Origin of the sequence: Burkholderia sp. RF4-BP95 (genome assembly GCF_001521985.1) — a bacterium.
In the GTDB taxonomy this organism is placed as follows: Bacteria; Pseudomonadota; Gammaproteobacteria; order Burkholderiales; family Burkholderiaceae; genus Burkholderia; species Burkholderia diffusa.
On the sequence record NZ_LOSX01000090.1, the window covers coordinates 1 to 57,671 of the forward strand.

Annotated in this window: 45 protein-coding genes and 1 pseudogene (1 of these 46 running past the window's edge); 30 read left to right on the forward strand and 16 right to left on the reverse strand. The window is 64.7% G+C overall.

From position 1 onward, the window contains the following. From WS46_RS36955 to WS46_RS29585, 5 genes are all read left to right on the forward strand, one after another. Nucleotides 1-76, forward strand: a 76-nt coding sequence (locus tag WS46_RS36955) for a 4Fe-4S dicluster domain-containing protein (RefSeq protein ID WP_133168007.1), incomplete at its 5' end; no start/stop codon positions are given. A 49-nt stretch (nt 77-125) separates the two neighbouring features. Beyond that, entirely contained in the window at nt 126-1,319 is a 1,194-nt protein-coding gene (gene bktB, locus WS46_RS29575) for a beta-ketothiolase BktB (protein WP_059692743.1), read from the forward strand. 38 nt (nt 1,320-1,357) lie between these two features. Then, nucleotides 1,358-2,212 (forward strand): 3-hydroxybutyryl-CoA dehydrogenase, encoded by an 855-nt coding sequence (locus tag WS46_RS29580; protein WP_059692746.1) that lies wholly within the window; start codon nt 1,358-1,360, stop codon nt 2,210-2,212. Between the two features lie 314 nt (nt 2,213-2,526). Then, entirely contained in the window at nt 2,527-2,730 is a 204-nt protein-coding gene (locus WS46_RS35730; protein WP_156443202.1) for a hypothetical protein, read from the forward strand. 306 nt (nt 2,731-3,036) lie between these two features. Continuing rightward, nucleotides 3,037-6,558 carry a pyruvate carboxylase gene (locus tag WS46_RS29585; RefSeq protein ID WP_059692748.1) on the forward strand — a complete coding sequence of 1,174 codons (3,522 nt, stop codon included), beginning with the start codon at nt 3,037-3,039 and terminating at the stop codon, nt 6,556-6,558. A gap of 144 nt (nt 6,559-6,702) precedes the next feature. Here WS46_RS29585 and deoC read toward each other — a convergent pair whose 3' ends face one another. Both deoC and WS46_RS29595 read right to left on the reverse strand, forming a co-directional pair. Continuing rightward, the gene (gene deoC, locus WS46_RS29590; RefSeq protein WP_059692751.1) at nt 6,703-7,383 is read right to left on the reverse strand and encodes a deoxyribose-phosphate aldolase; all 681 of its coding nucleotides are present in this window, start codon (nt 7,381-7,383) and stop codon (nt 6,703-6,705) included. A gap of 187 nt (nt 7,384-7,570) precedes the next feature. Beyond that, the gene (locus WS46_RS29595; RefSeq protein ID WP_059692755.1) at nt 7,571-8,431 is read right to left on the reverse strand and encodes a PhzF family phenazine biosynthesis protein; all 861 of its coding nucleotides are present in this window, start codon (nt 8,429-8,431) and stop codon (nt 7,571-7,573) included. Nucleotides 8,432-8,484: 53 nt separating this feature from the next. On the opposite strand from WS46_RS29595, the gene WS46_RS35735 reads away from it, so the two are divergent. Beyond that, nucleotides 8,485-8,805 carry a hypothetical protein gene (locus tag WS46_RS35735; RefSeq protein ID WP_156443203.1) on the forward strand — a complete coding sequence of 107 codons (321 nt, stop codon included), beginning with the start codon at nt 8,485-8,487 and terminating at the stop codon, nt 8,803-8,805. A gap of 119 nt (nt 8,806-8,924) precedes the next feature. Here WS46_RS35735 and WS46_RS29600 read toward each other — a convergent pair whose 3' ends face one another. Continuing rightward, complete coding sequence (locus WS46_RS29600; RefSeq protein ID WP_059692758.1) at nt 8,925-9,896, reverse strand: AraC family transcriptional regulator; 972 nt, start codon at nt 9,894-9,896, stop codon at nt 8,925-8,927. 94 nt (nt 9,897-9,990) lie between these two features. Here WS46_RS29600 and WS46_RS29605 point away from each other — a divergent pair, with 94 nt between their 5' ends. Continuing rightward, nucleotides 9,991-10,824, forward strand: a complete 834-nt coding sequence (locus WS46_RS29605; protein ID WP_059692761.1) for an oxidoreductase — start codon at nt 9,991-9,993, stop codon at nt 10,822-10,824. Between the two features lie 268 nt (nt 10,825-11,092). Then, entirely contained in the window at nt 11,093-11,929 is an 837-nt protein-coding gene (locus tag WS46_RS29610; RefSeq protein WP_059692763.1) for an alpha/beta fold hydrolase, read from the forward strand. 154 nt (nt 11,930-12,083) lie between these two features. Here WS46_RS29610 and WS46_RS29615 read toward each other — a convergent pair whose 3' ends face one another. Together WS46_RS29615 and WS46_RS29620 are read right to left on the reverse strand one after the other, a co-directional pair. Beyond that, nucleotides 12,084-13,490 carry a hypothetical protein gene (locus WS46_RS29615; protein ID WP_059692767.1) on the reverse strand — a complete coding sequence of 469 codons (1,407 nt, stop codon included), beginning with the start codon at nt 13,488-13,490 and terminating at the stop codon, nt 12,084-12,086. 170 nt (nt 13,491-13,660) lie between these two features. Then, entirely contained in the window at nt 13,661-14,422 is a 762-nt protein-coding gene (locus WS46_RS29620) for a 2-keto-4-pentenoate hydratase (RefSeq protein ID WP_059537276.1), read from the reverse strand. A gap of 265 nt (nt 14,423-14,687) precedes the next feature. Between WS46_RS29620 and WS46_RS29625 the strand changes: the two genes are divergently transcribed. The 11 genes from WS46_RS29625 to WS46_RS29675 all read left to right on the forward strand — a co-directional run bounded on the left by WS46_RS29625 (nt 14,688) and on the right by WS46_RS29675 (nt 28,062). Further along, nucleotides 14,688-15,167 carry a universal stress protein gene (locus WS46_RS29625; protein ID WP_059692769.1) on the forward strand — a complete coding sequence of 160 codons (480 nt, stop codon included), beginning with the start codon at nt 14,688-14,690 and terminating at the stop codon, nt 15,165-15,167. Nucleotides 15,168-15,181: 14 nt separating this feature from the next. Beyond that, the gene (locus WS46_RS29630; RefSeq protein ID WP_059537270.1) at nt 15,182-15,373 is read left to right on the forward strand and encodes a DUF2964 family protein; all 192 of its coding nucleotides are present in this window, start codon (nt 15,182-15,184) and stop codon (nt 15,371-15,373) included. Nucleotides 15,374-16,056: 683 nt separating this feature from the next. Continuing rightward, nucleotides 16,057-19,836 (forward strand): nitrate reductase subunit alpha, encoded by a 3,780-nt coding sequence (locus WS46_RS29635; RefSeq protein ID WP_059692771.1) that lies wholly within the window; start codon nt 16,057-16,059, stop codon nt 19,834-19,836. Beyond that, nucleotides 19,833-21,362: a nitrate reductase subunit beta gene (gene narH / locus WS46_RS29640; protein ID WP_059692774.1), complete on the forward strand. Its 1,530-nt coding sequence runs from the start codon at nt 19,833-19,835 to the stop codon at nt 21,360-21,362. The genes WS46_RS29635 and narH overlap by 4 nt, the downstream gene beginning before the upstream one ends. Next, on the forward strand, nt 21,359-22,054 hold the full coding sequence (gene narJ / locus WS46_RS29645; protein WP_059692777.1) for a nitrate reductase molybdenum cofactor assembly chaperone: 696 nt from the start codon (nt 21,359-21,361) through the stop codon (nt 22,052-22,054). The genes narH and narJ overlap by 4 nt, the downstream gene beginning before the upstream one ends. A gap of 24 nt (nt 22,055-22,078) precedes the next feature. Then, a complete protein-coding gene (gene narI, locus WS46_RS29650) occupies nt 22,079-22,762 on the forward strand; it encodes a respiratory nitrate reductase subunit gamma (protein ID WP_059692779.1) in 684 nt (227 codons plus the stop codon). Between the two features lie 9 nt (nt 22,763-22,771). After that, nucleotides 22,772-23,560, forward strand: a complete 789-nt coding sequence (locus tag WS46_RS29655; protein ID WP_059692781.1) for a peptidylprolyl isomerase — start codon at nt 22,772-22,774, stop codon at nt 23,558-23,560. 15 nt (nt 23,561-23,575) lie between these two features. Then, nucleotides 23,576-24,841: a nitrate/nitrite transporter gene (locus WS46_RS29660; protein WP_059692784.1), complete on the forward strand. Its 1,266-nt coding sequence runs from the start codon at nt 23,576-23,578 to the stop codon at nt 24,839-24,841. A gap of 98 nt (nt 24,842-24,939) precedes the next feature. Then, nucleotides 24,940-26,676 carry a site-specific integrase gene (locus tag WS46_RS29665; protein WP_059692787.1) on the forward strand — a complete coding sequence of 579 codons (1,737 nt, stop codon included), beginning with the start codon at nt 24,940-24,942 and terminating at the stop codon, nt 26,674-26,676. A 90-nt stretch (nt 26,677-26,766) separates the two neighbouring features. After that, a complete protein-coding gene (locus WS46_RS29670) occupies nt 26,767-27,090 on the forward strand; it encodes a TfoX/Sxy family protein (RefSeq protein ID WP_059692790.1) in 324 nt (107 codons plus the stop codon). A gap of 60 nt (nt 27,091-27,150) precedes the next feature. After that, entirely contained in the window at nt 27,151-28,062 is a 912-nt protein-coding gene (locus WS46_RS29675) for a hypothetical protein (RefSeq protein WP_059692792.1), read from the forward strand. Between the two features lie 31 nt (nt 28,063-28,093). Here the strand turns inward: WS46_RS29675 and WS46_RS36960 are convergent. After that, a pseudogene (locus tag WS46_RS36960) lies at nt 28,094-28,336 on the reverse strand (branched-chain amino acid ABC transporter substrate-binding protein); the annotation flags it as partial. 385 nt (nt 28,337-28,721) lie between these two features. On the opposite strand from WS46_RS36960, the gene WS46_RS29685 reads away from it, so the two are divergent. Further along, on the forward strand, nt 28,722-30,146 hold the full coding sequence (locus tag WS46_RS29685) for a PLP-dependent aminotransferase family protein (protein WP_059692798.1): 1,425 nt from the start codon (nt 28,722-28,724) through the stop codon (nt 30,144-30,146). Between the two features lie 251 nt (nt 30,147-30,397). On the opposite strand, the gene WS46_RS29690 is transcribed toward WS46_RS29685, so the two are convergent. The 3 genes from WS46_RS29690 to WS46_RS29700 all read right to left on the reverse strand — a co-directional run bounded on the left by WS46_RS29690 (nt 30,398) and on the right by WS46_RS29700 (nt 35,040). Further along, nucleotides 30,398-31,879: an MFS transporter gene (locus tag WS46_RS29690; RefSeq protein ID WP_059692799.1), complete on the reverse strand. Its 1,482-nt coding sequence runs from the start codon at nt 31,877-31,879 to the stop codon at nt 30,398-30,400. 48 nt (nt 31,880-31,927) lie between these two features. Next, nucleotides 31,928-32,524 carry a TetR/AcrR family transcriptional regulator gene (locus WS46_RS29695; RefSeq protein WP_059692800.1) on the reverse strand — a complete coding sequence of 199 codons (597 nt, stop codon included), beginning with the start codon at nt 32,522-32,524 and terminating at the stop codon, nt 31,928-31,930. A gap of 353 nt (nt 32,525-32,877) precedes the next feature. After that, nucleotides 32,878-35,040, reverse strand: coding sequence for a hypothetical protein (locus WS46_RS29700; protein WP_179949199.1), 2,163 nt, complete (start codon nt 35,038-35,040; stop codon nt 32,878-32,880). A 165-nt stretch (nt 35,041-35,205) separates the two neighbouring features. Between WS46_RS29700 and WS46_RS29705 the strand changes: the two genes are divergently transcribed. After that, nucleotides 35,206-36,336, forward strand: a complete 1,131-nt coding sequence (locus WS46_RS29705; RefSeq protein ID WP_059692801.1) for an IS110 family transposase — start codon at nt 35,206-35,208, stop codon at nt 36,334-36,336. A gap of 287 nt (nt 36,337-36,623) precedes the next feature. Here the strand turns inward: WS46_RS29705 and WS46_RS29710 are convergent, their stop codons facing one another. After that, nucleotides 36,624-38,825 (reverse strand): hypothetical protein, encoded by a 2,202-nt coding sequence (locus WS46_RS29710; protein ID WP_179949200.1) that lies wholly within the window; start codon nt 38,823-38,825, stop codon nt 36,624-36,626. 541 nt (nt 38,826-39,366) lie between these two features. Here WS46_RS29710 and WS46_RS34720 point away from each other — a divergent pair. Next, nucleotides 39,367-41,742 (forward strand): 6-bladed beta-propeller, encoded by a 2,376-nt coding sequence (locus WS46_RS34720; protein ID WP_082725421.1) that lies wholly within the window; start codon nt 39,367-39,369, stop codon nt 41,740-41,742. A 1-nt stretch (nt 41,743) separates the two neighbouring features. Beyond that, nucleotides 41,744-43,015: a cytochrome-c peroxidase gene (locus WS46_RS34725; protein ID WP_156443204.1), complete on the forward strand. Its 1,272-nt coding sequence runs from the start codon at nt 41,744-41,746 to the stop codon at nt 43,013-43,015. Between the two features lie 396 nt (nt 43,016-43,411). Here WS46_RS34725 and WS46_RS29725 read toward each other — a convergent pair whose 3' ends face one another. Continuing rightward, nucleotides 43,412-43,702: a hypothetical protein gene (locus WS46_RS29725; protein WP_059692804.1), complete on the reverse strand. Its 291-nt coding sequence runs from the start codon at nt 43,700-43,702 to the stop codon at nt 43,412-43,414. A gap of 215 nt (nt 43,703-43,917) precedes the next feature. Between WS46_RS29725 and WS46_RS29730 the strand changes: the two genes are divergently transcribed. Further along, entirely contained in the window at nt 43,918-44,595 is a 678-nt protein-coding gene (locus tag WS46_RS29730) for a HEAT repeat domain-containing protein (protein WP_059693173.1), read from the forward strand. Nucleotides 44,596-44,731: 136 nt separating this feature from the next. Further along, nucleotides 44,732-45,739, forward strand: a complete 1,008-nt coding sequence (locus tag WS46_RS29735; protein ID WP_063892218.1) for a HEAT repeat domain-containing protein — start codon at nt 44,732-44,734, stop codon at nt 45,737-45,739. A 345-nt stretch (nt 45,740-46,084) separates the two neighbouring features. Here WS46_RS29735 and acnB read toward each other — a convergent pair whose 3' ends face one another. Both acnB and WS46_RS29745 read right to left on the reverse strand, forming a co-directional pair. Further along, entirely contained in the window at nt 46,085-48,670 is a 2,586-nt protein-coding gene (gene acnB / locus WS46_RS29740) for a bifunctional aconitate hydratase 2/2-methylisocitrate dehydratase (RefSeq protein WP_059537212.1), read from the reverse strand. A gap of 517 nt (nt 48,671-49,187) precedes the next feature. Continuing rightward, entirely contained in the window at nt 49,188-50,198 is a 1,011-nt protein-coding gene (locus tag WS46_RS29745; RefSeq protein ID WP_059692808.1) for a YafY family protein, read from the reverse strand. Between the two features lie 168 nt (nt 50,199-50,366). On the opposite strand from WS46_RS29745, the gene WS46_RS29750 reads away from it, so the two are divergent. After that, nucleotides 50,367-51,029 carry a glutathione S-transferase family protein gene (locus WS46_RS29750; protein ID WP_059692810.1) on the forward strand — a complete coding sequence of 221 codons (663 nt, stop codon included), beginning with the start codon at nt 50,367-50,369 and terminating at the stop codon, nt 51,027-51,029. Nucleotides 51,030-51,088: 59 nt separating this feature from the next. On the opposite strand, the gene WS46_RS29755 is transcribed toward WS46_RS29750, so the two are convergent. The 3 genes from WS46_RS29755 to moaA form a co-directional block, all read right to left on the reverse strand. After that, nucleotides 51,089-51,346, reverse strand: a complete 258-nt coding sequence (locus WS46_RS29755; RefSeq protein WP_059692812.1) for a MoaD/ThiS family protein — start codon at nt 51,344-51,346, stop codon at nt 51,089-51,091. Nucleotides 51,347-51,407: 61 nt separating this feature from the next. Continuing rightward, on the reverse strand, nt 51,408-51,923 hold the full coding sequence (locus WS46_RS29760; RefSeq protein ID WP_059692814.1) for a molybdenum cofactor biosynthesis protein MoaE: 516 nt from the start codon (nt 51,921-51,923) through the stop codon (nt 51,408-51,410). Between the two features lie 46 nt (nt 51,924-51,969). After that, nucleotides 51,970-53,088, reverse strand: coding sequence for a GTP 3',8-cyclase MoaA (gene moaA / locus WS46_RS29765; protein ID WP_059692816.1), 1,119 nt, complete (start codon nt 53,086-53,088; stop codon nt 51,970-51,972). A gap of 705 nt (nt 53,089-53,793) precedes the next feature. On the opposite strand from moaA, the gene WS46_RS29770 reads away from it, so the two are divergent. The 4 genes from WS46_RS29770 to WS46_RS29785 form a co-directional block, all read left to right on the forward strand. Then, nucleotides 53,794-55,194 carry a cytochrome ubiquinol oxidase subunit I gene (locus WS46_RS29770; protein WP_059692819.1) on the forward strand — a complete coding sequence of 467 codons (1,401 nt, stop codon included), beginning with the start codon at nt 53,794-53,796 and terminating at the stop codon, nt 55,192-55,194. A gap of 3 nt (nt 55,195-55,197) precedes the next feature. After that, a complete protein-coding gene (gene cydB, locus WS46_RS29775) occupies nt 55,198-56,205 on the forward strand; it encodes a cytochrome d ubiquinol oxidase subunit II (RefSeq protein WP_059692820.1) in 1,008 nt (335 codons plus the stop codon). A 176-nt stretch (nt 56,206-56,381) separates the two neighbouring features. Further along, nucleotides 56,382-57,302 (forward strand): bestrophin family protein, encoded by a 921-nt coding sequence (locus WS46_RS29780; RefSeq protein WP_059693175.1) that lies wholly within the window; start codon nt 56,382-56,384, stop codon nt 57,300-57,302. Nucleotides 57,303-57,350: 48 nt separating this feature from the next. Next, nucleotides 57,351-57,671 carry the 5' portion of a VOC family protein gene (locus WS46_RS29785; protein WP_059537183.1) on the forward strand. 66 nt of this gene lie beyond the right edge of the window, so the window shows 321 of its 387 coding nt (coding positions 1-321); the start codon lies at nt 57,351-57,353; its stop codon lies off the right edge, out of view.

Here is a 57,671-nt window from a genome sequence, read left to right on the forward strand (position 1 = left end):
CATCAAGGACCCGACGCAGAACATCGTGTGGGTCACGCCGGAAGGCGGCGGCGGGCCGAATTACCCGAACATGTAACGCAAACGCATCCCCGCGCCCGCAGGCGCGAACGAACCGGAGTGAAACGATGAGCAATGCAGCGAAGGAAGTCGTGGTGGTGAGCGGTGTCCGTACCGCGATCGGCGATTTCGGCGGAAGCCTGAAGGATTTCTCGCCGACCGATCTCGGTGCGAAGGTCGTGAGCGAAGTGCTGTCGCGTGCGAACGTTTCGGGTGACGCGGTCGGGCATGTCGTGTTCGGCCACGTCGTGAACACCGAGCCGAAGGACATGTATCTCGCGCGCGTCGCGGCGATCAACGGCGGTGTCGCGCAGCACACGCCGGCGCTGACCGTGAACCGTCTGTGCGGCTCGGGCCTGCAGGCGATCGTGTCGGCCGCGCAGACGATCATGCTCGGCGATGCCGACGTCGCAATTGGCGGCGGCTCCGAGAACATGAGCCGCGCGCCGTACACCGTGCCGGCCGCGCGCTTCGGCCAGCGCATGGGCGATGCGAAGCTCGTCGACATGATGCTCGGCGCGCTGCACGACCCGTTCCAGACGATCCACATGGGCGTGACGGCCGAGAACGTCGCACGCAAGTACGGCATTACGCGTGACGCGCAGGATGCGCTCGCGCTCGAATCGCATCGTCGCGCGGCGCGCGCGATCGCGGAAGGCCGCTTCAAGGACCAGATCCTGCCGATCTCGATCCGCACGAAGAAGGGCGAGGTCGCGTTCGACACCGACGAGCACGTGCGTCACGACGCCGGTCCGGACGATTTCACGAAGCTGAAGCCGGTGTTCGTGAAGGAGGACGGCACGGTGACGGCCGGCAACGCGTCGGGGATCAACGATGCGGCCGCCGCGGTGCTGATGATGAGCGCGGACGCCGCGCGCGCGCAAGGCGTGAAACCGCTCGCGCGTCTGGTCGCATACGCGCATGCGGGCGTCGATCCGGCGTACATGGGCATCGGCCCGGTGCCGGCCACGCAGAAGGCGCTCGAGCGCGCAGGCCTGAAGATCACCGATCTCGACGTGATCGAGGCGAACGAAGCGTTCGCCGCGCAGGCATGCGCGGTCACGCAGGAGCTCGGCCTCGATCCGGCCAAGGTCAACCCGAACGGCTCGGGCATTTCGCTCGGTCACCCGATCGGCGCGACGGGCGCGTTGATCACGGTCAAGGCGCTGTACGAGCTGAAGCGCATCGGCGGGCGTTATGCGCTCGTGACGATGTGTATCGGCGGCGGCCAGGGGATTGCGGCGATCTTCGAGAACATCTGATAATCGACCGCTCAGCACCCGAACACACAGGAATCGTCATGGCCATCGAAACCGTCGGCGTCGTGGGCGCCGGAACCATGGGCAACGGCATTGCGCAGACCGCCGCCGTTGCAGGACTGAACGTCGTGATGATCGACGTCAGCGATGCGGCACTCGACAAGGGTGTCGCCGCACTGAAGGGCAGCCTCGAGCGGCTCGTGTCGAAGGAGAAGCTCGACGCCGCCGCACGCGATGCCGCGCACGCACGCATCACGACATCGACCGATTACGCGAAGCTTGCCGCGGTCGACATCGTGATCGAAGCCGCGACCGAAAACGTCGAGCTGAAGAGCCGCATCCTGAAGCAGATCGAGTCGGTCGCGCGGCCGGACGCGATCATCGCGACCAACACGTCGTCGATCTCGATTACCGCGCTCGCGGCGTTGCTCGCCGATCCGTCGCGCTTCGTCGGCATGCACTTCTTCAACCCGGTGCCGCTGATGCCGCTCGTCGAGATCATCCGCGGGCTGCAGACGAGCGACGCGACCGCGTCCGCGGTGCGCGCGCTGACCGAGCGTTTCGACAAGTCGCCGATCGGCGTGCGCAATGCGCCGGGCTTCGTCGTGAACCGGATCCTCGTGCCGATGATCAACGAAGCGTTCTTCGTGCTGGCCGAAGGCATCGCGTCGGCCGAGGAGATCGACGCCGGGATGAAGCTTGGTGCGAACCATCCGATCGGGCCGCTCGCGCTGGCGGACCTCGTCGGGCTCGACGTGTGTCTCGCGGTGATGGACGTGTTCCTGAAGGACTTCGGCGACACGAAGTACCGTGCGTGCCCGCTGCTGCGCGAGATGGTGTCGGCGGGGCGGCTGGGGCGCAAGACGGGACGTGGGGTGTACGACTACAGCAAGTAAGCGGCGTCTCAATGCCTCTTCACGCGGCCGCCTCCGGGCGGCCGTTTGCTTTGCACGGCACGCCTGGATGCCGATCCGCCCCGGCGCACGAGATTTCAGAACTGAAACTCCGATTCCATATCTGCGCCGGTACCGGCCCGCGCTTCGCATCTGATCCCCGCACATCAACGCCGTCCGTCCTGTAACGGACATGGCCTGGTTTTTGCGTTAACCGGACGACATGCTCGATGTCCTCTCGTCTGACCAGACTTTCCTGACGAAACGACGCGGACACATCGAGAGGCGACTCGCTTTTCAATTGTAAGGTGAATGCAATGACTGGCAGCGGTAAACGAAACACGGTACCGGGCAACGACGCGCGCTGCGTAGCGCCGGAGCGCGAGGCGGATGCAGATCGATCCGCGACGACGCGTGAATCGTCCAGTGAACGACGCCCCGAGACGAACTGGGCATGGGCAAAGGGAACGGCGGGCTACGACTGGATGGATCACGCACCGCTTTTCGATCACCGCGATTGATCCTGTCGCGAACGCAGGTCGTGCCATGGGATCGCAGGTGGTGCCATGGGATCGCCCCGTGGTTCGACCGACGACGATCGACGATCGACCTGCGAGCCGGTCCCTTATTTCCCGCTGGTCGGCTGGATGCTATTCGTCGTCGCGATGTCGATAGCGGCCATCCGGCGATCTGGCGAACATGTCGACTGGCGAAAGCCAGGGACGATGCAACCTCGAATGACCGACGCGTGAATCCGCACACCGCCCGGCGAAGCAGGCGGGTGGACGACGGCGCGTCGGCGAGCTCAATTCAACCATTCACTTTCCATGGCCGCCGTGACGCCTAACCCCATCCAGTCCATCCTGATCGCGAACCGCTCGGAAATCTCGATTCGCGTGATGCGTGCCGCCGCCGAACTGAACATGCGTACGGTCGCGGTGTATTCGAAGGAAGACCGCCTTGCGCTGCACCGCTTCAAGGCGGACGAGAGCTACCTGATCGGCGAAGGCAAGAAGCCGCTCGCCGCGTATCTCGACATCGACGACATCCTGCGCGTCGCGCGGCAGGCGAAGGTCGACGCGATCCACCCCGGCTACGGCTTCCTGTCGGAGAACCCCGATTTCGCGCAGGCGGTGATCGACGCCGGCATTCGCTGGATCGGCCCGTCGCCCGACGTGATGCGCACGCTCGGCAACAAGGTGGCCGCGCGCAATGCGGCGATCGCGGCCGGTGTGCCCGTGATGCCCGCGACCGACCCGCTGCCGCACGATCTCGACGCGTGCCGGGCGCTGGCGGCGGAAGTCGGCTATCCGCTGATGCTCAAGGCGAGCTGGGGCGGTGGCGGGCGCGGGATGCGCGTACTGGAAAACGCTCAGGACCTCGAAACCTTGCTGCCGGTCGCGCGCCGCGAGGCGCTGGCCGCATTCGGCAACGACGAGGTTTACGTCGAAAAACTCGTGCGCAACGCGCGGCACGTCGAGGTGCAGGTGCTCGGCGACCTGCACGGCACGGTCGTGCATTTGTACGAGCGCGACTGCACGGTGCAGCGGCGCAACCAGAAGGTGGTCGAGCGCGCGCCGGCGCCGTATCTCGACGACGCGGGCCGGCAGGCGCTGTGCGAATCCGCGCTGCGCCTGATGCGCGCGGTCGGCTACACGCATGCAGGCACCGTCGAATTCCTGATGGATGCCGACACCGGCCAGTTCTACTTCATCGAGGTGAACCCGCGCATCCAGGTCGAGCACACGGTGACCGAGATGATCACCGGCATCGACATCGTGAAGGCGCAGATTCGCATCACGGAAGGCGGCCGGATCGGGCTGGCGGAGGACGTCGTGAACGGCGACGGCGCGATCGTCGAACGTGCGGCCGGCGTGCCCGCTCAGCAGGCGATTCCGCTGAACGGCAACGCGTTGCAATGCCGGATCACGACCGAGGATCCGGAGAACGACTTCCTGCCCGACTACGGGCGGCTCACGGCGTATCGCAGCGCGGCGGGCTTCGGCGTGCGCCTCGACGCCGGCACCGCCTATGGCGGCGCGGTGATCACGCCTTACTACGACTCGTTGCTGGTCAAGGTGACGACCTGGGCGCCGACGGCCGCCGAATCGATCCACCGGATGGATCGCGCGCTGCGCGAGTTCCGGATCCGCGGCGTCACCTCGAACCTGCAGTTCCTCGAGAACGTGATCAATCACCCGGCCTTCATCGCGGGCGACGTGACGACGCGCTTCATCGACAGGACACCTGAATTGCTCGCATTCGCGAAGCGCGGCGATCGCGCGACGAAGCTGCTGCGTTATCTCGGCGAGCTGAACGTGAACGGCAATGCCGAGATGAGCGGCCGCACGCTGCCGGCGCTGCCGTTGTCGAAGCCCGTGCTGCCGAAGGTCGATACGGCGATGCCGATTCCGGCCGGCACGCGCGATCGCCTGCGCGAGCTTGGCCCCAAGAAGTTCGCGCGCTGGATGCTCGACCAGAAGCAGGTGCTGCTGACCGACACGACGATGCGCGACGCGCACCAGTCGCTGTTCGCGACGCGCATGCGCACGGCCGACATGCTGCCGATCGCGCCGTTCTACGCGCGCGAGCTGTCGCAGCTGTTCTCGCTCGAATGCTGGGGCGGCGCGACCTTCGACGTCGCGCTGCGCTTCCTGAAGGAAGACCCGTGGGAACGCCTTGCGCTGCTGCGCGAACGCGTGCCGAACATCCTGTTCCAGATGCTGCTGCGTGGCTCGAATGCGGTTGGCTACACGAACTACGCGGACAACGTCGTGCGCTTCTTCGTGCAGCAGGCCGCGAGCGCGGGCGTCGACGTGTTCCGCGTGTTCGACTCGCTGAACTGGGTGCGCAACATGCGCGTGGCGATCGATGCAGTGGGCGATAGCGGGATGCTGTGCGAAGGCGCGATCTGCTACACCGGCGACCTGTTCGACACGTCGCGCTCGAAGTACGACCTCAAGTATTACGTCGGCATCGCGCGCGAATTGCAGCAAGCCGGCGTGCACGTGCTCGGCATCAAGGACATGGCCGGCATCTGCCGTCCGCAGGCGGTCGCCACACTTGTGAAGGCGCTCAAGGAAGAAACCGGGCTGCCCGTGCATTTCCATACGCACGACACGAGCGGGATCGCGGCGGCGTCGGTGCTCGCGGCGGTCGGTGCGGGCTGCGATGCGGTGGACGGCGCGCTCGACGCGATGAGCGGGCTCACGTCGCAACCGAACCTGTCGAGCATCGCGGCGGCGCTGGCCGGCGGCGAACGCGATCCGGGGCTGGACCAGGACCGCCTGCACGAAGCCTCGATGTATTGGGAAGGCGTGCGCCGGTATTACGCGCCGTTCGAATCGGAGATTCGCGCGGGCACGGCCGACGTGTACCGCCACGAGATGCCCGGCGGCCAGTACACGAACCTGCGCGAGCAGGCGCGCTCGCTCGGCATCGATCATCGCTGGACCGAGGTGTCGCGCGCGTATGCGGACGTGAACCGCCTGTTCGGCGACATCGTCAAGGTCACGCCGACGTCGAAGGTGGTCGGCGACATGGCGCTGATGATGGTCGCGAACGACCTCGCCGTGGACGACGTGCGCAATCCGGACAAGGACATCGCATTCCCCGTGTCGGTCGTGTCGCTGTTCAAGGGCGAGCTGGGTTTCCCGCCGGACGGTTTCCCGGCGGACCTGTCGCGCAAGGTGCTCAAGAGCGAGCCGCCGGCGCCGTATCGTCCCGGCGACCAGATTCCGCCGGTCGATCTCGATGCGGTACGCAAGCAGGCCGAGGCCGCTTGCGAGCAGTCGCTCGACGACCGTCAACTCGCGTCGTACCTGATGTATCCGAAACAGACGGTCGACTATTACGCGCACGTTCGCGCATACAGCGACACGTCGGTCGTGCCGACGCCGGCGTTCCTGTACGGGCTGCAGCCGCAGGAGGAAGTGGCGATCGACATCGAGCCGGGCAAGACGCTGCTCGTGTCGCTGCAGGGCCAGCATGCCGATGCGCAGGACGGCATCGTGAAGGTGCTGTTCGAGCTGAACGGTCAGTCGCGTTCGGCGCTGGTCGAGCAGAAGAGCGTCGTGCAGGCGGGCAAGGAGCGTCATGGTCTGCAGCGTGCCGATCCGGCGGATCCGCTGCACGTGGCCGCGCCGATGCCGGGCTCGGTCGTGACGGTGGCCGTGCAACCGGGTCAGCGTGTGTCGGCCGGCACGACGCTGATCGCGCTCGAGGCGATGAAGATGGAAACGCACATCGCGGCCGAGCGCGACTGCGAGATCGCGGCCGTGCATGTGAAGCCGGGTGATCGGGTCGCGGCGAAGGATCTGCTGATCGAGTTGAAAGACCCGACGCGATGAGGGTTGCCGCGATCGGCCATTCGTGGTGACCGGGCGGGGCATCGCAACCGGCACGCCGCCCGCCGCAGGGCGTGCCGGACTGTTCGTTGACGGCTGCCTGCACGTCGTTACGTGCCGCCGCGCAGGCAGCCGGCCCGCCATCGGTCAGTACGCCGCGTCGCTGCCGCCCTGGTCGGTGACGATCGCCACGCCCGAACTCGTGCCGAGCCGCGTCGCGCCGGCCTCGAGCATCGCAAGCGCGGTCGCGCGATCGCGCACGCCGCCCGATGCCTTCACGCCGAGCACGGGGCCGACCGCGCGGCGCATCAGCGTGACGTCCTCGAGTGTCGCGCCGCCGTGACCGAAGCCGGTCGACGTCTTCACGAACGCGACGCCGAGGTCGCGGCACATCTCGCACACGCGCACCTTCTCGTCGTCGGTCAGCAACCCCGTTTCGAGGATCACCTTGAGGGGCACCGTGCCGCAGGCGCGGTGCACGGCGTCGATGTCGGCCTTCACGTCGTCGTCGCGGCCGCTCTTCAGCGCGCCGAGGTTGATCACCATGTCGATCTCGCGCGCGCCCGCCGCGATCGCGGCCGACGCTTCGAACGCCTTCGCGGCGGACAGGCCCGCGCCGAGCGGGAAGCCGACCACCGCGCACACGAGCACGCCGGTGTCAGCCAGCTCGCGCGCGGCGAGCGGCACATTCGCCGAATTCACGCAGACCGAGTAGAAGCGATGCTCGGCCGCCTGGCGGCAGAGTTCGCGGATCTGCGCGTCGCTCGCGTCGGGCGCGAGCAGCGTGTGATCGATGGTTTGGGCGAGCTGGGCGTTGGAAAGCGGCATGTGTCGAAACTCCACGGATCGTGTGCCGGAAAGGTACACGGAAAGTTGGTGTTTTCACATCGGTTTGTGACGAATGCGACATCGCTGATGAGGGTGCTGCGAGGGCATCCGTCGTCCCCGACGACCGTGCTCAGGCCGAGGCTGACGCCGCATGAGGCGACGGTGTGAAAGATCGGGCGCGCCGCCGCTATACGTCGACGACTCCGCGCCCGAGTGCCACCACACGGCCGCCGACGCTGATCGCGCCGTGCTCGCTGACCGACAACCGAAGCAGGCAAGGCCGACCGACGGCTTCGCCTTGTTCGACCTGACACGCCGCGGGCAGCGGATGACCGGCTGCAAGCAGCCAGCCGCCGAGATTCGCGCAGGCCGAGCCGGTGCCCGGGTCTTCAAAAATCCCGCCGCCCTGTTTCGCAAAGAAATAGCGGGAGACCACTTTCCCGGGGCGATCCGCGTCGAACGCGAACACGTAGGCGGTCTTGCGGCCGAGGCTGCTGGTCGGCCAGATATCCAGGCAGGCGCTGTCGGGCCGGGCGCGGCGCACGGCAGCCGGGTCCTTGACCGCGACCAGCAACTGATCGGCGCCTGTATCGACCCAGCGCGGCGGCGCGAGCAAATCGTCCTGCGTCAGCCCCAGCATGGCGGCCGTTTCGGCATCGGACAATGCGCAGGGTGCCGTTTTCGGCACGCCGGCGTGCGGCGCTATGAACGTCCACACGTCGTGGGTGGCCTTGACGTCGACCACGCCGGCTTTGAATTCGAGCGAGAACTCATTGCCGACATTCAGCAGGTCGCGCACGACATGCGCGGTGCCGAGCGTCGGATGGCCCGCGAACGCCATTTCATGGCCGGGCGTGAAGATGCGCACGCGTGCACGCGCACGCTCCGACGGCAGCACGAAGGTCGTTTCCGACAGGTTGAACTGCACGGCCAGTGCCTGCATGGTCGCGTCGTCCATGCCGCGCGCATCCTCGAACACGCAGAGCGGGTTGCCGCCGAACGTGGATTCGGCGAATACGTTGAGCAGGCGGAACGCGTACTGTGTCATCGGGATCTCGCGTAGGTGGGTCTTGCCGGTCGGGGCGCGCGAGCATCGACGGCGTGTCGGGCTGCTTCGGCGCGATCCTCCCGTATTCTGCCGGACGCATTGCGCCGATCGATACGCGGCCGATCGGAATTTCAGTTTTCATGCATCATCGGGTCTGTCCGATTCGTCGACGGCGATCCGGCCCGGGCATTCCAAATTTCGCAACGATCGCGGATATTTTTTCGCCGGAGCACGCGGTCGCCCGAGAATCCGGAATCATTCGATTCGATCACGCCGCCGCCGTGCCCATGCAACGCACGACGCTTGCCGAATCAGTCAGGCAGGAGGAAGACATGGCGCTGCCGAATCCCCGATCTGCCGCGGCAATACCGTGACGGCGAACGCGCCGGCCCCCGGTACTGGGCGAACCAGACGCAGGACATCCGGGGCGTGACCGCGCTCATCCTGAAGTCGCTGGCGGGTCAGGTGCGCGGTGCGCGCGCGGCTCAGCCAGTCAGTGCGACGACACGAACACCGCATCGTCGAACGCCGCCGGAATCGCGAACTGCGCGCGCATGCGCTTCGTTTCCTGCGCGGGCGTCTGGCCGAACAGCCGTTTGAATTCCCGGCTGAACTGCGACGCGCTCGCATAACCGACCGCATGGCCGGCCGCCTCCGCGGTCAGGTCCTGGCGCACCATCAACAGCCGCGCCTGATGCAGCCGCGTCGACTTCAGGTACTGCATCGGCGACACCTGCGTGATCGCCTTGAAGTGGGCGTGGAAGCTCGGCACGCTCATGCCGGCTTCCGCGGCCAGTCGCGTTACGTCGAGCGACCGCGCGTAGTCGGCGTGGATCATGCGCAGCGAACGGCCGATCCGGCCGAACTGTCCACGCATCGCCAGCGCGTTCCTCATTGCGCCGCCCTGCGCGCCGGTGAGCACGCGGAAATACAGCTCGCGCAGCAACCCGGGGCCGAGCACCGCCGCTTCGAGCGGGCGGTGCATCGCCTCGACGAAACGCAGCACGGTCGCGTGCATCGCATCGTCCATCGGCGTCGACATCATGCTTTTCGGCGCCTGCACGGGTTCGGCGATTCCCTCGCGATCGATCCGCGCGGCCAGTTCGGCAGCCATCGGGAAATCGAGGTGCAGATACAGCGCGAGCAGCGGACGCTCCGCCGTTGCGTCGGTTTCCATGCTGAACGGCACCGGCACCGATACGGCCAGGTAGTGATCCTCGTCGTACAGATAGCGTTCGCCGCCGAAATAGCCGCGCTTGCTGCCCTGGCACACGATCACGATGCCCGGGTCGTACAGCACCGGCGTGCGGGATAGCGCGCGGTTCGAACGCAGGATGCGCACGCTCGGCAAAGCGGTCAGGTTGTAGCCTTCGTCCGGCGCCAACGCATGCAGCAACGCGATCAGGCGTTTGCGGCTGCGCGCGGGCAGCGACGGCGAGCGGGGCGGGGAGGGTGCGGTGCTCATAGTTTCAGGCAAGAAATTCAGCGGAATCGGGCTTATTCGACGTGGTTCGTCAGACTAGCATGCATGCTTCGATCGACATTCGGGAGAAGCTCACATGGCATCCGGCAACATCATGCTCATCACCGGCGTCAGCAGCGGCTTCGGCCGTGCGCTCGCGCAAGCGGCCCTGGCCGAGGGTCATACGGTGGTCGGCACCGTGAGAAGCGAAGCGGCAAAACGGGCGTTCGAGGCGCTGTCCCCGCGTGCGGCCATCGGGCGTGTGCTCGACGTGACCGACTTCGAGCGCATCGACGGCGTCGTCGCGGAAATCGAGTCGAGCGTCGGCCCCGTCGACGTGCTGGTGAACAATGCCGGCTACGGGCACGAAGGCATCATGGAGGAGTCGCCGCTGTCGGAGATGCGCCGGCAGTTCGACGTGAACGTGTTCGGCGCCGTCGCGATGATGAAGGCCGTCGTGCCGTTCATGCGCGAACGCCGGCGCGGCCGCATCCTGAACATCACGTCGATGGGCGGCCACATCACGATGCCCGGCATTGCCTATTACTGCGGCAGCAAGTTCGCGCTGGAAGGGATTTCCGAGACGCTCGGCAAGGAGCTCGAGCCGTTCGGCATCGCGGTGACGGCGGTGGCGCCGGGCTCGTTCCGTACCGACTGGGCCGGCCGTTCGATGACGCGAACGCCGCGTTCGATCGCCGATTACGACGCGCTCTTCGATCCGATCCGCCAGGCGCGCGAGGAGAAAAACGGCCGCCAATCGGGCGATCCGGCGAAGGCGGCACGCGCGATGCTGGCCGTCATCGCGGCGGATCGTCCGCCGGCGCATCTGCTGCTCGGCAGCGATGCGCTTCGGCTCGTGCGCGCCAAATGGTCGGCGCTGGAAGACGAAATTCGTACGTGGGAGGCGGTGACCGTGTCGACGGACGGTTGACGCGCGATCGGCGGTACGCGACGCGTCACACGGCGGGTGGCGTTGAAAGTCACGCCTGCGGGCGCGAGCCGGGGGCGCCGTTGCCCGCAGGAGGCCGATGCATGACGGTATCTAATTGGCTTCATGACACGGTCGCGGTTTTCCGCTACAACACTGGGGTGCTGCGTCGACCGACGCGGTGTGCCACCGCGCCGCAGTTCGTGACCGACACCCGCCCGGGTGGCCGGCCGGCACGTGATGTTCACCTACCTCAAAGGAGCCTGCAGCCATGCCGTACATCACCACGAAGGACAACGTCGACATCTTCTACAAGGATTGGGGCCCGAAGGATGCGCAGCCGATCATGTTCCACCATGGCTGGCCGCTGTCTTCCGACGACTGGGATGCCCAGCTGCTGTTCTTCGTTCAGAAGGGCTACCGCGTGGTCGCGCACGATCGCCGCGGTCACGGCCGGTCGACGCAGGTTTCCGACGGCCACGACATGGATCACTACGCGGCGGACGCGTTCGCGGTGGCCGAAGCGCTCGACCTGCGCAACGCGGTGCATATCGGTCACTCGACCGGCGGCGGCGAAGTCGCGCGCTACGTGGCCCGCCACGGCGAGCCGGCCGGACGCGTCGCGAAGGCGGTGCTGGTCAGCGCGGTGCCGCCGCTGATGCTGAAGACGGACGCGAACCCGGAAGGCCTGCCGCTCGAGGTCTTCGACGGCTTTCGCAAGGCGCTCGCCGACAACCGCGCGCAGTTCTTCCTGGACGTGCCGTCGGGCCCGTTCTACGGCTTCAACCGGCCGGGCGCGGTGGTGCACCAGGGCGTGATCCAGAACTGGTGGCGCCAGGGCATGATCGGCGGCGCGAAGGCGCACTACGAAGGCATCAAGGCGTTCTCGGAAACGGACCAGACCGAAGACCTGCGCTCGATCTCGGTGCCGACGCTCGTGCTGCACGGCGAAGACGACCAGATCGTGCCGATCGCGGACTCGGCGCTGAAGTCGGTCAAGCTGCTGAAGAACGGCACGCTGAAGACGTATCCGGGCTATTCGCACGGGATGCTGACGGTCAACGCCGACGTGCTGAACGCCGATCTGCTGGCCTTCATCCAGTCGTAATGCTAACGGCGCATGCCCGCTTTCGCGGGCTGCGCCGTGCTGGCCGGTCACGCCGGCCGCCTCGGCTCCGATTTGCTTCGGCATCCTGTGCGTTGTGCGGCGCGAGGACTTCACGTCGTCTTGCCACGAGCCGATGCGTCGGCTGCGTCACACATCACGCATCGTTTGCGGCGCTGTCGCCGACATCGCCTTCGATCGCGGCCATCAGATCGTCGACGCTCACCATCAGCGCTCGAACCTGGCGCAGCGATTCGTGCTGATGCAGCACCGCGCGCCATGACGGCAGTTCCAGCAGCGCTTGCCAGACGACGCCGAGGCCGTGCGGATCGGCATCCGCGTGCCGTGCCAGCGCGCTCGCATATTCAAGACTCGCCGGCGCCGACAGCAGCTGCATCCGGCTCGCGGCACCCAGCAGGCGCGGCGCGGGATCTGCCGACGCATCGCAGCAATACAGCACCTCGCGCTGCAGTGCCGCGTCGTCGATCGTCAGTGCGTGCAGCGACGCGCCGTGCAGGCGTACCGCGCCTTCGCGCGTGTCGAACGCATAGACGGTGTCCGGATCGGCTTGCGCGAGCAGGCTCAGGCCGCGCAGCAGGCGCGGCAGGTCGGTGGTCGCGGCATCCGCGGATGCTTTCGCTTCGACGAGAAACAGGACGTGCCACGCGGCGGACGGATCGTCGCCCCGCGCGCGCGCCAACAGCACCGCATCCCACTCGGTTTTCGCGCGGTCGTGCTTGCCGGGTATCGAGGCCGGCACGCGCATCGACGTGACCACGCGATACGTGCGGTGCGCGTCGCTCGCATCGAGCTGCGCGGCCAGGGCGTCGAGTGCCTGCGCGGCCAGCGCTTCGACGGCCGCGCCCCGCTGTTGCGACGAGACGCCTTGCGCGACGGCGAGCGCGCTGCCTTCGAGCGGACCCTGGCGGCTCCACAGCGTGCGGTACCGCTGGACGTTCGGATCCGGCGACAGTGCATCGAGACGCTGCAGCCGGGCGAGCGCGGCGCTGTCCTTCAGTTTGGCGATGTCCTGTTCGAACGCGGTATCGGTCGCCATCTCCGGTTGCGTGAGCAGGTGCCGCAGCGTGGCATCGAGGTCGTCCCACGACGCGGCGGCCGCGGCCGCATGCAACCGTGCGAGCGGCTCGCGTTGCCATGCCTGCGCACGCCGTTCGAGCCGGGCCGGATGCGCGATCGTGTTGACGGCCGAGCGCAGCGTGCGCCGATCCTGCTCGGCATGCGCGGCGAGCGACGCGTATTCGCGCACGGCCGCGGCACCATGTCGAAGCACGGCGGCCTGGAATGCGGGGTCGCCGGATTGTGCGTCCATCGCGTCGCCGATCATCCGCGCGAGCGCGTCGATGAAGCGGCGTTGCAATGCCGGGGCGGGCGTGAGGCCGTCGGCCTGCATCCGGCGTGCTTCCTCGATCACGATGGCGATGATGGCGGCCGGGTTCGCGGCGTCGGTCAGCGACGCTGCGCGCACGAACGGCGGCAGCCGGTAGCGGCGATCGACGGTTCTCAGGACTTCGTCCAGCAGGGCAGGCAACGGTGTCGGCGGCATGGCGAATGACGGGAGGGGCACGCGGTCCGCGCGTGACGGGCGATGTGCAACGGTATCACGCAGTGCCCGCATGCTGCAGCGTGTGCTGCGGCGAAGCTGCCGTTCGCGTGGCGCCCCACTGCGCGCGGACGACGAAACGCGCGGCGTTGCCCGTCGCCCGCCGCCGGACGTCAGGCCGTCAGCGTCACCGACAGGCTGCCGAGTTCGCCGAAGCGCACCGTCAGCGCATCGCCGAGCGGCACGTCGATCGCGCCCGCATACGAACCGGTCGTCACGATCTGGCCGGCACGCGCGCCGTCGCCGCGCGATGCGAGGAAATTGACCAGCCACACGAGCGGCTTGAGCGGATCGCCGTCCGGATGACGGCCGTCGATCGTGCGATTCAGCGCGCCCTCGAATGACAGCGCGAGCGTCTCGAGCGGCGCGTTCAATCCGTCGGGCACGACGGGACCCACGCACAATCCCTGGTTGAACTGCCCGTCGGCGAGCAGTTCGAACTTCGACGCGCGCGCGGGCTCCGCATAACGGCAGCCCAGCACCTCGAGCACGATGCGCACTTCGCGGATCGCGCCGCGCACGTCGTTCTCGTCGTATGGCTGCGCGCGGGCGGGCAGGTCGCGATCGAGCACGAACGCGATCTCCGGCTCGATCCGCACGATCGGGCCGCCGACGACGCGATACGGCGCATCGGCTTCGCGGATCGTCGACGCGAAGATCGGCGCGACGATCACGCGGTCGGGCGGCGGCAGCGCACATTTCCATCCGCCGATGGCTTCGCCGAGCAGATCGGCGACGCGATGCTGGATCGCCAGCGCGGTATCGACGTTCTCGGGACGCAAGGCGTCGGGCAGCAGCGGGCCGGGCATGCCGGCATGGCGGGCGGCGACGAGATGCTGGGCGGCGCCGTCCACGCGTTCGGTAGTCGTTGTCATGTCGGTTGAGCGAGTTGAAAGTGGGCCGGCAAAAAAGGGCCGGACGAAGGTCGCAACGTCGATGATAGCGCCTTCGGCGCCATGGCCGCCCGGTTGCGCGGCGCGGCCGCGCGGACGGCGCGCCGATTTTTGCGCGTGGCGCTTTGCCGCACGCCGCGTTTTTGGTGGATCTTGATCGCCGTCAAGCTTCGAACCGGCTGTCCGCCGATGATGGGGACATGGCCGCACGCGACCGCGCGCGGCAACTCACCCCAGCGAGGTTCGCATGTACAAGAAGATCATGGTGGCCGTCGACGGCAGCGCTTCGTCGAAACAGGCGCTTGCCGAGGCAGTGAAGGTGGCGGTGGCGGGCGACACGCACGTCAGCGTCGTGTACGTGGTCGACAAGTCGGTGCTGTTCACGTACGCGGGTCGTTTCGATCCGCATGCGCTCATCGAGGAAATCCGCGACGACGGGCGCAAGGTGCTGCGTGAAGCCGAACAGGTCCTCGCGCAGGCCGGCGCGAAGGGCGAGGCCGAACTCGTGGAAACCGAGAGCATCGGCGAGGACGTCGCGGAACGCCTGCAGCGCTACGTGAAGGAGCGCGGGATCGACCTCGCGGTGGTCGGCACGCACGGGCGGCGCGGCATCCGGCGCGTGCTGCTCGGGAGCGTCGCCGAGCGCTTCGTGCGTGGCTCGAAGTGCCCGGTGCTGCTGATTCGCGGCGACGATACCGGCGAGCCGGCGTCCGCCGCGGCAGCCTGACGCGGCGGCGCGCGATGATACGTCGTCAATACCGGATCGTCGTCGCGGCGATCGCCGTATTCGTGTCGCTCGCGGGGATGATGGCCGTGGTGACGGGGCTGCTGTTCGACGAAACGATCGCGCTGCGCGGCGGCGCGGTCGCGTTGATCGTCGGCGTGGCCGGCTTCGTCATCATGCTCAACCCGGGGCCGAAAGGCGAGGGGTGACGCGCGGCACTTCCCCGGTTTCATGCAGGACCGGCACCGCAGCAGCATCGCCGGTCCGTCTTTCCGCGTCTCTCCGTCCGTCATGTCCGGCGCATTCGCGCCATCCTGCCCGGCCGGCATCTCCCTCGCCGGCATCTCCCATCTCATCGATTCCGCATCAGGCAGCGCACGCTTCGATTGAATGACGCGCGCGTGCACGAGCACGCCGCTTCTCATCTCATCTCATCGCGGCGGTCGAGTCCTGTCCTCGCCGTTTTCCTTCGGTGGCATGCCCGTATTGATCCGGCCTGGCACGGCAGCCGGTCGCGCGCATGCGGCCGCGACTCGTGCGTGATTGCATCGCGCCGCGAAAACGCGTGACGTTGCAACACTGCGGCGCTCATGCATAAACGCGTGATCGAGCGCCGGCCTGTAACCCGTCAAACCCTGACGCAAAAGTCCGGTGCCGAGCATGCCATTGGCACGCCTGTATCCATCCCCATTTCGCAACGATGCGTGCAGGTGCAACGATATCGTGATTTGTATCAAGTCGTGATATGTCGATCCGCAAGAGAATTCATTCGACCCGGACGCAAGGGATGGAAGCGAACGCAACGAGCCGATTGCCGAGCGTCCCTCGCATCCGGGATATCACTTCCTTAAATACTCAGGGTCTGCCAAAAGACCGGAAAGACGAGATCCCCATGAGCCATTTCCTGGATAGATTGCGTTATTTCTCCACCACGAGGCCAACCTTCTCCGACGGACACGGCGCCGTCACGGACGAGGACCGCAAATGGGAAGACGGCTATCGGCTGCGCTGGCAGCACGACAAGATCGTCCGTTCGACCCACGGGGTGAACTGCACGGGTTCGTGTTCGTGGAAGGTCTATGTGAAAGGCGGGATCGTCACCTGGGAAACCCAGCAGACCGATTACCCGCGCACGCGCCCCGACATGCCGAACCACGAACCGCGCGGCTGCTCGCGCGGCGCTTCGTACTCCTGGTATCTGTATAGCGCGAACCGCCTCAAGCATCCGATGGTGCGCAGCGCGCTGGTGAAGCTGTGGCGCGAACGCCGCCGCACCCTCGCGCCCGTCGACGCATGGCGATCGATCGTCGAGGACGACGACGCGCGGCGCTCGTACCAGAGCCGGCGCGGGCTCGGCGGCTTCGTGCGCGCGAGCTGGGATGAGGTCAACGAGATCGTTGCGGCCGCAAACGTTTACACGGTCGAGCGGCACGGCCCCGATCGCGTCGTCGGCTTCTCGCCGATCCCGGCGATGTCGATGGTGTCGTACGCGGCCGGCTCGCGCTACCTTTCGCTGATCGGCGGCGTGTGCCTGAGCTTCTACGACTGGTATTGCGACCTGCCGCCCGCGTCGCCGCAGACCTGGGGCGAGCAGACCGACGTGCCGGAATCGGCCGACTGGTACAACTCGACGTTCATCATGATGTGGGGCTCCAACGTCCCGCAGACCCGCACGCCCGACGCGCACTTCCTCGTCGAGGCGCGCTATCGCGGCACGAAGGTCGTGTCGGTGTTCCCCGATTACTCGGAAGGCGCGAAGTTCGGCGATCTGTGGTTGCATCCGAAGCAGGGCACCGACGCGGCGCTCGCGCTCGCGATGGGTCACGTGATCCTGAAGGAGTTCCACCTCGCAGGTAAAAGCGACTATTTCATCGACTACTGCAAGCGCTATACCGACATGCCGGCGCTCGTGCGCCTCGTGCCGCACGGCGACGGCTACGTGCCCGAGCGCCTCGTGCGTGCGTCCGATTTCGACGACGCGCTCGACGAGGCCGCGCATCCCGAGTGGAAGACCGTGATGATCGACGACGCGACCGGGGAATTCGTCGTGCCGGTCGGCTCGATCGGCTTCCGCTGGGGGCAGCAGGCCAAGGACGGAGCGAGCGACAAGGGCAAGTGGAACCTGCGCGGCGAGACGTCGAAGGGCGCGGCGCTGTCGCCGCGGCTGTCCTGCGCGGCCGAGCACGACGACGTGGTCGACGTGCTGTTTCCGTACTTCGGCAACCAGCCGCACGCGCATTTCAACTCGACGCAGCACGGCTCCGAGCTGTCGCGCCGGATCGGCGTGCGGCGCGTGGCGACGCGCGACGGCGAGATGCTGGTCGCGACCGTCTACGACCTGTTCGTCGCGAACTACGGGCTCGACCAGGGGCTGGGCGGCCGCGACGTGGCCGCGAGCTACGACGACGATCTTCCGTATACGCCGGCGTGGCAGGAAACGATCACGGGCGTGAAGCGCTTGGACGTGATCTCGGTCGCGCGGCAGTTCGCGGAGAACGCGCACAAGACGCAAGGCAAGTCGATGGTGATCATCGGCGCGGGGATCAACCACTGGTTCCACATGGACATGTCGTACCGCGCGATCATCAACATGCTGATCATGTGCGGATGCGTCGGCAAGCCGGGCGGCGGCTGGTCGCATTACGTGGGCCAGGAGAAGCTGCGTCCGCAGACTGGCTGGACCGCACTCGCGTTCGCGCTCGACTGGAATCGGCCGCCACGCCACATGAACGCGACGTCGTTCTTCTACGCGCACACCGATCAGTGGCGCTACGACACGATGGACCCGGGCGCGCTGCTGTCGCCGCTCGCGGACAAGACGCAGTTCCACGGTTCGCCGATCGACTACAACGTGCGCGCCGAACGGATGGGCTGGCTGCCGTCCGCGCCGCAGCTCGCGGTGAATCCGCTGAAGGTCGGTGCGAGTCTCGGCGACCTCGCTCAGGCCGGCGCCGATGTCGCGCGGCAACTGAAGGCCGGCATGCTGCGGATGGCGTGCGAAGACCCGGATTCCCCCGACAACTTCCCGCGCAATCTGTTCGTGTGGCGTTCGAACCTGCTCGGTTCGTCGGGCAAGGGCCACGAGTATTTCCTGAAGCATCTGCTCGGCACGACCAACGGCGTGCAGGGCGACGACCTCGGCGCGACGGGCGGCGCGCGCCCCGAGGAAGTGAAGTGGCACGACGAAGCGCCGCGCGGCAAGCTCGACCTGCTCGTCACGCTCGACTTCCGGATGTCGACCACCTGCATGTATTCGGACGTCGTGCTGCCGACCGCGACGTGGTACGAGAAGGACGACATGAACACGTCCGACATGCACCCGTTCATCCATCCGCTGTCGGCTGCGGTCGATCCCGCGTGGGAATCGAAGAGCGACTGGGAGATCTTCAAGGGGATCGCGAAGCGCTTCTCCGAGCTGTGCGATGGGCATCTCGGTGTCGAACGCGACGTCGTACTCGCGCCGATCGCGCACGATACGCCGGGCGAACTCGCACAGCCGTTCGACGTGCAGGACTGGAAGCGCGGCGAATGCGAGCCGGTGCCGGGCCGCACGATGCCGGCGGTGATCGCCGTCGAGCGCGATTATCCGAACACCTATGCGCGCTTCACGTCGCTCGGCCCGCTGATGGACAAGCTCGGCAACGCGGGCAAGGGCATCGGCTGGGACACGAAGGATGAAGTGAAGCTGCTGGGCGCACTCAACTACACAGTCGCTCATGGCGCCGCGCAAGGGCGCCCGCGCATCGACACCGCGCTCGACGCAGCCGAGGTGATTCTCGCGCTCGCGCCGGAAACCAACGGCGAAGTCGCGGTGAAGGCATGGCGCGCGCTGTCGGGCATCACCGGTATCGATCACACGCATCTGGCCGCCGCGCGCGCGGACGAGAAGATCCGCTTCCGCGACATCCAGGCGCAACCGCGCAAGATCATCTCGTCGCCGACGTGGAGCGGGATCGAATCCGAACACGTGTCGTACAACGCCGGTTACGTGAACGTGCACGAGCTGGTGCCGTGGCGCACGCTGACGGGCCGTCAGCAGCTTTACCAGGATCACGCGTGGATGCGCGCGTTCGGCGAGTCGCTGTGCGTGTACAAGCCGCCGATCGACACGGGCAGCTACGCGCACATGGTCGGCAAGCGCTCGAACGGCAACCCCGAGCGTGTGCTGAACTTCCTGACACCGCATCAGAAGTGGGGGATTCACAGCACGTATACGGACAACCTGCTGATGCTGACGCTGTCGCGCGGCGGCCCGATCGTGTGGATGTCGGAGGACGACGCGAAGGCGATTGGCGCCGTCGATAACGACTGGATCGAGTGCTACAACTCGAACGGCGCATTGTGCGCGCGGGCGGTCGTGAGCCAGCGGATTCCGTCCGGGATGGTGATGATGTACCACGCGCAGGAAAAGATCGTGAACACGCCGGGCTCCGAGATCACCGGCACGCGCGGCGGCATTCACAACTCGGTCACGCGCATCGCGCTGAAGCCGACCCACATGATCGGCGGCTACGCGCAGCTGTCGTACGGCTTCAACTATTACGGCACGGTCGGCTCGAATCGCGACGAGTTCCTGATCGTGCGGAAGATGAGCAAGATCGACTGGCTCGACGGCGAGGACACCGCGGTCGACCCGACAACACAGGCCGTACGGGATGGAGAAACGTCATGAAGGTACGCGCACAGATCGCGATGGTGCTGAACCTCGACAAATGCATCGGGTGCCATACCTGCTCGGTGACCTGCAAGAACGTGTGGACCAGCCGCGAAGGGATGGAGTACGCATGGTTCAACAACGTCGAGACGAAGCCGGGCATTGGCTACCCGAAGGACTGGGAGAATCAGGAGCGCTGGCGCGGCGGCTGGCAGCGCCGTGCGGACGGGCGGATCGAGCCGCGTCTGGGCGGCAAGTGGCGGCTGCTGGCACAGATTTTCGCGAACCCGCACCTGCCCGAGATCGACGATTACTACGAGCCGTTCACGTTCGACTACGGCCATCTTCAGGACGCGGGCAACACGCGCGCGATGCCGGTCGCGCGACCGCGTTCGCTGATCAGCGGCCAGCGGCTCGAGAAGATCGAGTGGGGTCCGAACTGGGAGGAAATCCTCGGCGGCGAGTTCGAGAAGCGCGCGAAGGACACCAACTTCGAGGCGGTGCAGAAGGAGATCTACGGACAGTTCGAGAACACCTTCATGATGTACCTGCCGCGCCTTTGCGAGCACTGCCTGAATCCGGCGTGCGTCGCCTCGTGCCCGTCGGGCTCGATCTACAAGCGCGAGGAAGACGGCATCGTGCTGATCGACCAGGACAAGTGCCGCGGCTGGCGCATGTGCGTGTCGGGTTGCCCGTACAAGAAGATCTACTACAACTGGCAGAGCGGCAAGGCCGAGAAGTGCATCTTCTGCTATCCGCGCATCGAGGCCGGCCAGCCGACCGTGTGTTCGGAAACCTGCGTGGGCCGCATTCGCTACCTCGGCGTGCTGCTGTACGACGCCGACAGGATCAGCGAAGCCGCGAGCGCGGAGAACGAGAAGGACCTGTACGAAGCGCAGCTATCGCTGTTCCTCGATCCGGAGGACCCCGCCGTGATCGGGCAGGCCGAGCGCGACGGCGTGCCGGCCGCGTGGCTCGACGCCGCGCGCCGCTCGCCGACCTACAAGATGGCGATCGACTGGAAGATCGCGTTCCCGCTGCATCCGGAATACCGGACGTTGCCGATGGTCTGGTACGTGCCGCCGCTGTCGCCGATCAACTCGGCCGCGAACAGCGGCGCGCTCGGGATGAACGGCTATCTGCCGGACGTCGAATCGCTGCGCATCCCGCTGCGTTATCTGGCGAACTTGCTGACGGCCGGCGACGAGGCGCCCGTGAAGCGCGCGCTCGAACGGCTGCTCGCGATGCGTGCGTTCATGCGCGCGCGTCACGTCGACGGCATCGATGCGCGCGGCGTGCTCGACCAGGTCGGTCTGTCGCTCGCGCAGGTCGAGGAGATGTACCGCTATCTCGCGATCGCGAATTACGAGGATCGCTTCGTGATCCCGACGACGCACCGCGAGTATGCGGAGAACGCATACGACCTGCGCGCGTCGTGCGGTTTCTCGTTCGGCAACGGCTGTTCCGACGGCCGTTCGGAGGGCAGCCTGTTCAGCTCGAAGAAGGGCACGAAAACCATTCCGATCCATGAGGCGTCCCGATGAGCACCGCATCCGATCCGACCTATGCAGCGTTCGCGGTGCTGCTCGACTATCCCGACGAAGCGCTCATCGACGTGCTCGATTCGATCGAAGCTCACCTGCGCGAAAACGTGCGCGTGCCGAAGGCGGTGCGCGCGGGCCTCGACCGCTTCTTCGCCTACGTGCGCGAGCGCGACCTGTTGACGCTGCAGGAGAACTACGTCGCGCTGTTCGATCGCGGCCGCGCGACGTCGCTGCATCTGTTCGAGCACGTGCACGGCGAATCGCGCGACCGCGGGCAGGCGATGGTCGACCTGCTGCAGATGTACGAGCGGCACGGGCTGACGTTGAACCCGGGCGAGCTGCCCGACTACCTGCCCGTGTTCCTCGAATACCTGTCGCGGCTGCCGGCGGCCGATGCGCGCAACCTGCTCGGCGAGACCGGCGAGATCCTGCGCGCGCTGGCCGGCCAGCTCGCGCGGCGCGGCAGCCATTACAGCTTCGTCGTCGGCGCGCTGCTGCCGATGGCCGGCCTCGCGCCGGTCGACGCGCCGGCGGCCGCGGACGACGACGTCGCCGCCGAACGGCCGAGTGCCGACGATTACCGCGCGCTCGACGCGTCGTATGCGGACGAGGCGGTGCGCTTCGTCGGCGCGGCAACGCCGGCCGAGCAGACGGTGCGGTTCCACGACAAGCGGCCGGCCCGCGGCGCGTAAGCGCGGGCCCAACTGGGGAAAGACATGAACGCTTATTTGCATCAGTTTCTGTTCGGGATCTATCCGTACATCTGTCTCGCGGTGCTGCTGGTCGGCAGCCTGATCCGCTTCGATCGCGAGCAGTACACGTGGAAGAGCGATTCGTCGCAGCTTTTGCGCCACGGGATGCTGCGGCTCGGCAGCAACCTGTTCCACTGGGGCGTGCTGGTCGTCGTGCTCGGGCACTTCGGCGGCTTCCTCGCGCCTCACTGGCTCGTGTCGCCGTTCCTGTCGGCGTCCGGGCACCAGCTCGTCGCGATGGTGGCGGGCGGTGCGGCCGGCGTCGCGGCGATCATCGGGCTGACGATCCTGATCTGGCGACGCCTCGGCGACCCGCGCATTCGCAAGAACAGTCGCAAGTCCGACATCGTGATCGTGCTGATGCTGTGGGTGCAGCTCGCGCTCGGGCTCGGCACCGTCGTGCTGTCGACGCGCCACATGGACGGCGTGATGTTCGAGCAGCTCACCGACTACGTGAAGGGCGTCGTCACGTTCCGGCCGGACATCGCGAGTCTGCTGGCCGGCGTGCCGCTGACATACCGGCTGCATATGCTGCTGGGCTTCACGATCTTCCTCGTGTCGCCGTTCACGCGGATGGTGCACATCTGGAGCGGCATCGCGTCGGTCGCGTACCTGATCCGGCCGTACCAGCTCGTGCGCAAGCGCTGAGGAGGCCATATGAACGAGGTTCTATCCGAAGTCGCGGCGGTGCCGCTGACGATCAACGGCATTGCGATCGACGATGCGGCCATCGCGGCCGAGGCCGCGCATCACGGCGACGCGCCCGATCCGCTCGACGCGGCACGGCATGCGCTCGCGGTGCGCGAATTGCTGCGGCAGCGTGCGGTGTCGCTCGCGCTGATCGACGAAGGCGCATCGCTCGACGATGCGGCAGTCGACGCATTGCTCGAACGCGAGCTGACGCACGTGCCCGAACCGGTTCGCACCGATTGCGAGCGCTATTACGCGCAGCATCCGGCACGCTTTCGCCGCAACGACATCGTGTATGCAAGCCACGTGCTGTTCGCGGTGACCGACCGCGTGCCGCTCGCCCCGCTGCGGCAGCGCGCGGAACGTGCGCTCGCCGACGTGGTGGCCGCACCCGACACGTTCGAAGCGGTCGCGCGCGCGTCGTCGAACTGTCCGTCGGCGCAAGTCGGCGGCAGCCTCGGACAACTCCTGCGCGGCGACACCGTGCCGGAATTCGAGACCGCGCTGTTCGACACGGACGGGCTCGGCGTGCTGCCGAAGCTCGTCAACACCCGCTTCGGCTTCCACATCGTGCGCATCGAGCGCCGCGTGCCGGGCGACGTGGTGCCGTTCGACGAGGCCGCCGGCCAGATCGCCGCGTACCTGTCGGAACGCGTGCGGCAACGGGCGATGCGGCAGTACGTGGCGATACTCGCGGGCGGCGCGCGGGTCGAAGGCGTGACCTTCGACGGCGCGAACGGGCCGCTCGTCCAATGAAACGAGGTTTTGTGTATGGCAACTCAACAAGGTAACGTCGGCCCGGCCGCGGACACGCAGGCCATCCCGCTGCGCGCGTGGTCGGTGCTGGCCGCGAGCACGCTCGCGTTCATGGTGTGTTTCGTCGTGTGGATGATGTTCGGCGTGCTCGGCGTGCAGCTGCGCACCGATCTCGGCCTGAACAGCACGGAATTCGGGCTGCTCACGTCGACGCCCGTGCTGACCGGCGCGCTGATGCGCTTGCCGCTCGGCACGTGGACCGACCGCTTCGGCGGCCGCATCGTGATGACGGTGCTGCTCGTCGTGTGCGCGATTCCCGTCTACATCGTCAGCTATGCGACGCAGCTCTGGCAGTTCCTCGTGATCGGGCTGTTCCTCGGCTGTGTCGGCGCGTCGTTCGCGGTCGGCACGCCGTACGTCGCGCGCTTCTTCCCGCCGAAGCGGCGCGGGCTCGCGATGGGCGTGTTCGGTGCGGGCACGTGCGGCGCGGCGGTCAACCTGTTCGTCACGCCGCTGCTGCTGTCCGCTTATGGCTGGCGTTTCGTGCCGCGCGTCTACGCGGTTGCATTGCTCGTCACGGCCGCGATCTTCTGGGTCGCGTCGGCGCCCGATCCGGGGGCGGGCAAACGAGGCGGATCGATACTCGACGCGTTCAAGGTGCTGCGCGATCCGCGCGTGTGGCGGCTCTGCCAGTACTACTCGATCACGTTCGGCGGCTTCACCGCGCTGTCGCTGTGGATCCCGCAGTACCTGAAGAGCGAATACGGGATGTCGCTCGTGATGGCCTCCGCGTTCGCGGCGGGCTTCTCGCTGCCGGGCTCCGTGCTGCGCGCGCTCGGCGGCGCGCTGTCCGACCGCTTCGGCGCGCATGCGGTCACCTGGTGGGGGCTGTGGGTCGCGTGGATCTGCCTGTTCCTGCTGTCGTATCCGGCGACCGACTTCGTGATTCACACGATCGACGGCACCGCGTCGCTGAATCTGTCGATGCCGGTGGCAGGCTTCGTCGCGCTGACCTTCGTGCTCGGTGCGGTGTTCGCGTTCGGGATGGCGTCGACCTTCAAGTACGTCGCCGACGATTTCCCGGACAACATGGGCGTCGTCACGGGCATCGTCGGCCTCGCGGGCGGGCTCGGCGGCTTCCTGCTGCCGATCCTGTTCGGCTTGCTGCTCGACCTGCTGCGCGTGCGCACGACCTGCTTCATGTTCCTGTACGGGATCGTCTGGGTGTCGCTGATCCTGATCTATCTGTCCGAGGTGCGGCGTACGCCCGTGACGGGCTGAGCGTTCGTGCGCGATGCCGGTAGCCGCCGGCGTCGCGCACGCATCTTGCAGCGCGCCGGGCGTTTTCGAGCGTCCGCAGTTCTGTCAAACTGGCGCCCATGACACCGCGCCTCGCCTTACCGCCTTCCTCCGATTCCTCACCTGCACCAGCAGGCTTCCCCGACGCCGACGAACTGGCCGCGCTGCGCGCGTGGTACGCGGGCATGACCGTGCGTCAGGCGGTCGAACGCTATCTGCCCGACCGGCTCGGCGAACGGCGGTCGGCGCGCGGCGTGATCGGCGGGATTCGTCGCCGCCTCGTGCGCGTCGCGCGGCAGGTCGGGCGGCCCGATCTCGCCGAGCAGCTCGCGCATGCCGACAGCGCGCGCGTCCAGATGGCGAAGGCCGCGACCGATGCGATCGGCCTGCTGCGTCATGCGCGTGCGCCGGTGCCGCAAATCAGCGATGACATCGGCTTGTGGCTGCCCGCACGCGCGGTCGTCGCGCTGCGTGCGCACGGGATCGCGACGCTCGCCGACCTGACCGTGCGGATTCCGCGGCGGCGTCAGTGGTGGCGCGCAATAGCGGGGCTCGGCATGGCGAGCGCGCGGCATATCGAGACGTTCTTTTCCGCGCATCCGGACCTGACCGAGCGGGCGCGCGCGCTGATCGCGGCGACGCCGCGCAGCGCCATCGTGCCGTGGGAGCAACTGAAGCTGCCGCACGAGGTCGACGGGTCGGCCGGCACGTTCCGCGCGCCGCGCGCGACCAGCACGCTCGACGCGGACAACGATTACGCGGCCGTGCACGCTTGGCTGTCGCTGCACGAATCGGCCGCGACGCGCCGCGCGTACCGGAAGGAGGCCGAGCGGCTGATCCTGTGGGCGATCGTCGAGCGCGGGCGCGCGCTGTCGTCGCTGACCACCGAGGATGCGGTCGCGTATCGCGCGTTCCTGCGCAACCCGACGCCGCACGAACGCTGGATCGGCCCGGTGCGGCCGCGCGGCGCGCCGGACTGGCGGCCGTTTTCGGGCGGATTGTCCGCGCGTTCGGCCGCGTACACGCTGTCGGTCCTCGGCGCGCTGTTCCGCTGGCTGATCGAGCAGCGCTATCTGCTCGCGAATCCGTTCGCGGGCGTCAAGGTGCGCGATACGCGCGGCGCGAATGCGCTGGACACGTCGCATGCGTTCACCGAAGGCGAGTGGCTGCTCGTGCGCACGATCGCGGACGGGCTCGAGTTTCGCAAGGGCAAGCCGTCCGGCGCATCGCAGTCCGGCTGGACGCCGGCGGCCGCGCAACGGCTGCGCTTCATCCTCGATTTCGGCTATGCGACCGGGCTGCGTGCGAGCGAACTGGTCGGCGCGACGCTCGGCGACATCGAAACGGACGCGCACGGCGATGCGTGGCTGAAACTGATCGGCAAGGGCAGCAAGGCCGCGCGCGTCGCGCTGCCGCCGCTCGCGCGCACGGCGCTCGATCGTCATCTGGTCGCGCGGCGGCTGCCGGTGACGCCGGTGCGCTGGCGTCCCGATACGCCGCTGATTCCGAGCCTTGCGGAAGACGGGGCGGCCGGGATCACGAGCGTGCGGCTGTGGAAGGTGATGCAGCGTTTCTTCACGCAGACGGCCGCGCTCGTCGACGACGACAACCCGGCACTCGCGCAGAAGTTGCGCCAGGCGAGCCCGCACTGGATGCGTCATACGCATGCGACGCATGCGCTCGCGCGCGGCGCGGAGCTGACGACGGTGCGCGACAACCTGCGGCACGCGTCGATTTCGACGACGTCGATTTATCTGCACGGCGACGACGTGAAGCGGGCGCGGCAGATGTCGAGTGCGTTTTCGGCTGACAAATGAGCAGGGCGCACGCGTGATCGCGTGGGATTCGAACGGAACGGCACCGCGTCGGTGACGGTCAGAAGGGTTATTCGGTAATGGAGCGGATGGATGGCATCGAGTCAGGGAACCGTCGATTTCGTCGTCGAGCAGATGGCTGCGGCGGGCGCCGTGTCGGCGCGCAAGATGTTCGGCGAATACGGCATCTACTGCGACGGCAAGATGGTCGCGCTGGTGTGCGACGACCGGTTGTTCGTCAAGCCGACGCCTGACGGGCGTGCGTTTCTCGGCACCTGCGACGAAGCGCCACCGTATCCGACGGCGAAACCGCATCTCGTCATCGGGGGCGAGCGCTGGGACGACCGCGAATGGCTGTCGACGTTGATCCGGATCACGGCTGCGCAACTGCCGCTGCCTGTGAAGCGTGGTCGATAGCGGCCGGCGTATTCTGTGAAACATGTGCGCGACAATCGCGCCACCTGCTGGAGCACAAGAATGGAGACATCCGAACATCCGCCAGCACCGCGCTACGCGCGCCGCGCATGGCACGCGCTCGTCGCGGCCCTGTGCCTCGGCTGGAGCGCGCTGTCGTTCGGCGCGGACGGCGCGGCCGCGCTGCTCGACCGCTATCACAGCCTCGGCGAGCAACTGAAGAACAACTCGTTCCATCGCCCGCTGTACCTCGAATCGTCCGAGGCGTCTTCGTCGCTGAAGGGCGACATCTACGCGGTCGTCGACTATCCGTTCTCCGTCGTGAACGGCAAGCTCAACGACCCCGCGCAAGGCCCCGCGAACTGGTGCGCGGTGCTGATCCTGCACCTGAACACGAAGTACTGTCGTGCGTCGACCGGCAGCGACGGCCCGGTGCTCGACGTGAACCTCGGCCGCAAGATCGAGCAGAAGCTGTCGGATACCTATCGCGTGCAGTTCCGCTACCGCGTGGCCGCCGCGACACCCGACTATTTCCAGGTCGACCTGGCTGCCGACAGCGGCCCGATGGGCACGAAGGACTACCGGATCGTGCTGGAAGCGGTGCCGGTCGGCGGATCGCGCACGTTCCTGCACCTCACGTATTCGTACGGCTTCGGCGCGGTCGGCCGCATGGCGATGAAGACCTACCTCTCGACGGTCGGCAGCGACAAGGTCGGGTTCACGGCGGCCAGCGGCGCATCGGCGGCGCAGCCGCAGTACATCGGCGGCGTGCGCGGATTGCTGGAGCGCAACACGATGCGCTACTACCTCGCGATCGACACGTATCTCGCGACGCTCGACAAGCCGCTCGACCAGCGCCTTGCGCGCTGGTTCGACGCGACCGAGCAGTATCCGAAGCAACTGCACGAAGTCGAGCGCGGCGCGTATCTGCAGATGAAAGCGCAGGAGGTGCAGCGGCAACAGGCGGAGCGATGACGCCGCCCGCTGCCGGGCTGCCCGGCGTCGATCAGTTCGACGCGCCGCCGACCGTGCGAATGCTGTGCCACTGCCCCTGTTCGACGCGGAACAGCGTGTAGGGCGGCTTGATCAGGTCGCCGCGCTCGTCGAACGAGATCTTCCCCGTTACGCCCGTGACCGACACACCGGGCAGGCTCGCGACGATCTTGCCGCGGTCGACCGAATCGGCCTTGCGGACCGCCGCGATCATCGCGAGCGCCGCGTCGTACGCGAACGGCGCATACAGCTCGATCTTGCCGGATGCCGCAGACGCGACCGCGAACTGCGCGACCACACGGTACCGCCTTCGAATCCGCGGCCACCGCATCCATTTCCCAGCCTCTGCGTCAAATCGTAAGACGTACAGTTCGCCCGAAGTCGCGAATTCGCGCCGAACTGTACTCTTGTGTGCATATCCGATGTGTGTACTCCGCATCAACTGTTCTGCTCTTACGATTCCATCATCAAGTGCACAGTGCCGCAGACCCAGACATCACGGGCCTGACGGCGCATCTTCAAAAGCGAGCCACGACGATGGAAAAGGCAAAACCGGAGGGAGCAATCAGGCATCACGACAGCCCGGTCGGCGGGCGGCACATGCACGGATCGGGCGTGCGCAGGCCGGCGGAGAGCATGCGATGAAGCTCTACGAAAAACTCGCGGACGACATCGAACGCCTGATCCGCCAGGGCGTGTACCGGCACGGCGACCGGATTCCGTCGGTGCGGCAGGCGAGCCAGCAGCACCGGATCAGCATCACGACCGTGCTGCACGCATATCTGCTGCTCGAAAGCCGCGGACTGCTGGAAAGCCGTCCGCAGTCGGGCTACTTCGTGAACCTGCGTCGCGACGACAACCACGCGCCGGTGCGCGAACTGCGGCCGTCGAAGCCGATCGCGATTTCGTCGTCGGTCGACATGAGCCGGCTCGTGCTGTCGACGCTGCGCTCGATCGGCACCGACGACGCGGTGCCGCTCGGTTCGCCGTATCCGGACCCGAGCCTCTTTCCGTTCGAGAAGCTGAACCGCTACGCGTATGCGGCCGGCCGGGACAAGTCGCTGTGGGGCGTGACCGACGGGCTGCCGCCCGGCCATCCGCGTCTGATCCGGCAGATCGCACGACGCTACCTGGAAAACGGGATGTCGGTCGATCCGAACGAGATCATCGTGACGGTCGGTGCGACCGAGGCGATCAACCTGTGCCTGCAGGCGGTCGCGAAACCGGGCGACACGATCGCGGTCGAGTCGCCGACGTTCTACGCGATGCTGCACGCGATCGAGCGGATGGGGATGAAGGCGATCGAGGTCGCGACGCATCCGGAATACGGGATCGATATCGCCGCGCTGGCGGCGATCGCAAAGTCGCAGCCGATCGCCGCGTGTATGGTGATGCCCAATTTTCAGAATCCGCTGGGCTTCCAGATGCCCGACGAGCGCAAGCGCGAACTGGTGGAATTCGCGACTCGCGTCGACATGCCGCTCATCGAGAACGGTGTGTATAACGAACTGTATTTCGGCGAGTCGCATCCGAGCACGCTGAAGTCCTGCGATCGCAACGGGATCGTGCTGCATTGCGCATCGTTCTCGAAGAGCCTGACGGCGGCTTACCGGGTCGGCTGGGCGTTGCCGGGCCGCTATCGCGATCAGGTCGAGAAGCTGAAGTTCCTGAACACGCTGGCCACGCCGTCGCTGCCGCAGCTCGCGATCGCCGAGTTTCTCGAACGCGACGGCTACGAGCATCACCTGCGACGCTTGCGCAAGGCATATGCGCAGCAGGCGAACCTGATGCGCGCGATGGTGTCGCGATTCTTCCCGGAAGGCACGCGCATCTCGAGCCCGGCCGGCGGCTACGTGCTGTGGGTCGAGTTGCCGGCGCAGGTCGACGCGATGCGGCTGTATCAGCTCGCGCTGGAGCAGGGAATCACGATCGGCCCCGGCTACATGTTCTCGATCACCGACAACTACCGGAACTTCGTCCGGCTGAACTACAGCAGCGCGTGGTCGCCGGAGATCGAGCAGGCGGTGATCGCGGTCGGGAAGCTCGCGGCGTCGTGCATGCGCTAAGGCTGGCGGCGTCGGTGGCGTGGGGCGCATTGCGCTCGGCGCGTCCATGGCGCGCGGCGTTGAGCGTCGCCGCCGCCGCGAACGTGTTGCAGGCAGAAGTCGCGTGCGGCCGGCTTTGTGGGGAAGCGGTGAGCGCGCTGCTGACGGAGGGCGCATCCGCCGTCACGCGTGTCGCGAGTCGCGCGCCGCATGACGGCCCGCGCCTGTCCGCGCGGGAAATCGACGTGCTGCGCGCGATTTCGCGCCCTGCATCACGGCCGGTTGCGTTCGGTGCCGAACGTCGCTCGGGCGTGGGAACGGGTAGCGGGGCGCCCCGCGGGTGTCCGCCCGAGCGAGATGCCCAATCCCGCGCCGATGCTCAGGAAGAACGCGATACCGAGAATCGCGACGATGAACGCGTGCGCGATCGCAGCGGGATCCTGACGCGAGCCGAGGACCGTATAGAAAATTCCGCCGATGATCGCGACGCTGAGCGACGTGCTGACCTGCAGGGTCGAACTGGCGATGCCGGCGATCATGCCCGACAGCGCCGGTGCGACACGGCCAGTGACCATTCGCATCAGCGTCGGCAGCGCGAGCCCTTGCCCGAAGCCGATGATGAACAGAACGGCGGCAAGCGGGATCGTGGCGAGCGGCATGCCGAGCGGCGTCGCGGCGATCAACCCGGCCAGGCCGACGAGGCCGACGACCTCGAGGCCCATGCCGAACGGATTGACGTACGCGCCGAGAACGCGTGAGCAGTGCGGCGTCGACAAGGGCCCGAGCAGAAAGCCCACGCCGAACGGCAGGAACACGAGGCCCGCGCTCAGCGCATCGACGTGCAACGCGCTTTGCAGATAGATCGAAAACAGCAGGAAGAACGCGCCGATCGAGTACAGCAACAGCGCGATCAGCAGCGCGCGGCCCAGCCCCGGCGCGCGCAGCGCGGCCGGATCGAGCAGCGGGGCGCCGCCGCTGCGGGCGAGCCGGCTCTCGTAGCGCCAGAACAACCATGCGAGCGCCGGTACCGCCATCAGCGACATCCAGGCCAATAGCGGCCAGCCTGCGTCACGCCCTTCGATCAACGGCACGACCAGCGCGCCGAGCGTTGCCATCGACAGCGCCGTGCCGCCGAGGTCGAGCTTGCGTGCATGCTGCGCGCGCGTTTCCTTCAGCAGCGGGATGCCGAACAGCACGACCAGGATCGCCAGCGGCAGGTTGACGAGGAAGATCGTCCGCCAGCCGAGATTGAACAGATTCAGCGAAATCAGGATGCCGCCCAGTGCCTGCCCGACGACCGCGGCGAGCCCGAAGACCGCGCCATAAAGGCTGAGAGCGAGCGGCTTTTCCGATTCGGGGAAGATCGCCTGGATCGACGCGAGCGCCTGCGGCGCCATGACGGCCGCCGTCAGCCCCTGCAACGCCCGGCCCGCGATCAGTGTCCACGGCGAACTCGCGAGGCCGCATAGCGCAGATGCCGTCGCGAATCCGATCAGTCCGAGAAAGAACATGCGTCCCCGCCCGAACAGGTCTCCCAGCCGGCCGCCGGTAATCAGCGTTACGGCATACAGGCCGGCGTACGACGAGATGACGAATTGCTCGGCCGAAGACGACGCGCCCAATTCCCCCCGGATCGACGGCAGCGCGACATTGACGATGAAGAAGTCCAGCGGAGGCAGGAATGCGCCGACGAGCAGGACCGAGAACATTGCCCAGCGGCGCGGGTCCGGCGAGACGGAATCGTTGCGGGTCATGGGTGAGCCTCCATATGGGACCAATCAGTTCCAAATTGGCCAAAAAAATTAATCGAGAACGCGCATCGTGTTGTCGACGAGCGCGAGCATGTCCGCTTCCGATACGCCGGTTTTGCCCAGCACGCGCATTCCCTCGACCTGACAGACCAGGAAACGCGCGAGCGCCTGTTCGTCGCGTTCGGCCATCTCGCCGCTTGCCTGCCCGCGCACGATCGCGCCGGCATAAAGCTGCTGCAAACGCCGGAACATGCGTGCCGTGCGTTCCGCGACATCCGGATCGCGGGCCGCCATTTCGGTAGTCATCGCGATCGCGAGGCATCCGCGTCGGCCTGCCTCGCCGACGGAAAGGCGCGCATAGCGCAGCAGCGAATCGCGAATGGCGTCCTTCACCGTGCCCGGCTGCGACAGGATGTCGGCGGTTGCCTTGAGCCCGTCGGCCATATACAGGTCCAGCGCCGCCAGCAGCAGCCCTTTCTTGTCGCCGAACGCCTTGTAGAGGCTGCCGCGCGACAAGCCGGTGCCGGCAATCAGATCCGGCAGCGACGCGCCTTCGTAGCCGCGGTCCCAGAAGACTTGCATCGCGTCGCGCGCGGCATCGTCCAGTTCGAATTCGCGCGGACGTCCAAGACCGGTCGGATGTGCCATGGGTGAGATCTCCTGCAATTTGGCGTCAGTATATGGACTGATCAGTTCCTATGTCAACGCGTGGATCCGGCCGGGAGGGGGATGAACGCCTTCGGACGATCATGCGGGCAACCATCCTCGATCGAACCGGGACGGGCAAAAAAGGCTCTTCGTGGATTTTCGTGGTCGTCGTTTGTCGACCCATTGCCGCCAGTCGGACCCGCGTGGTTCGAACGGCCGGTAACGGAGTGGAGCAGCCGGACCGCGCCTGAATTATCGCGCTCGTGTTGGTCATTGCCGACGTGGCGATACGGGGCGGTGCGTTGGCTGCAAGTGCGTCACTTCTCACCGTCAATGAATAACTCCTTCCGCCCCTAAGCGGAATTGTCTTTGCTCACTCGCTTCGACCTCTTAGGGACGGATTTGGGACGTTTGACAAGATGAACGCAACTAGAGACATCGATTGCGCAGAGTTCTGGCTGCGGGCCTGCAGTTGATTCACTTCGGATACGCGCAGCCAAAGCACGCAGCCGCTCCACCACCGCCCCGAAGTTCAGGAAAGTGCCATCGGACAGCTCCCAGCCTTTTGGACGCGGTTTCTGGTGCACCAGAAGGAGGATGCCTTCCCGACCATCTTGTCCGCGTAAATACTGGCCGCATAGCTGCTTGATGAGCGCGTCATCAAGCTGCTGCATCGTCCAGCTTTCCGCAACCTTGATTTCAGTAGCCACATTCGCGTCGCTGACCTTCGCCCGGAGTCGCAAGTCTGGCTCCTTCTCGTCCGCAACCCGTACCTCGCGCTCAATCGAATAGGATGCTCCCTGCGCCTGTCTTAGTCGATCTGCCAACCAATTCTGTACAGCCGCTTCGTCAGGCAGCGCGCTCAAGGTGGTGCCTTGCTGGAAATCACCGTGAACAAGGTCGTGTTGCAGATCTTCCAGCCGCTGCAGCGCCACAACTTGTAGTTCCCGTCCGGTCACCGGCTGCCGTTCATACTGCTGCTCAACGCGGAAGGGCTCATCGGCGGCCCAGATTGTGTGCTCCGCATCATTGGCTGCCCGTTCCTGTGCCAGCGCGAGCAGGCGCGATCGAGCCACCGGAAAACCGGGTGCCTCCATTAGACGCAGGATCGCGGAATATGTGGCATGCCCTGGCATAGTAACCAGAGCATTGAATGCGGTGGAGCGGGCCTCCTGCGCCTCGTCACGTTCGTCTGGCGAATATACGCCCTTATTCGTGCGATCCCGGTCATCTTCCATTCGCACAGTGCTGTATGCGAGCAGGACCAGGCGTTCCAGCGTTGCTACGTCGAGACGCGCTTGGGACGGTGCAGAGAGCGACCACCGAGAACCGAAAATCTGTGGCAACACATGCTCCACGAGCGCTCTTTTCTCCGCTTCGCCCATCACATCGAGCTTCGCTTTCAGGCAGTCCGTCGCATCTTGCGCATTGATGGCATATGCAACGCCTAGGTATTGCGCACTGACCCGCGGCTCCGCAGACGACCGGAATCTGGCTAGCACCAGCTCGTAGAGCGCTTGCTTCCAGTCGCCGGACAGGCCACCCTTTAGGATGAACAGCAACGGCCGCAGTGCAGCCCTGCTCAAGTCAGGTCGTGCGTTCAGTTCTCGCATCAGGGCCGGTGACATCAGGCGCACTAGGCTTTCATCGCTTCGGCTGATCGCATCAAGTATCGTGTAATGTCCTTCCGGCGTGGACTCGTCCAGGTTGCTCACCACCTCTCGCACTAACACGTCTTCTACCGCGTTCGGCCATGTCGCTACCAATGCTGCGATCCACTCGGGAAACCCGTTGAGTTCCAGCGTCGCATATTCAGAGGCGCGAATCGCCTGTTGTTCAGTCAGGTGCTGCGCCCAATCGCTCCGCCCTGCTGCTTCAATCGAAATTCCCGTGATGCCTAGGCAATCAATGGTGCTGACAAGATTGCGCTCGCTGGGCGGACGCGCGCTGCGCAGTGTCGGCTTCCAGGCTCGCCAAATTTCCGGCAGCCCGGCAGCAAACGCCGCCGCCACCTCCTCGCCGACAAGCTCTCGGATGGGCTCGACGCTATCGATCGCGTAACGCGAGTTACTAGGAGTGGCCTGGTTGAGCAGCTGCCAAAGGCTGTACATCCGGCCATCAACGCTCGTTGTTGTGGTGAGGTTCAGTCGACGCAGTTGCTCGGGATTTGCTCGCAGATCCTCGATAAAAGCAATCCAAGACCGCTCCTGCTCGGACCTCTTGCGCTCGGCTTCCCTCATGCTCTCTGCCAGCTCTTCCTCGCTCTTGATTTCTTCCGCCGACTTCATGCGCGGCGTCATCCATTCAACATAGGCGGCCTGCATCTCCGCGTCCGTCACTGCAACGCTGGCAAGGCGTGCCTTCAGCACCTCAGACTCACCGGATGTGGACCAAAGATTAAGCGCCGAATTGATGGCCAGTTGCCGCTCAGTCGCGTGCGTCCGAGATGCACCGTCGAGCAGAAGCCAGTCAATGTCGTCGAGCACCAGGCTCGAAGACCAGCCGAGGACCTCCATCTGGAAACGATGGAGCAAAGCAATGGGCGTCCCATTAGGCAGTATGACTTCGCGTGAGGTAGAGGGCTGGCCTGCGGTGGGGAAGCAAACGCGGGTTAGCATTGCTGCCAGAGCCGCACGGTGTGGACGGTGCCACACCCGGCACTTTCCCGCACGGAGGCCAGCATGGAACACGATAGCACGCTGTACGTCGGTCTGGATGTTCACAAGGACTCGATCACGGTCGCGTACGCGCTCGGCTCGAACGAGGTGGAACTGCTTGGCAGAATCGGGACGACGCAGACGGACATCGATCGGCTGTGCAAACGTCTGCAATCCAAAGCACACTGTATACGCGTCGTCTATGAAGCGGGCCCGTGCGGATATGGGCTCTACCGTCAGCTCGCGAAAAAGGGATTTGACTGCATGGTGTGCGCACCGTCACTGATTCCTAGAAAACCTGGCGAGCGCGTCAAGACCGACCGACGCGACGCAGTCAAGTTGGCGCGGTTGCTTCGTACCGGCGACCTGTCAGCAGTGTACGTGCCTACCATAGACGATGAAGCGTTTCGCGATCTGGCACGTGCGTGGGTGAGCGCCAAAGACGATATGAAGCGTGCGCGGCAACGGCTAAAGGCCTTCCTGCTGTCGCATGGCGTGCGCTATACGGGCCGGGCCGACTGGGGGCCTGCGCACCGGCGCTGGCTGAGCGCATTTTCCTTCGACAACCTTTGGCAGAAACTGGCGCTTGACGAGCTTCGACGCGCAATCGAGGACCGGCTCGCGCAGTGTGATCGGCTCGAGGTTGCGCTGCGCGAGGCGGTGGTCAACTGGCGTTTTTATCCTGCTGTACTGGGCTTACAGGCCATGCGCGGTGTGCAGTTCACCACGGCAGTGGGCATGCTCGCCGAATTGGGCGATCTTTCACGCTTCGCGCACCCGCGCCAGTTGATGGCCTGGATTGGCGTTACTCCGTCAGAACATTCCTCCGGCAACAAACGTCGCCAGGGCAGCATCACCAAAACGGGTAACGGCTATGCAAGAAAGTTGTTAGTCGAGGCCGCCTGGAGCTACCGGCACCCGGCACGTGTGAGCCCCGAGATCCAGCGGCGACATGAGGGTCTTCCCAAGCCCATCATAGATCGCGCCTGGGACGCGCAGATACGACTGTGCCGGCGTTATCGCAAGCTCGTCGCTCACGGAAAGGAAAAGAACATCGCTGTGGTCGCGGTCGCCCGCGAGCTCGGTGGGTTCATCTGGGACATCAGCCAGTTGGCGATGTCGCTCGCCGTACCGCGCGAGGTGCACGTGGCGTAATGCAGCGCCTGAGTCCCCTTGACCTCACTTTAACCATTGGATGAAGAGTTTCCTGAAGGCGGCGTAGCCCGGCACGCGAGTAACCCGCGAGAACACTACGCAACGGAGAACATCCGACTTGCGAATTTAGATGGCGGCAGGCTCGTTGGGCGGACCTCTGTAATGCGGTAATCAACCCGCGAATATCAGTGTGATCCACCGTCGAGTTTTACTGCTACGTCGCCCTCAGGAAATTCGTGTGACGTGTACTCGAGAAGCTGAAAACCGATCCCCATTGACACGCGAAGTCATATCAGTGTTCGGTGATTGCGCAGCCGCTCTGCAGCGCGCCAGAAGGCGGCACGACGACGCTCCGGCGTTCGACGCAGCAAGACAACTGCATCGGACCCACCCTCACTCCGCCGGGACCTCATGTTCAGATGCCGATCGCCAATACGCAGCAATGCGTCGATCGCAGCACTAGGCGCGAGGTGGGGTGGCGACACATCCAGCAGACACCGTGCGGCCGTGCCGAGTGCTGGAGCATATTGCTCATCCCGCGGCGACGTTTCGTCAATACCCGGTTGCGGGCCCGCTTCCAGCTGTTTCAAGAGCCCTTCGATCAATCGGGTTAGGTCGGCTGCGCTTGATAACCGCTCGACGAGCTCCGCCCCGTGCCATTCGAAGTTGAAGCCTCCTCCCTCTGCGTCGCCGAGTGGAACGATCGCCAGAATGGCCACCAAGTCATCGACGCTGATAATTTGAGGGAACAGGCTTTCGACGGCTTCCCAGACGAGCGTTGGCGACATCGATGCGCAATGCAACTTGATGTACTCGGCATACCGCCTCCGTGTGCATTCATCGCCTGTGGCGAGCAACGCGCGGCCGGCGGTCATGGCCGTGTAGAGATCTCCGTATTGGCCGAATGACGCAGAGATCGCGAGGTCGGTGCAATCTTCGATCTTGCCCAACCAAATCAACCGCAGCACGAAACGGCGAATTTCGCCATGTTCTTTATCTGCCGCCCAGATCTCACGCAACACCGGAGCGATGTCCGGCTGGGCGAATCGTGCGAGGCTGCTGAGATCCAGCATCGGCACTTCTTCGTCCCGGCGCATCCGTTCCACCAACGCCGTTAGCAACGTCCGCCTGGTTTCAAATGAGAGATGAGCAGGATCTCCTGCAGTAAACAGCAGAAACGGTGCGCGACGCACAACCTCGGCAGCGATGCTTTCATCCCACAGGGCAAGCCAGGCTGCCACTTTCGACATTGACGGTCTGACCAGTTCAACTTCATAGGTCCGTGAAAACAGCAGATCATGCAATCGGCGTTGTGGCAGATTGGCTCGACGTAACCGCTGCAGCCAACGTGCTGTCAGATATGACCGCACTGCGCCTTCGTTGTCGTTATGCAACCTCGCGCGCCCAAAGGTTGCTGGGTCGAACGCTGGCAGCGTGAGCAGCCTTATCCGGTCCTCACTAGACCAGTCCGGCAGCACGTCGTCGATCTTGGCTACAGGACCTTCGCTTTTGAGCCCGGCTACGTTGTCCGGTATAGCGATGGTCGACTGTCGTCCAAACACCAGCGCTGCGCCGATCCGCTCCAGGCCGTGTTGGGCGCGCACGGCGTCGAGCCTATCGCGACGACTGCGCTCCGGGTCGGTTTCCTGTAGTCGCTCGCGCAGCCCCACTTCGATCATCACGCTGAAGCTGCCAAGCCGCCCGTGGCTGTGCCAGTAGCGCACGATCCAGTCCAGATCGAGCGGGCGGCAGGCGAATCCCCACAGGCTTCCTGCCCCAATAGCGGCCATCAGCCCATCGAGATCCTGAGCAGCTTTGGCAGCAGCATAGGTCCGCACCTGCCATATATTGAGCTGGGCCATCACCACGAGCAAGGGTGTTTCCGCAGGCGTCGGCTCGGGGCGCTTTTCGTTATGCAGGACTTGGCGCACCAGCGTTTCAAGTGTGGGAAGCGGCTCGGCGGGGTTGTCGCGTGGGAGTGGCAGTTCTTCCCTCAGCCGCTGGGCATCCCGCGCGAATTCCCAATCGGTGTGTCGGCCGGATAGGACGATGTGCGCGCGCGCCTCTCCACCAGCAATCCCCTCGGCTATCTGTCGCAGCGCTCGCTCTAGCCGGACATTGTCGAGCTTTGCCTCGTCGATGGAGTCAATAAAAAACCATCCCGGGTCGCTGCTGTTGCGCCAGGCAGTCAAGCGCTGCCGGTCAGCGGGCCGCAAAGCCTTGTCGAGTCCGTCTCGCCCGACATCCTGAACAGTCGCATACACAGCAAACCGACCTGCGGCTGCCTGCAGGCGTGCCTGCTCGGCCAACTCTTCGGTTTTGCCACTACCCGCCTCAGCAAGAATTACGACCCGGCGCCTGGCGAGTAGCTCGGGCCAGCCTAGCAAACCATCCGACAAGCCCGCAGCCGCTCGATATTTTGAATACGCCGCCCAGTCTGTGCCTTCTTTCCACTCGTAAAACTGCCGATTCAGCGGGATTGTTGTCATTGGTAGCATCGCGCAATAGGATCTCAAAGCACTATCGGAATGGTATCTCGCGCAGGCTCAAGTGCCAAATCGCTACAATTGCTTTCCAAGCCTTTTCTCGGCAGCTCCTAGAGAGGAGTTAAGTCAGGAAGTGTCGATTTGGAACGAACAGAGAATCGAATGTCCGCTCAGCCGTGGTGATTCGCCGGGCGTCGCCGGTCGATGTCCCGGGTTGACGGGCCAGGGAATATTGCGCTTGCGCGTCTTTCATGTCATACCCAGGATTCCTGACGTTATGTGCTCTGAGCACATGACAAAAGTCAAGTGAAAGCAGTTCGTCAGGCATTGACCACCGCAACGCGCGAGAATCCAGTTGTTGGCGGCAAAGAAGACTCGCCACATATAATCGGCTAATGGAAAACACGGGGAGAAATCCTTCTTGCCATGCCTATTATTTGACCATGGCTTACACGATCCCCCCTCTCAGACAGCGTCCTTTCTGCGTTAAGCAATTAACGGGCCAGAGCGGGCGGTGTCATAAGAACGCAATAAGGAGAGAAAAATGGGCCAACATACGAAATGTATTTTCGTGATACTTGCGCTTTGCCTTCTGAACGTCCAGCAGCGAGTGGCAGCAAGCCCGCCACCTTTCCCTCAGGAACTTAGTTATCCAAATATAGTGCCGCCATTGCATCAGTTTGGTCAGTATGGATCCGATAATGGACAATTGAATGAACCTGGGGCAGTCGCTTACGGGCCCGACGATATGATTTACATCGCTGATACATTCAATAATCGCGTCAACGTGTATTCGAGCAGCGGAAGCTTCATTCGTTCGTGGGGGAGTCTGGGGCACCAGAAAGGAGAATTCAGGTTTCCGCAGGCGATCGCTATCTCAAAAGACGATCTCGTCTTCGTCTGCGATACGGGCAACAACCGAATAGAAGTATTCGACACCAAAGGCCAGTATCTTACCTCCTGGGGTGAAACAGGAAGCGGCGATGGACAGTTTAACGAGCCCATTGGCATCGCCGCTACCGAGAACGCAGTTGCCGTAGCCGACCGGGCCAATGAGCGTGTACAGATCTTCGATAGAAGTGGAAAATTTATCAGGTCGATCGGGAAATCCGGCCAGGCACCGGGTGAATTCGACTTCGCGACAGATGTTGCGTTTGATTCCTCTGGAAATCTGTACGTTGCCGATTCATACAACAACCGGATACAGAAATTTTCGACTGATGGGCATCTCATTAAAATTTGGGGCGGCTGGGGATCTTTTTCAGGTTTACTGGCTAATCCCAGTGGCCTGACAATCCATGACGAACGTGTCTTCGTGAGCGATCTGATCAATCACCGGATTCAGGTGTTCGATCTGGAAGGAAACTATCTTTATCAATGGGGACGCCACCCGCCCACAGGCCATGAAGGAAACGGCCGCTTGCACTATCCCTATCGCCTGTCCGTCTCGCGCAGTGGTCAATCGGTGGTCGTGTGTGAGCCATTCGAGTACCGCTGCCAGATATTCGGTGACAACAGTTTCGCGCAGGTTGCCAACGTCGATGACAAGGCGTGGTGGGACAAGGCAGGCAGGTTTCACTACGGATCGAGAGCAGCATCGGCAAAGAATATTCTCTCCATTTCGGAGCCGGACACCCATTCCGTACTCGTATTCGACATATCGACCGTCGACCCGCTTTTCGTTACACGCTTGGGGGGACAAGGGAGAGACCTTGGCAGCTTTGTCCGGCCATCTGGTATGCTGATCGATCCGGATGCGGGGCGGATTCTCGTATCGGATGGCGGCAACCATCGCCTGGAAATGTTCCAGTTGACTGAGGTAAAGAAAAGAAAGCCGGGTGGCCCACGCTTTGTCCCGAACAAAAGCCAAGCCCTGTTTGCAAAAAGCGTGATCAGCCTGGGGCTCGACTCATTAAGCACACAGGGCTTTGCGGGAATCAGCCCGGCCGGCAATGACGGTTCTGGGCATTCCCCTGTCGAGCCCGGCGCCATTCGCCTTGGCCCTGATGGCAACTACTACATCGCTGATCCCCATAACGGGCGCGTGCTGGTACTAGATCGCAAACTCAACCTGATCCGCACCATCGGCACACGAGGCAGTGGAGACGGCGAGCTGCTTGTTCCGAGCGATCTGTCCTTTAGTAGGGACGGTCAGAAACTGTATGTCGTCGACACCTACAATTTTCGGGTTGAGGTCTTTTCAATTGATGGGTCGTATCTGGCCCAATGGGGAAAGCCGGGCCCAGGTAGTGACCAGTTCGTTCATCCGTTCGGGATCACGTCCGGAAAAGACGGATTTGTGTACGTATCCGACGACGCGGCAAACAGGGTTCAGAAGTTTTCGGAGAGCGGACAGCTCGTTGTCACTTGGGGCCGTTGGGGAACCGAACCCGGACAGTTCTATAAACCCAAAGGACTGACCCAGGACGATCACCTGAGAATCATCATTTCCGACTTCGGCAACCACCGGGCACAGATTTTTGATCCCGAAGGTAATTTCATCACGATGTTCGGTATTGGTGACGGATACACGCCACCGCTCGCGCTTGCCAGCCAGAATCAGGCGAAGAGCGGCGTACCTCAACGCGCGCCACTCTTGAGTAACGGTAGCAATTATCTCGTCTCATGGACGCCAACCAACGGACCGGTGGCACTGAACAAAATTTTTGACATGAATGTGCGCGTGTTGTCCAAAGACACACGAAAACCAAGTGAGGGCGTGCGATTGTCTGTGAGCGCTGTCATGCCGGCCCATTACCACGGCATGAACGTCAAGCCTGTAGTGACCTCCGTTGGACCGGGCCTGTGGCAAGTATCCGGGATGCTTTTGCATATGCCTGGCTTCTGGGAAATCAACTTCGATCTCGACAATGGCATTGTCGTAGAGCGTGCACAGTCCGACGTACGTGTCGGAAACTGACATGTCGTCGCGACGTCGGTACCTGCTTGCGATTGCTTGCCTTATTTGCTGGGGGACCGGAAGCTACACTGCGGTACAGTCAGGCGAAAAAGAAGACCGTCTGAGCATGGACGAGCGGCGCGCTGTTCTATCGCTGTTTTCGAAGCGTGCTGAACGAGGCGATGAGACGAACCACGTGGCCACGAATCCGACGGCTATCCGGTTAGGCGAGACGCTCTTCTTTGAGAAGCGGATATCGGCTTCCGGATCAGTCAGTTGCAGCACCTGCCATCAAAAGGAGCTCGAGTGGTCGGATGGCTTGCCGAAATCCTTGGGCGAAGGACCCGGCTCGCGTCGCACTCCCTCTTTATGGAATGTCGGGAATCGTCGCTGGTACTTCTGGGACGGTCGAGCCGCCACGCTTTGGTCACAGGCACTGGTCCCACTTGAATCTCCGACGGAAATTGCGGGAAACCGCTCCAGCATTGTCGAGCTAATCGGATCTGACCCAAAACTCCGGGAACTGTATGAGGCAGTGTTCGGAAAAATCGACCGCCCAGATGGCTGTCACAGCAGCGCGGGATCCACTTACGCATCCGATGCATGTCGACCGACCGACCTTGCGTTTGCGAACGTGGGCAAGGCAATCGCAGCGTTTGAAACGACATTGCAGGCGCGTGACGCCCCGTTTGATCGTTTCCTCGACTGTCTGCGTGATCGACGAGGTCAATGCGCGCAGGTGAGTGCCCAAGCGCAGGCGGGATTGAAGCTCTTTATCGGGAAGGCCCGGTGCGTCAATTGCCATCATGGCCTGGATCTGACCGACGAGGAATTCCATGATGTTCTGTTGCGGGATTCACATGCACAGCGAGGGGACGATCCCGGTCGACTCGGAGCGATCGCGTTCCTGCGTTCCAATCCTTTCGGTCCCTCGGGACAATTTAGCGATTGCCCATCCGGCCCGACAGGAAAGCTTGTGCAACAGCTTAATGAGAACCCCGATCTTTTCCGTACCTTTAAAACACCATCACTCCGAGATGTAGCGAATAGGGCCCCGTATATGCACAACGGTTCCTATCGGACCTTAAGGGACGTCGTCAGCCACTATTCCACGTTAGCCGATGCGTCGATCCCGGATCATCACTTCGACGCGCTTTTAACGCCCCTCAATCTGTCCGGGAGAGATATCGACAATTTGATCGCCTTCCTATGCACGCTTTCTAGCGATACCGGGAAAATTAATGGCGAAACTGTTCTGCTCAAGCATGTCGGTCAGGCTGATCAATGTAAATAGGCCATTTGACATGCGTTCACGCGTCGTCCTTTCATATCGGGTGTCCTCTTTCGGGTTTAACACGGATCGTGGGGACGCAACTGGGATGCAAGCGGGCGCAAGGCGTAGGCGAGCAGGCCGGCAAGAAAGATCTCCTAAGCAGTAGCATGCGGGAGGTTCCGGAGTGAAGCGCCCGTTGGAATGACGGGCCGGTATGTTTGCCTGAACGCACCCGTAGCTGACCGATCAGGCCGTTCCGCCTTTGGCACTAGCAACGACGACTGCTCCGGGTAGTGGAACTGTCGCTCGAATGACCGCATAACGATGATGGCAAACGGCGGCAACTGGCCGGCAATTGCCCGAAGCTGCCTACCGTGACCGACTTGCAAAGAAGCTGGGCCGACGCCTATGCATTGATCACTTGCGGTCCAAATACGCGACCTGACGCTCATACCAAGCTTGCGGATATGGGAGAAGATCGCCGTCGGCTTGGGACGTGTACTTTCCATAGCCGACGAATTCGTAATAAACGCACATCGCCTCCGCATGTGACGATGCCCAAAACGTCCATATCCATTCGCTACCCGGCTCATTGAGAGCCCTGGCAGCATCTCCGTCCGGTCCATGGGCAATGCATGCAGGAAGAGCGTTGCCGAACTCGTCCGGGCAGAGCCAAACCTCGTGCAGGTAGCCCAGTGTCTTCCTCATCCGGTACGATCTCCAAGGAGATTCCTATACCGCCCCGAATTGTCGACGATTTTCTTCGGAAGGTCGAATGGCTGAAACTGGCCGCCCGTCACCTGCGGAGGAGGTTGTGATCGGCTCCACGAACGACTGCCTGGGCGTGCAATTTGCCCCTCGCCCGAAAAACACTTGACCTTGTCATAGTGACAAGGTGTCCACTGTCGGGCGAGGAGGCGTTCATGACCCGTCACTATCCCCCGACTTCCCGTCACGCATTGACCACGGCACTCGAGCATCCGGACGCTTCGCTCCGCCTTGCGGCTGCGCTAGGTGCCGGCACGGCTCCCGATCCAGGCCAGATCACGCTACTGGTGAAGCGTTGCGGTGTCGAACCGGATTTCTTCGTTCGCGACATGCTCACCTGGGCGCTCACCCGGCACACGCAGGATCTGACCTTGCCATTGCTGCTTGACGAGCTGCGCTCGCCGCTGGCGCAAGCGCGTAGCCAGGCGCTACATACGCTCTCGAAGATCGGCGACCCCGCAACCTGGTCGGCGATCACAAGCGGGCATCTGCATGACCCCGATCCGGAGGTGGCACGAACTGCGTGGCGCACCGCAGCGGGGCTGGTGCCGACCTGGCAACGAGCCGCCTTGGCAGGCGAACTGGTTCGCGAGCTAGGCCGCGGCGACAAGGACCTCAAGCGGAGTCTGAGCCGGGCATTACTCATGCTTGGAGACGACGCCATGGCCCCGCTCGTGGCGGCGGCGGCCCGACACACGGACCCGGCGGTTCGCGTTCATGCCTGTGCGAGCCTCAGGCTCATCGCCGACCCGGAGCGTGCGTTCGTGCTCGATCCAGCCGATGCGTGGCGCGCAGGTGCGCCGTTGCCCGACGCCGATGAACAGGCGGGTTGACGGCGATCGATGTGATGAGCCACGTGTTGGCCGAGGTGATGGAAGCCGTTGGCGGTTTGTTAGAATTTTCGAGGCTCGATTGGAGCCAAGGCCGAGACACAGGGCGGCGTGAACCAGATGACACCGGAGACAAGTGATGCGCATCAGCGAGTTGGCCAATCGTTCCGGCGTCAGCGCGCGCATGCTGCGGCACTACGACGCGATCGGACTGGTCAGCCCATCGGGACGTACGGAAGCGGGATACCGCGAGTATTCGCAAGCCGATGCCTTGCGCCTGTTCCAAGTGGAGAGTCTGCGTTCGCTGGGCCTTGGGCTGGCCGAGGTGCGTCAGGCGCTCAGCCAGCAAGCGCCTCACCCCGATGTGCTCATTGACGCGCTGATGGTTCGCAGCCGCGAGCGGCTGGCCGCAGAGCAGGCGTTGCTTTGCCGGCTGACTGCTGTGTCCGCCACCTCTCCCGATGATTGGTCAGCTGTGCTTGATGTCGTGCATCTGCTGAAAGGACTGGAGTCGACGCATGCACCTGAGAGACAGCGTGCTGCGTTTGACGCCGCGTCCAGCGATGCCCCGCTTGCAGCACTCATCGCCCACGCACTGCTCCAGGAACAAGAGCCGAATGTCGCAGGTGCGCTGCACTGGGCGCTGGGAAGAACCGTAGGCAGCGGCACCAGCGTACTTGGCGCGGCGCTTCAACAGCCCGATCCGGCAGTACGCGAACGGGCCGTGCTCGCGCTGGCGAAACTTGGCGGTTCCGATGCGGTGGAGAGCTTGCGCGGCTCGCTCCTCGACCCCGCGGAGCGCGTGCGGTATCGCGCTGCGCGGGTGCTTGGCGGATGGGGGATACGCGACGCCATTCCCCTGCTGATCGAGCAGGTTCTTGGCGGGATTCACGATGTCGAGGCGGCCGATGCGTTAGCCGATTTGGCGGAAGACCCTGCGATCGCAAAGCAAATTGTGGAGCGCTTTGAAGCAGCGATCTCAGACGGTCCAGCCGATGTCCAGACCCGTGTACGTATTTGTCAGGCGCTCGCCGAATTCAATGGCACGGCGTCGGCCCTGCTTGCCCGGCTGGCCGCCGATCCAGACCCGTCCGTGGCGCGCAATGCTCGTTACGTGATGTGCATTCGCCACGACGCGCTAACGTAGTCGAGTTTGCGTTTGATAGCCGGCCTTTTCCTTGGAGGCGAATGCCCTCGTTTCCTGTTTCTCCTGGATCCGTCGGTGGGGAAATAGACTGCTCGCTTGCTCGGCAGCAGACGTGCGCTTGTCCGGGAGGGTCTCACATCAGGAGCGACCGGAGATAGCCGAGAAGCCAGCATTTTCGACTTCAGACGCCAAATGTCAGCTAGTGGCCGAACGCCGACGTTCCTCGCCGGCGTCCTCCCCCCGGAAATCCACGAAGAACCAAAAAAAAGCGCCGCGGGCATTCAGCCCGCGGCGCCATCGCGTGTCGCCACGACGAGCATGGCCCGCCGCAGCTCGACCGCATGCTTAGATCTGCACGGTGTCGGCGACTTCCTTGAAATCTTCGATCTGGTCGAAGTTCATGTACTTGTAGATCTTGTCGCCATTGGCGTTGAGCACGCCCATGTCGGCCATGTACTCGTCCTTGGTCGGGATCTTGCCGAGACGCGAGCAGATTGCCGCCAGTTCCGCCGAGCCGAGGTACACGTTCGTGTTCTTGCCCAGACGGTTCGGGAAGTTGCGGGTCGACGTCGACATCACCGTCGCGCCTTCGCGCACCTGTGCCTGGTTGCCCATGCACAGCGAGCAGCCCGGCATTTCGGTGCGGGCGCCGGCCGTGCCGAACACGCCGTAGTGGCCTTCTTCCGTCAGTTGCTTCTGGTCCATCTTGGTCGGCGGCGCGACCCACAGCTTGACTGGGATGTCGCGCTTGCCTTCCAGCAGCTTCGACGCGGCACGGAAGTGACCGATGTTGGTCATGCACGAACCGATGAACACTTCGTCGATCTTCGCGCCGGCGACGTCGGACAGCGTCTTCACGTCGTCCGGATCGTTCGGACAGGCAACGATCGGTTCATGGATGTCGGCCAGGTCGATCTCGATGACGGCCGCGTATTCGGCGTCGGCATCCGGCGACAGCAGTTGCGGGTCGGCCAGCCACTGCTCCATCGCCGCGATACGGCGCTGCAGGCTGCGCGGATCCTGATAGCCCTGCGCGATCATCCACTTCAGCAGCGTGATGTTGCTGTTCAGGTACTCGATGATCGGTTCCTTGTTCAGGTGCACCGTGCAACCGGCTGCCGAACGCTCGGCCGACGCATCCGACAGTTCGAACGCTTGCTCGACCTTCAGATCGGGCAGGCCTTCGATTTCGAGGATGCGGCCCGAGAAGATGTTCTTCTTGCCTTGCTTGGCGACCGTCAGCATGCCCTGCTTGATCGCGTACAGCGGAATCGCGTTGACGAGATCGCGCAGCGTGACGCCCGGCTGCATCTTGCCCTTGAAGCGAACCAGCACCGATTCCGGCATGTCCAGCGGCATCGTGCCGGTGGCGGCCGCGAACGCGACCAGGCCCGAGCCTGCCGGGAAGCTGATGCCGATCGGGAAGCGCGTGTGCGAGTCGCCGCCGGTGCCGACGGTGTCGGGCAGCAGCATGCGGTTCAGCCACGAGTGGATCACGCCGTCGCCCGGGCGCAGCGCGATGCCGCCACGGGTGCTGATGAAGTTCGGCAGCGTCTGGTGCGTCTTCACGTCGACCGGCTTCGGATAAGCGGCGGTGTGGCAGAACGACTGCATCACGAGGTCGGCCGAGAAGCCGAGGCAGGCCAGATCCTTCAGTTCGTCGCGGGTCATCGGGCCGGTGGTGTCCTGCGAGCCGACCGAGGTCATCTTCGGTTCGCAGTACGTGCCCGGACGCACGCCCTGGCCTTCCGGCAGACCGCATGCGCGGCCGACCATCTTCTGCGCGAGCGAGAAGCCCTTGCCGCTGTCGGCCGGCTGGTGCGGCAGGCGGAACAGCGTCGACGGCGCGAGGCCGAGCGCTTCACGCGCCTTCGCGGTCAGGCCGCGACCGATGATCAGCGGAATGCGGCCGCCAGCGCGCACTTCGTCGAACAGCACGTCGGACTTGACCTGGAATTCGGCGATCACGTTGCCGTCCTTCAGCGCCTTGCCTTCGTACGGGCGCAGTTCGACGACGTCGCCCATGTTCATCTGCGACACGTCGAGTTCGATCGGCAGCGCGCCGGCGTCTTCCATCGTGTTGTAGAAGATCGGGGCGATCTTGCCGCCGAGGCACACGCCGCCGAAACGCTTGTTCGGGACGAACGGGATGTCTTCGCCGGTGAACCACAGCACCGAGTTGGTGGCCGACTTGCGCGAGGAGCCGGTGCCGACCACGTCGCCGACGTAGGCGACCAGGTGACCCTTGTCCTTCAGCGATTCGATGAACTTGACCGGGCCGCGCTTGCCGTCTTCTTCCGGCGTGATGCCGGGGCGCGCGTTCTTCAGCATCGCCAGCGCGTGCATCGGGATGTCCGGGCGGGTGGTTGCGTCCGGGGCCGGCGACAGGTCGTCGGTGTTGGTTTCGCCCGTGACCTTGAACACGGTGATGGTCAGGCTTTCCGGCACTTCCGGACGGCTCGTGAACCATTCGGCGTCGGCCCAGCTCTGCAGCACGGCCTTCGCGTGCGCGTTGCCCTTGTCGGCGAGTTCCTTCACGTCATGGAACTGGTCGAACATCAGCAGGGTTTTCTTCAGTGCGTCGGCAGCGACGGCCGCGACTGCTTCGTCGGACAGCAGCTCGATCAGCGGCTGGATGTTGTAGCCGCCCAGCATCGTGCCGAGCAGTTCGGTCGCGCGCTCGCGCGAGATCAGCGGGCAGGCCGTCTCGCCCTTCGCGACGGCGGCCAGGAAGCCGGCCTTCACGCGCGCGGCTTCGTCGACGCCGGCGGGGACGCGATGGGTGATCAGGTCGAGCAGCGTCTGCTCTTCGCCAGCGGGCGGGTTCGCCAGCAGTTCCACCAGTTCGGCGGTTTGCTGAGCCGTCAGCGGCAGGGGAGGAATACCGAGCGCGGCGCGGGCGGCCACGTGAGCACGAAAGTTTTCAAGCATGGGGGGACCTGCTGAGATTGCGTTTCAGGGGAAGGGCTTTCCAGGCACGCCGAGGCTGCTGTTCCGGACACTGCTTCACTGCTTGGACGGGATTCTAGTCGCAATATGGTCAGGCGTCAAATGTCTTATGTCTTATATAAGAGTTGTGTGTGAGGCGTATGGCCGGTCGCAGATGCGGCGTTCGCCCGACGCGATTTCATCATGTGGAAAATCCGGGGCAAACCGTTCGAGGTCGGTCGCCCGAGGCTGCGCAATATCGGCGCCGCGCGCGCCGTCCGCATGGGCAGAAACGCCAATCGAAAAAGGCGCGGCGTTGCGAATTTGCGAAAAATAGGGCGAATGAAAGCAGAAATGCCGACATCTTGCGCAGTGAAGCTTCAAGATCCCAACGCAAGATAGGCAAGATGAAGACACCGATGCCGATCCAGGCGATCTCGGCGGGCAGTGTCTTCGAGGAATACGCCCATCACGACGGAGTGCGCGGTGAAGACGGTGAATGCGAGCAGTTTCGCTCCGATCAAGCCGCGAATGTTGGAGCGTCGTCGATCGCCGGCGGCGCGGGTGAATACAGCGCCTTCGTCGCTGCAACCTCGTCGGTCAATCGAACCACGAGTTCCCGCGGCCCGAGCACTTTCAACTCCGCACCATATCCAAGCAGCTTGCGCGCACCGTGCTCGATCGATTCGATCGGCATCAGGAATTCCTTCCATCCCGGCGGGACCGCGCTGCTGCCGGCGCTATCCGAGACGGGCGCGACCTTGACGCGTGCATTGATCAGCCAGCTCTCTGCGCGCGCCGACACCGCGACGTGCGCGCTCAACCGGTAAAGCTCCGCTTCATACCGGCTCATCGAATCACGCCAGTGCCGGGCCAGATCGAACCGCGCGGGCCGCTTGAATCGGCGGCGCGACGCCGCGAGTTCCCGAATGTTCGCGAGCCGAAAAGTCAGCGCATCGCGCTTGCCGGCGACCTTCGCCACGACGTACCACGCACCGCCCTTGAGCACCAGCCCGAGCGGATCGAGTGCGCGGCGCGACACACCGCGCCAGCTCTCGTACGTCACCTCGATCCGCTGCGACTGCCACACGGCATCGGCGACTTCACGCAGAAACGCCGGCGTTTCCTGCGCCCGATACCAATCCACGGTATCGACATGCAGCCGGCTCGCGACACGATCGGCATGTTCGCGCGAGTCCGGCGGCAGGCTGGCGATCATCTTCAGCCGCGCGGACGCAGCCATCCCGTCGAGCCCGAGTTCTCCCGCCGGCCCCGGCAGGCCGGCCAGAATCAACGCATGTGCCTCCTGCTCGGTCAGCCCCGTGAGATCGGTACGCCAGTCGTCCTGCAACTGAAAGCCGCCGTTGCGTCCGCGATCGCCCCAGATCGGCACGCCGGCCGTCGACAGTTGATCGATATCGCGCAGGATCGTCCGCTCGGACACTTCCAGCGCGGCGGCCAGCGCCGGCGCGGTCATGCGGCCGCGCGCCTGCAGCATCATCATGATCGACAACAGCCGGCTGGCTTTCATGTGTGGCACCTCATCCGGAATACATGACACAGGATGTCATGTTATCGGATCCATAATTCGACACATCCGCGATCGGCTGGCGCGCAACGGAGTCGGCGCGGGCTTGCCGACGCGCGGGCGGTGCTCATGTGAGGGCCACTGCGCGAAACCTGACGAGGAGAGCGATACATGAAAATCATGACCGGTCCGCTGAGCATGTTCGGCGCGAAAGTCGAGATCGCGGCGCACGAGAAGGGCATCGCCTTCGAGCGCGTGCTGGTGCCGTTCAGCCAGCAGCGCGGCTACGACCCGAAGCATCCGGACGTCTTGCGCATCAATCCGAAGCGTCAGGTGCCGGTGCTGATCGACGGCGACCTGGAGATTTTCGATTCCACGCAGATCTTCGAGTACCTGGAAGACTTGAAGCCCGATCCCGCGCTATGGCCCGAGCAGCCGAACGCGCGCGCGGTGGCGCGTCAGCTCGAGCACTGCAGCGACGAGGTTTATTTTCCGCACGTGATCCGGCTGATGGGCCTCGAAGAGACGCCCGATCACCCCGCGGCACAGGCCGCACGCGACGAAGCGCGGCAATACTATCGACGCATGGAACGCGTGCTGGCGGACCGGGAATTCCTCGCCGGCACCTATTCGTACGCCGACATCGCGTTCTACATGGCGCAGTTGTTCGGCGCACGCAAGGGCGCGCCGATGACGGCGGAGACGCCGAACCTGCTCGCCTGGCGCGAACGGATGACCGCGCGTCCGGCCGTGAGGAAAGTGGCTGGTGCGATGGCGGGTTATCTTGCTTCGATCGACCATCCGGTTCCGGATTTTCTTCGCGGGCTCCATTAGCCAACCCGTTGAGCGTCGAACGGCTACGATCCGTCAGTCGCCGCTGGATGTAAACGGCATCACCCGCCGGTCACCGGCGGAAAGAACGCCACCTCGCTATCCTCTCGCACGACGAATGCGCCGGGCACCATCTCGAGGTTCACGGCCGCGCGCACGGGGCGGTCCAGCCGCAGCGCTTCGCCACTGCGCGCGTCGCGTGCGGCGAGCGCGGCGCGCAGCGCGTCGACGGTGAGCTCATGCGCATCGATCTCGACGACTTCCTCGTCGGTATGCAGTTGTTCGCGAATGCTCGAAAAGTATTTGATCGTCAGTTTCATTACGATGTCCTGAGCGAAATCGGTGCAATCGGCGGGATCGGAAAGGCGTTGGCCGGCACGTTCATCCCCAGCGGCGCATCGCCTGATCGTCATGCGCCTTCGGCTCGACCCAGCCGGCCACGCCGTCGTGCCGGATCTCCTTCTTCCAGAACGGCGCATGCGTCTTCAGGAAGTCCATGATGAATTCGCACGCATCGAACGCCGACGCGCGATGCGCGGCGGCCACGACGACGATCACGACCGCATGGCCCAACGGAATGCGCCCGACGCGATGCACGACCTTGACCGCCTCGAGCCGCCACCGCGCGCAGGCCTCCTCGACGATGCTCCAGAGCGCCTGCTCGGTCATCGTCGGATAGTGCTCGACTTCCAGCGCGATCACGTCGTCGACGTCACCTTCGTTGCGCACGACACCGAGGAAATTCACGGCCGCACCGACATTCGGATTGCGAATGATCGGCGCGATCTCGGTGCCGGCGTCGATCGCCGTGTACTGCACACGCACCTCGAAACCGGCTGCGATCGCCGGCGGCGGCTCGTTTGATGACGTGACACGGGATTCGGTGAAACTGGTCATGACGATTCTCCAGGAGGCGGTTCGCTCCGCTTCGCACGACAGCCCGTCAGCCGCCAACGAGCGACATGCGCACGGTCGGGTAGGTCTTGCCGGACGGCCTGGCCGCGTGCGTGGCCCGCCGTTCGGAATAGCGGTCGTCGCGTAGCGTCCATCGTGTGCGCACGATGTCGGCGAGGCCGTCGATCGATGCGGCGTCATCGAGCCACGGCCGCAGGTCGGTGCCCTGCATCGCGAACAGGCACGTATAGAGCTGGCCATCGGCCGACACGCGGGCGCGCGAGCACGTGCCGCAGAACGGATGCGACACGCTCGCGATGAAACCCACCTCACCCGCGCCGTCGATGTGCCGGCAGCGGATCGCGGTGGCATCGTGTCCCGGTTCGCCGACGAGCACGAGCGGATAGCTCGCTTCGATAAGCTCGCGCATCCGCGCGGCCGGCACGACCTTGTCGCCGGACCACGCGCTCGCGCCGCCGACGTCCATGTATTCGATGAAGCGAACGGCCACGCCGCTATGACGGAAGTGACGCACGAGCGGCAGGATCTGGTCGTCGTTCGCGCCGCGCTCGATCACCGCGTTGACCTTCACGGGCGCGAGCCCGGCCACCTGCGCGGCCTCGATGCCGGCCAGCACGCGCGCCACCGGCACGTCGGTGTCGGTCATCCGGCGGAATACGATGTCGTCGATCGCGTCGAGACTCACGGTCACGCGCGACAAGCCTGCATCGCGCAGCGTGCGTGCCTTGGCGGCGAGCAGCGAACCGTTGGTCGTCAGCGCGATTTCGACGGGCTTGCCGTTGACGGTCGTCAGCATCGCGAGCCGTTCGATTAGCGCTTCGAGGTTGCGGCGCAGCAGCGGCTCGCCGCCGGTGAGGCGGATCTTTTCGACGCCGAGCGAGACGAACGCACGCGCGATCTTCTCGAGTTGCGCGAACGACAGCCGCTCGGACGACGGCATGAACGCATAGTCGGGGCCGAAGCTGTCGCGCGGCATGCAGTAGCCGCAGCGGAAATTGCACTGGTCGATGACGGACAGCCGGAGGTCGCGCAGCGGCCGCGCAAGCGTGTCGAGCGGGCGGGAGAAGATGCGGGGCGATGCGCCGCCGGTTGCGGCGGCGACCGGCGCGGAAGCGATGGCATTCACGATGGGTTCGGCTGCCTGCATGAAGTGATCGGAACGGCGTCGCCGATCGGCCGTGCGTGCGCAGAGGTGTCGGCGCACGGGTCGTGACGAGCCTCATCGTGAGGATAGGCCGCTGGATTCCATCGGCAGAGACACAATCCCGCCCGAAATGCAGGAATACAGTTCGTCGTCCTGGATGCGCGAAAGGCGGGCATGACGCGCCAATCCATGCTCATGTTCGTGCTCACGCGAGCCAGTGCGCAAAATCGTAATACGGGACGGCGCCGTCGCGATCGCACCAGGCGGCCGCATGGATGCCGCCGGTCGCTGGGCTGCATGCTGTTTTCTCCTGGGGGATCGCCCGGCGCGTGGGCCGAGCGATGGGCGCGAATTCTGCGCAGGGGCGGTGCGCAGTGTCGCGCCGGCTCGCCACCGGCAGGCCACGAGCCGATGGTACGGGCGTTCGGCCGTGACGCGGATGCACAGCGTGGCCGCGCGGAAAGCAGTACAGCCGACAGCCTCGCGGCCCCGCAACGGGTTTTCCGTGCACACATCTTCGGCCCCGGGGAAAGCACAGTTTCAGCGCACGTTCGCGCGATTGCGAGTATCGTCGCAAACGCGATATCGTCATTCACGCTTCGTTGCCGCACCCCGCGATCCGTTCTTGTCCGCACGTGCCGTCGCGAAGCCGTCGCGCGATTTCCTGCTTCGAGCTGACGTCCTCACAATCACGAGCAAATTACGGTCATGGAAATCTTCGATGCGTTCCATCTCGCCCGATTGCAATTCGCGTTCACGGTGTCGTTCCACATCGTGTTTCCGGCGATCAGCATCGGCATGGCGAGCTTCCTGGCGGTGCTGGAATGGCGCTATCTCGTCACCGGCGACGCCGCCTATAAATCCATGTTCCAGTTCTGGTCGAAGATCTTCGCGATCGGCTTCGGGATGGGCGTCGTCTCCGGCGTCGTGATGGCGTACGAGTTCGGCACGAACTGGGCGGGCTTCTCGCGCGTCGCGGGCAACATCACCGGCCCGCTGCTTACTTACGAAGTCCTGACGGCCTTCTTCCTCGAGGCCGGCTTTCTCGGCGTGATGCTGTTCGGCTGGCAGCGCGTCAGCCCGCGTGCGCATTTCTTCGCGACGCTGATGGTCGCGGTCGGCACGCTGATCTCGACGTTCTGGATCCTCGCATCGAACAGCTTCATGCAGACGCCGCAGGGCTACAGGATCGAGAACGGTCTCGTCGTGCCGGTCGACTGGTTCAAGGTCATCTTCAACCCGTCGTTCCCGTATCGCCTCGTGCACATGACGATCGCCGCGTTCATCGTCGCGGGCTTCATCGTCGCCGCGTGCGGGGCGTGGCACCTGCTGAAGGGGCGCCGCGACGAGCCGGTGAAGCGCAGCTTCTCGATGGCGCTGTGGATGTTGCTGCTGCTCGCGCCGATCCAGATCGTCGTCGGCGATGCGCACGGGTTGAACACGCGCGAATACCAGCCGGCGAAGATCGCGGCGATCGAGGGGCTGTGGGAAACCGAGAAGGGCGGCACCGCGCTGAACCTCGTCGGTCTGCCCGACATGCAGGCAGAGACGACGCGCTATGCGATCCAGGTGCCGCACCTCGGCAGCCTGATCCTCACGCACAGCTGGGACGGCGAGATTCGCGGGCTGAAGGAATTCCCGGCGCAGGATCGCCCGTATTCGCCGATCGTGTTCTGGACCTTCCGGATCATGGCCGGCCTCGGGATGCTGATGCTGCTCACCGCGCTGCTCGGCTTGCTGCTGAGAAAAGGCGGACGCCTGTATGAAACGCGCTGGTTCCAGTGGTTCGTCGTGTGCATGGGGCCGTCGGGCATCGTCGCGCTGCTGGCCGGATGGATCACGACCGAGGTCGGGCGGCAGCCGTGGACCGTGTATGGCGTGCTGCGCACCGTCGATTCGGTCGCGCCGCTCAGCGCGCAGCAGGTCGGCGTGTCGCTGCTGATCTTCGTGGTCGTGTATTTCCTGGTGTTCGGAACGGGGATCTACTACATGATGCAATTGATGAAGCGCGGGCCGGCCGCCCAGGCCGGATACATCGAGCTGCACCGGCATCCGGGGCTGCGCAAGAGCGCGCTGTCCACGCCGCTGAACGTCACCGAAGCGGAGTAAGCGATGCACATCGATCTTCCTGTCGTGTGGGCCGCGATCATCGGCCTCGGCGTGTTCATCTACGTGATGCTCGACGGCTTCGATCTCGGCATCGGCCTGCTGTTTCCGTTCTTCGACGCGAAGGCCGAACGCGAAGTCATGCTGAATACCGTCGCGCCGGTATGGGACGGCAACGAGACCTTTCTCGTGCTCGGCGGCGCGGGCCTGTACGGCGCGTTTCCGGTCGTCTACTCGACGCTGCTGCCGGCGAACTACCTGCCGCTGATCCTGATGGTGGTCGGGCTGATCTTCCGCGGTGCCGCGTTCGAATTGCGTGCGAAGGCGAACCGCACGCAGCACCTGTGGGATCTCGCGTTCATCGGCGGCTCCGCGCTGGCCGCGTTCTGCCAGGGGATCACGCTCGGTTCGCTGCTGCAGGGCATCCGGATCGTGAACAACCAGTTCGCGGGTGGGCCGTTCGACTGGCTGTCGCCGTTCAGCCTGTTCTGCGGGATCGGCGTGCTCGTCACCTATGCGACGCTCGGCTGCGGCTGGCTGATCCTGAAAGTCGACGGCGAGCTGCAGCGCAAGATGCGCATGCTGATGAAGCCGCTCGCGGGCGTGCTGCTCGCGGTGATGGGCGTGGTCAGCCTGTGGACCGTGATCGGGCTGCCGGCCGTCGCGCATCGCTGGTTCGGCAGCGGCAACCTCGGCTGGTTCCTGCCGGTGCCGATCCTCGTCGTCGCGTGCGTGTGGGGCATCTTCCGCACGGTGAAGCGCGAGCACGAGGCGACGCCGTTCCTGCTGACGCTCGCGCTCGTGTTCCTCGGCTACACAGGGCTCGTGATCAGCATCTGGCCGAACATCGTGCCGCCGTCGCTGACGATCTGGGACGCGTCGTCGAGCCATTCGAGCCAGTTGTTCGCACTCGTCGGCACCGTGATCGTGCTGCCGATCATCCTCGTGTACAACGCGATGCAGTACCGCGTGTTCCGCGGCAAGGTGCGCGAGGGCGACGCCGGTTATCACTGACCGGCGCGCCCCGGTGACGGGGCAGGGCGGGCGCGGGCGTATCATCGTGCGCAAGCGCGGTGAAGCGCGTCACCCGGCCCGGCATCGACCGGGCAGCGGCCCGCCACGCGCGGGCCGTTGCACATCGGGCGGCGACGATCCGCATGGCGTATTTCATCGGCAGTCGAGACAACACCATGATCGTCAGACCACGACAAAACTGGCTCAGGATGCTGTTCATATGGAACGGTTCCGTGCTGCAATCGATCATTCCGCAACTCGTGTTCATGGCGATCGTCAGCACGCTGGCGGTCTTCACGAACGGGCGCATCTTCGGAGAGAAGATTCCGCTGAACACCGCGCCGTTCACGCTGTTCGGGCTGGCCCTCGCGATCTTTCTCGCGTTTCGCAACAACGCGAGCTTCGAGCGTTTCAAGGAGGCGCGGCTTCTGTGGGGCAACCTGCTGATCGCGGCGCGCACCGTTACGTCGCAACTGCGGCGCTATTTGCCCGACAGCGTCGGCGATGCGGAGCGCGACCGGCTCGCCGATCTGCTGATCGCGTTCACGTATGCGTTGAAGCATCAGCTGCGTCATACCGATCCGGCGCAGGACCTGCAGCGTATTCTCGGCGCCGAGCGCGCCGCCGCGTTCGCGCACAAGTGCTACCAGCCCGTCGCGATTCTCGATGAACTGCGCGGCGGAATCGTCCGCGCGCTGGGTCGCGCGCCCGGCAGCGAAGCAACGTGCTGGATGTTCGATATGCAACTGGCCGAGTTGGGCAAGGCCGTGGGCGGCTGCGAGCGCATCCTGACGACGCCAATCCCGTTCTCGTACAGCGTGCTGCTGCATCGCACCGTCTATGCTTATTGCGTGCTGTTGCCGTTCGGCCTCGTCGATTCGACGGAATACTTCACGCCGCTGATTTGCGTGTTCATCTCGTACACGCTGATCGCGCTCGAAGCGATCGCGAACGAGGTGGCCGAGCCGTTCGGCCTCGCGCCGAACGCGCTGGCGCTCGATGCGATGGCGCGCACGGTCGAGCGGTCGGTGCTCGAGCTGGGCGAGCGCGCGATGCCGGAGGAGTTCGTGCCGGCATCGACGTATCAGATCACGTAAGCGGCACCGCGACGCGCGTCGCGGCGGGCACGATTGGGAGAACTTCGCATGCGCATCTACGTGACGAGTATTTTTGTCGACGATCAGGACAAGGCGCTCGCGTTCTATACCGACATCCTCGGCTTCCGGTTGAAGAACAACGTGCCGGTGGGCGCGTACCGCTGGCTGACGGTCGTGTCGAAGGATCAGCCCGACGGCACCGAGCTGATGCTCGAACCGAGTCATCATCGCGCGGTCGGCCCTTATCGTCAGGCGCTGTACGAGGACGGCATCCCGGCGGCGTCGTTTCAGGTCGACGATCTCGACGCCGAGTACGCGCGGCTCGACGCGCTCGGCGTGCACTTCACGCTGGCGCCGATGGACGCGGGG

Coding starts and splice junctions, on each gene's coding strand:
- bktB (WP_059692743.1), top strand. CDS start 126: ATGAGCAATGCAGCGAAGGAAGTCGTGGTGGTGAGCGGTGTCCGTACC.
- WS46_RS29580 (WP_059692746.1), top strand. CDS start 1,358: ATGGCCATCGAAACCGTCGGCGTCGTGGGCGCCGGAACCATGGGCAAC.
- WS46_RS35730 (WP_156443202.1), top strand. CDS start 2,527: ATGACTGGCAGCGGTAAACGAAACACGGTACCGGGCAACGACGCGCGC.
- WS46_RS29585 (WP_059692748.1), top strand. CDS start 3,037: ATGGCCGCCGTGACGCCTAACCCCATCCAGTCCATCCTGATCGCGAAC.
- deoC (WP_059692751.1), bottom strand. CDS start 7,383: ATGCCGCTTTCCAACGCCCAGCTCGCCCAAACCATCGATCACACGCTG.
- WS46_RS29595 (WP_059692755.1), bottom strand. CDS start 8,431: ATGACACAGTACGCGTTCCGCCTGCTCAACGTATTCGCCGAATCCACG.
- WS46_RS29600 (WP_059692758.1), bottom strand. CDS start 9,896: ATGAGCACCGCACCCTCCCCGCCCCGCTCGCCGTCGCTGCCCGCGCGC.
- WS46_RS29605 (WP_059692761.1), top strand. CDS start 9,991: ATGGCATCCGGCAACATCATGCTCATCACCGGCGTCAGCAGCGGCTTC.
- WS46_RS29610 (WP_059692763.1), top strand. CDS start 11,093: ATGCCGTACATCACCACGAAGGACAACGTCGACATCTTCTACAAGGAT.
- WS46_RS29615 (WP_059692767.1), bottom strand. CDS start 13,490: ATGCCGCCGACACCGTTGCCTGCCCTGCTGGACGAAGTCCTGAGAACC.
- WS46_RS29620 (WP_059537276.1), bottom strand. CDS start 14,422: ATGACAACGACTACCGAACGCGTGGACGGCGCCGCCCAGCATCTCGTC.
- WS46_RS29625 (WP_059692769.1), top strand. CDS start 14,688: ATGTACAAGAAGATCATGGTGGCCGTCGACGGCAGCGCTTCGTCGAAA.
- WS46_RS29630 (WP_059537270.1), top strand. CDS start 15,182: ATGATACGTCGTCAATACCGGATCGTCGTCGCGGCGATCGCCGTATTC.
- WS46_RS29635 (WP_059692771.1), top strand. CDS start 16,057: ATGAGCCATTTCCTGGATAGATTGCGTTATTTCTCCACCACGAGGCCA.
- narH (WP_059692774.1), top strand. CDS start 19,833: ATGAAGGTACGCGCACAGATCGCGATGGTGCTGAACCTCGACAAATGC.
- narJ (WP_059692777.1), top strand. CDS start 21,359: ATGAGCACCGCATCCGATCCGACCTATGCAGCGTTCGCGGTGCTGCTC.
- narI (WP_059692779.1), top strand. CDS start 22,079: ATGAACGCTTATTTGCATCAGTTTCTGTTCGGGATCTATCCGTACATC.
- WS46_RS29655 (WP_059692781.1), top strand. CDS start 22,772: ATGAACGAGGTTCTATCCGAAGTCGCGGCGGTGCCGCTGACGATCAAC.
- WS46_RS29660 (WP_059692784.1), top strand. CDS start 23,576: ATGGCAACTCAACAAGGTAACGTCGGCCCGGCCGCGGACACGCAGGCC.
- WS46_RS29665 (WP_059692787.1), top strand. CDS start 24,940: ATGACACCGCGCCTCGCCTTACCGCCTTCCTCCGATTCCTCACCTGCA.
- WS46_RS29670 (WP_059692790.1), top strand. CDS start 26,767: ATGGCATCGAGTCAGGGAACCGTCGATTTCGTCGTCGAGCAGATGGCT.
- WS46_RS29675 (WP_059692792.1), top strand. CDS start 27,151: ATGGAGACATCCGAACATCCGCCAGCACCGCGCTACGCGCGCCGCGCA.
- WS46_RS29685 (WP_059692798.1), top strand. CDS start 28,722: ATGAAGCTCTACGAAAAACTCGCGGACGACATCGAACGCCTGATCCGC.
- WS46_RS29690 (WP_059692799.1), bottom strand. CDS start 31,879: ATGACCCGCAACGATTCCGTCTCGCCGGACCCGCGCCGCTGGGCAATG.
- WS46_RS29695 (WP_059692800.1), bottom strand. CDS start 32,524: ATGGCACATCCGACCGGTCTTGGACGTCCGCGCGAATTCGAACTGGAC.
- WS46_RS29700 (WP_179949199.1), bottom strand. CDS start 35,040: ATGGAGGTCCTCGGCTGGTCTTCGAGCCTGGTGCTCGACGACATTGAC.
- WS46_RS29705 (WP_059692801.1), top strand. CDS start 35,206: ATGGAACACGATAGCACGCTGTACGTCGGTCTGGATGTTCACAAGGAC.
- WS46_RS29710 (WP_179949200.1), bottom strand. CDS start 38,825: ATGACAACAATCCCGCTGAATCGGCAGTTTTACGAGTGGAAAGAAGGC.
- WS46_RS34720 (WP_082725421.1), top strand. CDS start 39,367: ATGGGCCAACATACGAAATGTATTTTCGTGATACTTGCGCTTTGCCTT.
- WS46_RS34725 (WP_156443204.1), top strand. CDS start 41,744: ATGTCGTCGCGACGTCGGTACCTGCTTGCGATTGCTTGCCTTATTTGC.
- WS46_RS29725 (WP_059692804.1), bottom strand. CDS start 43,702: ATGAGGAAGACACTGGGCTACCTGCACGAGGTTTGGCTCTGCCCGGAC.
- WS46_RS29730 (WP_059693173.1), top strand. CDS start 43,918: ATGACCCGTCACTATCCCCCGACTTCCCGTCACGCATTGACCACGGCA.
- WS46_RS29735 (WP_063892218.1), top strand. CDS start 44,732: ATGCGCATCAGCGAGTTGGCCAATCGTTCCGGCGTCAGCGCGCGCATG.
- acnB (WP_059537212.1), bottom strand. CDS start 48,670: ATGCTTGAAAACTTTCGTGCTCACGTGGCCGCCCGCGCCGCGCTCGGT.
- WS46_RS29745 (WP_059692808.1), bottom strand. CDS start 50,198: ATGAAAGCCAGCCGGCTGTTGTCGATCATGATGATGCTGCAGGCGCGC.
- WS46_RS29750 (WP_059692810.1), top strand. CDS start 50,367: ATGAAAATCATGACCGGTCCGCTGAGCATGTTCGGCGCGAAAGTCGAG.
- WS46_RS29755 (WP_059692812.1), bottom strand. CDS start 51,346: ATGAAACTGACGATCAAATACTTTTCGAGCATTCGCGAACAACTGCAT.
- WS46_RS29760 (WP_059692814.1), bottom strand. CDS start 51,923: ATGACCAGTTTCACCGAATCCCGTGTCACGTCATCAAACGAGCCGCCG.
- moaA (WP_059692816.1), bottom strand. CDS start 53,088: ATGCAGGCAGCCGAACCCATCGTGAATGCCATCGCTTCCGCGCCGGTC.
- WS46_RS29770 (WP_059692819.1), top strand. CDS start 53,794: ATGGAAATCTTCGATGCGTTCCATCTCGCCCGATTGCAATTCGCGTTC.
- cydB (WP_059692820.1), top strand. CDS start 55,198: ATGCACATCGATCTTCCTGTCGTGTGGGCCGCGATCATCGGCCTCGGC.
- WS46_RS29780 (WP_059693175.1), top strand. CDS start 56,382: ATGATCGTCAGACCACGACAAAACTGGCTCAGGATGCTGTTCATATGG.